At 39.3% G+C, this 57,671-nt stretch carries 47 protein-coding genes and 1 pseudogene; 25 read left to right on the top strand and 23 right to left on the bottom strand.

Annotated features, from left to right (window positions below; translation table 11 throughout):
• Nucleotides 1–21 precede the first annotated feature (21 nt).
• The 9 genes from cobB to VXS03_RS09885 all read right to left on the bottom strand — a co-directional run bounded on the left by cobB (nt 22) and on the right by VXS03_RS09885 (nt 9,594).
• Nucleotides 22–741, bottom strand: coding sequence for a Sir2 family NAD+-dependent deacetylase (gene cobB, locus VXS03_RS09925; RefSeq protein ID WP_327763546.1), 720 nt, complete (start codon nt 739–741; stop codon nt 22–24).
• A gap of 190 nt (nt 742–931) precedes the next feature.
• Entirely contained in the window at nt 932–1,942 is a 1,011-nt protein-coding gene (locus tag VXS03_RS09920) for a formate dehydrogenase subunit gamma (protein ID WP_442957439.1), read from the bottom strand.
• 169 nt (nt 1,943–2,111) lie between these two features.
• Nucleotides 2,112–2,729 carry a formate dehydrogenase FDH3 subunit beta gene (fdh3B, locus tag VXS03_RS09915; protein ID WP_045030423.1) on the bottom strand — a complete coding sequence of 206 codons (618 nt, stop codon included), beginning with the start codon at nt 2,727–2,729 and terminating at the stop codon, nt 2,112–2,114.
• An 11-nt stretch (nt 2,730–2,740) separates the two neighbouring features.
• Complete coding sequence (locus VXS03_RS09910) at nt 2,741–5,599, bottom strand: formate dehydrogenase subunit alpha (RefSeq protein ID WP_327763542.1); 2,859 nt, start codon at nt 5,597–5,599, stop codon at nt 2,741–2,743.
• Between the two features lie 12 nt (nt 5,600–5,611).
• Nucleotides 5,612–5,809 (bottom strand): twin-arginine translocation signal domain-containing protein, encoded by a 198-nt coding sequence (locus tag VXS03_RS09905; protein WP_327763540.1) that lies wholly within the window; start codon nt 5,807–5,809, stop codon nt 5,612–5,614.
• Nucleotides 5,810–5,875: 66 nt separating this feature from the next.
• Entirely contained in the window at nt 5,876–6,493 is a 618-nt protein-coding gene (locus VXS03_RS09900) for a TorD/DmsD family molecular chaperone (protein WP_327763539.1), read from the bottom strand.
• Between the two features lie 9 nt (nt 6,494–6,502).
• Nucleotides 6,503–8,197 carry a 4Fe-4S binding protein gene (locus VXS03_RS09895; RefSeq protein ID WP_327763538.1) on the bottom strand — a complete coding sequence of 565 codons (1,695 nt, stop codon included), beginning with the start codon at nt 8,195–8,197 and terminating at the stop codon, nt 6,503–6,505.
• 283 nt (nt 8,198–8,480) lie between these two features.
• Nucleotides 8,481–9,113 carry a DUF3306 domain-containing protein gene (locus tag VXS03_RS09890; protein ID WP_327763536.1) on the bottom strand — a complete coding sequence of 211 codons (633 nt, stop codon included), beginning with the start codon at nt 9,111–9,113 and terminating at the stop codon, nt 8,481–8,483.
• Entirely contained in the window at nt 9,103–9,594 is a 492-nt protein-coding gene (locus VXS03_RS09885; RefSeq protein WP_327763535.1) for a DUF3305 domain-containing protein, read from the bottom strand. The genes VXS03_RS09890 and VXS03_RS09885 overlap by 11 nt, the downstream gene beginning before the upstream one ends.
• Before the next feature lie 263 nt (nt 9,595–9,857).
• Between VXS03_RS09885 and fdhD the strand changes: the two genes are divergently transcribed.
• The 4 genes from fdhD (at nt 9,858) to VXS03_RS09865 (ending at nt 14,924) form a co-directional block, all read left to right on the top strand.
• Nucleotides 9,858–10,703, top strand: a complete 846-nt coding sequence (fdhD, locus tag VXS03_RS09880; protein WP_327763533.1) for a formate dehydrogenase accessory sulfurtransferase FdhD — start codon at nt 9,858–9,860, stop codon at nt 10,701–10,703.
• Complete coding sequence (locus VXS03_RS09875) at nt 10,703–11,614, top strand: helix-turn-helix transcriptional regulator (protein WP_327763531.1); 912 nt, start codon at nt 10,703–10,705, stop codon at nt 11,612–11,614. The genes fdhD and VXS03_RS09875 overlap by 1 nt, the downstream gene beginning before the upstream one ends.
• 423 nt (nt 11,615–12,037) lie before the next feature.
• The gene (gene pbpG, locus VXS03_RS09870) at nt 12,038–12,937 is read left to right on the top strand and encodes a D-alanyl-D-alanine endopeptidase (RefSeq protein ID WP_327763529.1); all 900 of its coding nucleotides are present in this window, start codon (nt 12,038–12,040) and stop codon (nt 12,935–12,937) included.
• A gap of 352 nt (nt 12,938–13,289) precedes the next feature.
• Entirely contained in the window at nt 13,290–14,924 is a 1,635-nt protein-coding gene (locus tag VXS03_RS09865; RefSeq protein ID WP_327763527.1) for a C45 family autoproteolytic acyltransferase/hydolase, read from the top strand.
• 376 nt (nt 14,925–15,300) lie between these two features.
• On the opposite strand, the gene VXS03_RS09860 is transcribed toward VXS03_RS09865, so the two are convergent.
• Together VXS03_RS09860 and VXS03_RS09855 are read right to left on the bottom strand one after the other, a co-directional pair.
• Nucleotides 15,301–17,343, bottom strand: a complete 2,043-nt coding sequence (locus VXS03_RS09860) for a sensor histidine kinase (RefSeq protein WP_327763526.1) — start codon at nt 17,341–17,343, stop codon at nt 15,301–15,303.
• A 10-nt stretch (nt 17,344–17,353) separates the two neighbouring features.
• Complete coding sequence (locus VXS03_RS09855; protein ID WP_327763525.1) at nt 17,354–18,814, bottom strand: sigma-54-dependent transcriptional regulator; 1,461 nt, start codon at nt 18,812–18,814, stop codon at nt 17,354–17,356.
• A 312-nt stretch (nt 18,815–19,126) separates the two neighbouring features.
• Between VXS03_RS09855 and VXS03_RS09850 the strand changes: the two genes are divergently transcribed.
• The 6 genes from VXS03_RS09850 to VXS03_RS09825 all read left to right on the top strand — a co-directional run bounded on the left by VXS03_RS09850 (nt 19,127) and on the right by VXS03_RS09825 (nt 24,775).
• Nucleotides 19,127–19,951, top strand: coding sequence for a substrate-binding domain-containing protein (locus VXS03_RS09850; protein ID WP_327763524.1), 825 nt, complete (start codon nt 19,127–19,129; stop codon nt 19,949–19,951).
• A gap of 161 nt (nt 19,952–20,112) precedes the next feature.
• The gene (locus VXS03_RS09845; RefSeq protein ID WP_327763523.1) at nt 20,113–20,814 is read left to right on the top strand and encodes an ABC transporter permease; all 702 of its coding nucleotides are present in this window, start codon (nt 20,113–20,115) and stop codon (nt 20,812–20,814) included.
• Nucleotides 20,815–20,827: 13 nt separating this feature from the next.
• Complete coding sequence (locus tag VXS03_RS09840; protein ID WP_327763522.1) at nt 20,828–21,541, top strand: energy-coupling factor ABC transporter ATP-binding protein; 714 nt, start codon at nt 20,828–20,830, stop codon at nt 21,539–21,541.
• Nucleotides 21,528–22,121, top strand: coding sequence for a molybdenum cofactor guanylyltransferase MobA (gene mobA, locus VXS03_RS09835; protein WP_327763521.1), 594 nt, complete (start codon nt 21,528–21,530; stop codon nt 22,119–22,121). Before VXS03_RS09840 ends, mobA begins: the two co-directional genes overlap by 14 nt.
• On the top strand, nt 22,108–23,883 hold the full coding sequence (locus VXS03_RS09830; RefSeq protein ID WP_327763520.1) for a bifunctional molybdopterin-guanine dinucleotide biosynthesis adaptor protein MobB/molybdopterin molybdotransferase MoeA: 1,776 nt from the start codon (nt 22,108–22,110) through the stop codon (nt 23,881–23,883). The genes mobA and VXS03_RS09830 overlap by 14 nt, the downstream gene beginning before the upstream one ends.
• Nucleotides 23,884–24,058: 175 nt before the next feature.
• Nucleotides 24,059–24,775, top strand: coding sequence for a DUF3581 domain-containing protein (locus tag VXS03_RS09825; protein WP_327763519.1), 717 nt, complete (start codon nt 24,059–24,061; stop codon nt 24,773–24,775).
• Between the two features lie 90 nt (nt 24,776–24,865).
• On the opposite strand, the gene VXS03_RS09820 is transcribed toward VXS03_RS09825, so the two are convergent.
• The 3 genes from VXS03_RS09820 to nagE form a co-directional block, all read right to left on the bottom strand.
• Nucleotides 24,866–26,209 carry a sensor histidine kinase gene (locus VXS03_RS09820; protein ID WP_327763518.1) on the bottom strand — a complete coding sequence of 448 codons (1,344 nt, stop codon included), beginning with the start codon at nt 26,207–26,209 and terminating at the stop codon, nt 24,866–24,868.
• Nucleotides 26,190–26,870: a response regulator transcription factor gene (locus VXS03_RS09815; RefSeq protein ID WP_327763516.1), complete on the bottom strand. Its 681-nt coding sequence runs from the start codon at nt 26,868–26,870 to the stop codon at nt 26,190–26,192. The genes VXS03_RS09820 and VXS03_RS09815 overlap by 20 nt, the downstream gene beginning before the upstream one ends.
• Nucleotides 26,871–27,054: 184 nt before the next feature.
• On the bottom strand, nt 27,055–28,437 hold the full coding sequence (gene nagE, locus VXS03_RS09810; protein ID WP_327763515.1) for an N-acetylglucosamine-specific PTS transporter subunit IIBC: 1,383 nt from the start codon (nt 28,435–28,437) through the stop codon (nt 27,055–27,057).
• A 453-nt stretch (nt 28,438–28,890) separates the two neighbouring features.
• Between nagE and VXS03_RS09805 the strand changes: the two genes are divergently transcribed.
• Nucleotides 28,891–29,613, top strand: coding sequence for a phosphatase PAP2 family protein (locus VXS03_RS09805; RefSeq protein WP_327763514.1), 723 nt, complete (start codon nt 28,891–28,893; stop codon nt 29,611–29,613).
• An 86-nt stretch (nt 29,614–29,699) separates the two neighbouring features.
• Here the strand turns inward: VXS03_RS09805 and VXS03_RS09800 are convergent, their stop codons facing one another.
• Nucleotides 29,700–30,062, bottom strand: a complete 363-nt coding sequence (locus tag VXS03_RS09800) for an XRE family transcriptional regulator (RefSeq protein WP_327763513.1) — start codon at nt 30,060–30,062, stop codon at nt 29,700–29,702.
• Between the two features lie 240 nt (nt 30,063–30,302).
• Here VXS03_RS09800 and VXS03_RS09795 point away from each other — a divergent pair, with 240 nt between their 5' ends.
• The gene (locus VXS03_RS09795; RefSeq protein WP_327763511.1) at nt 30,303–30,647 is read left to right on the top strand and encodes a hypothetical protein; all 345 of its coding nucleotides are present in this window, start codon (nt 30,303–30,305) and stop codon (nt 30,645–30,647) included.
• Between the two features lie 88 nt (nt 30,648–30,735).
• Complete coding sequence (locus VXS03_RS09790) at nt 30,736–31,185, top strand: DUF411 domain-containing protein (RefSeq protein ID WP_327763510.1); 450 nt, start codon at nt 30,736–30,738, stop codon at nt 31,183–31,185.
• 114 nt (nt 31,186–31,299) lie between these two features.
• Here VXS03_RS09790 and VXS03_RS09785 read toward each other — a convergent pair whose 3' ends face one another.
• A complete protein-coding gene (locus VXS03_RS09785; protein ID WP_327763509.1) occupies nt 31,300–32,259 on the bottom strand; it encodes a hypothetical protein in 960 nt (319 codons plus the stop codon).
• A gap of 65 nt (nt 32,260–32,324) precedes the next feature.
• Nucleotides 32,325–32,753: a MarR family winged helix-turn-helix transcriptional regulator gene (locus VXS03_RS09780; RefSeq protein ID WP_327763508.1), complete on the bottom strand. Its 429-nt coding sequence runs from the start codon at nt 32,751–32,753 to the stop codon at nt 32,325–32,327.
• Between the two features lie 107 nt (nt 32,754–32,860).
• On the opposite strand from VXS03_RS09780, the gene VXS03_RS09775 reads away from it, so the two are divergent.
• Together VXS03_RS09775 and VXS03_RS09770 are read left to right on the top strand one after the other, a co-directional pair.
• The gene (locus VXS03_RS09775; RefSeq protein WP_327763507.1) at nt 32,861–33,163 is read left to right on the top strand and encodes a DUF3861 domain-containing protein; all 303 of its coding nucleotides are present in this window, start codon (nt 32,861–32,863) and stop codon (nt 33,161–33,163) included.
• A 182-nt stretch (nt 33,164–33,345) separates the two neighbouring features.
• Nucleotides 33,346–33,717 carry a DUF4156 domain-containing protein gene (locus VXS03_RS09770; RefSeq protein WP_327763505.1) on the top strand — a complete coding sequence of 124 codons (372 nt, stop codon included), beginning with the start codon at nt 33,346–33,348 and terminating at the stop codon, nt 33,715–33,717.
• 115 nt (nt 33,718–33,832) lie between these two features.
• Here the strand turns inward: VXS03_RS09770 and VXS03_RS09765 are convergent.
• The 3 genes and pseudogenes from VXS03_RS09765 to VXS03_RS09755 form a co-directional block, all read right to left on the bottom strand.
• Nucleotides 33,833–34,535: pseudogene (locus VXS03_RS09765) on the bottom strand (MOSC domain-containing protein).
• Nucleotides 34,536–34,669: 134 nt separating this feature from the next.
• Nucleotides 34,670–35,527, bottom strand: coding sequence for a glutathione-dependent disulfide-bond oxidoreductase (gene yghU, locus VXS03_RS09760; RefSeq protein ID WP_327763504.1), 858 nt, complete (start codon nt 35,525–35,527; stop codon nt 34,670–34,672).
• A gap of 50 nt (nt 35,528–35,577) precedes the next feature.
• On the bottom strand, nt 35,578–36,252 hold the full coding sequence (locus tag VXS03_RS09755; protein WP_327763503.1) for a haloacid dehalogenase type II: 675 nt from the start codon (nt 36,250–36,252) through the stop codon (nt 35,578–35,580).
• Nucleotides 36,253–36,815: 563 nt separating this feature from the next.
• Here VXS03_RS09755 and VXS03_RS09750 point away from each other — a divergent pair.
• The 3 genes from VXS03_RS09750 (at nt 36,816) to VXS03_RS09740 (ending at nt 40,973) form a co-directional block, all read left to right on the top strand.
• Nucleotides 36,816–37,514: a DUF2786 domain-containing protein gene (locus tag VXS03_RS09750; protein ID WP_327763502.1), complete on the top strand. Its 699-nt coding sequence runs from the start codon at nt 36,816–36,818 to the stop codon at nt 37,512–37,514.
• A 296-nt stretch (nt 37,515–37,810) separates the two neighbouring features.
• Nucleotides 37,811–39,115: an inosine/guanosine kinase gene (locus VXS03_RS09745; RefSeq protein ID WP_327763501.1), complete on the top strand. Its 1,305-nt coding sequence runs from the start codon at nt 37,811–37,813 to the stop codon at nt 39,113–39,115.
• Nucleotides 39,116–39,539: 424 nt separating this feature from the next.
• On the top strand, nt 39,540–40,973 hold the full coding sequence (locus VXS03_RS09740; protein ID WP_327763500.1) for an amino acid permease: 1,434 nt from the start codon (nt 39,540–39,542) through the stop codon (nt 40,971–40,973).
• Between the two features lie 92 nt (nt 40,974–41,065).
• Here the strand turns inward: VXS03_RS09740 and hrpA are convergent, their stop codons facing one another.
• Together hrpA and VXS03_RS09730 are read right to left on the bottom strand one after the other, a co-directional pair.
• Nucleotides 41,066–44,980 carry an ATP-dependent RNA helicase HrpA gene (gene hrpA, locus VXS03_RS09735; RefSeq protein ID WP_442957438.1) on the bottom strand — a complete coding sequence of 1,305 codons (3,915 nt, stop codon included), beginning with the start codon at nt 44,978–44,980 and terminating at the stop codon, nt 41,066–41,068.
• Nucleotides 44,981–45,208: 228 nt separating this feature from the next.
• Complete coding sequence (locus VXS03_RS09730) at nt 45,209–46,600, bottom strand: MATE family efflux transporter (protein ID WP_327763499.1); 1,392 nt, start codon at nt 46,598–46,600, stop codon at nt 45,209–45,211.
• A gap of 126 nt (nt 46,601–46,726) precedes the next feature.
• On the opposite strand from VXS03_RS09730, the gene VXS03_RS09725 reads away from it, so the two are divergent.
• From VXS03_RS09725 to VXS03_RS09715, 3 genes are all read left to right on the top strand, one after another.
• On the top strand, nt 46,727–47,587 hold the full coding sequence (locus VXS03_RS09725; protein ID WP_327763498.1) for a helix-turn-helix transcriptional regulator: 861 nt from the start codon (nt 46,727–46,729) through the stop codon (nt 47,585–47,587).
• Between the two features lie 124 nt (nt 47,588–47,711).
• On the top strand, nt 47,712–48,686 hold the full coding sequence (locus VXS03_RS09720; protein WP_327763497.1) for a zinc transporter ZntB: 975 nt from the start codon (nt 47,712–47,714) through the stop codon (nt 48,684–48,686).
• Between the two features lie 104 nt (nt 48,687–48,790).
• Complete coding sequence (locus VXS03_RS09715; RefSeq protein ID WP_327763496.1) at nt 48,791–49,246, top strand: tellurite resistance TerB family protein; 456 nt, start codon at nt 48,791–48,793, stop codon at nt 49,244–49,246.
• A 108-nt stretch (nt 49,247–49,354) separates the two neighbouring features.
• Here VXS03_RS09715 and VXS03_RS09710 read toward each other — a convergent pair whose 3' ends face one another.
• Nucleotides 49,355–51,754, bottom strand: a complete 2,400-nt coding sequence (locus VXS03_RS09710; RefSeq protein WP_327763495.1) for a helicase-related protein — start codon at nt 51,752–51,754, stop codon at nt 49,355–49,357.
• 198 nt (nt 51,755–51,952) lie between these two features.
• On the opposite strand from VXS03_RS09710, the gene VXS03_RS09705 reads away from it, so the two are divergent.
• The 4 genes from VXS03_RS09705 to VXS03_RS09690 all read left to right on the top strand — a co-directional run bounded on the left by VXS03_RS09705 (nt 51,953) and on the right by VXS03_RS09690 (nt 57,667).
• Nucleotides 51,953–52,849 (top strand): 1,4-dihydroxy-2-naphthoyl-CoA synthase, encoded by an 897-nt coding sequence (locus VXS03_RS09705; RefSeq protein WP_060998009.1) that lies wholly within the window; start codon nt 51,953–51,955, stop codon nt 52,847–52,849.
• A gap of 291 nt (nt 52,850–53,140) precedes the next feature.
• The gene (locus VXS03_RS09700; protein WP_327763493.1) at nt 53,141–54,829 is read left to right on the top strand and encodes an NAD-dependent malic enzyme; all 1,689 of its coding nucleotides are present in this window, start codon (nt 53,141–53,143) and stop codon (nt 54,827–54,829) included.
• 199 nt (nt 54,830–55,028) lie between these two features.
• The gene (locus VXS03_RS09695; RefSeq protein WP_327763492.1) at nt 55,029–55,778 is read left to right on the top strand and encodes a SanA/YdcF family protein; all 750 of its coding nucleotides are present in this window, start codon (nt 55,029–55,031) and stop codon (nt 55,776–55,778) included.
• A 518-nt stretch (nt 55,779–56,296) separates the two neighbouring features.
• Nucleotides 56,297–57,667, top strand: coding sequence for an SLC13 family permease (locus VXS03_RS09690; RefSeq protein ID WP_327763491.1), 1,371 nt, complete (start codon nt 56,297–56,299; stop codon nt 57,665–57,667).
• Nucleotides 57,668–57,671 lie beyond the last annotated feature (4 nt).

Here is a 57,671-nt window from a genome sequence, read left to right as displayed (position 1 = left end):
TAAATAGCATTCATTTTGATACTATTTAACTGCATTGATAATATCTTCTACGAATTTAGGAACTAATTGTGATGCTTTCCCGTAATGCTTCTCTTCAAATTCATTGCCTACATTACTTGGTTCTAAATTAAGTTCAACAGTATGGGCGCCTTGCAATGCAGCCTCATGAACAAAACCTGCTGCTGGATAAACATTCCCAGATGTGCCGATAGCAATGAACAAATCAGCTCTCACAATCGCGTCATGGATTTTTTCCATATCTATAGGCATTTCCCCAAACCACACAATATCAGGTCTCAGTGGCGCTGGAATTTGGCAACAATGACAATGATCACTTGTATGGAGATCTCCATGCCATTCCACTGTTTGACCTGACTCACAACAGCGTGCTTTTAATAACTCACCGTGCATATGAATAACATTGTGACTCCCTGCCCGTTCATGAAGATTGTCGATATTTTGTGTCACAATCGTTACTGTACCGTCTAATTCAGCTTCTAGCTTTGCTAATGCATAATGAGCAGCATTAGGAGCAACAGATCCATTCTCTATCTGCGATCGACGAGCATTATAAAACGCTTGTACTAACTCTGGATCGCGCAGATAGCCTTCAGGAGTCGCGACATCTTCTACTCGATGTTCTTCCCACAATCCGTCAGCTGCACGAAAGGTACGTATCCCTGATTCAGCAGAGATACCCGCCCCTGTTAATACAACAATATGTTCGTAAGGAAATAGCATAACAACATCCCTCTAGTAAAAATAATGGCTAAACTTATCCCTCATTTATACCACTGATTTTATATGGATAAACGGTGTTTTTTATTAGACGTTAGTCTGAGAGATCGCTTATTGCTATAAGCCATAAATAATATTCATAAAAAAAGCCGATACAGTAAACTGTATCGGCGTTCGTTTTGATGCTTAATCGTTAACTATCTAGCGATGGTTTTGATTTTCCTGCATCCTGTTTTTCAGGTTCATAACCCGGTTGGTTTTCAGGTAAATCTTTTACTTCATCAAACCACAAATTATGGTGCTCACGTGCCCATGTTTCATCAACATCGCCAGTCACCATGCCATCTAAACCCGCTTCCATGCCAAATAAACCAATATAAATATGGAATATAAAACCACAAATTAGAATCAGTGCCGATAACATATGAAGTAAATTTGATAGCTCCATATCACGACGGGTTTGATCAAAAATAGGGAAATCTAGCACAAAACCACTGGCCGCAATCGAGAAACCAAATACGATCAATAGCCAAAAGATAACTTTCTCACCACCGTTAGAGAAACCCGCTGATGGATGTGATCCTTTATGTTTACCCACCATGCCGCCCATCTTTTTAAACCACTCAAGATCGACTTTATTAAAGGTACTTTTACGCCACCACTTAACCAGTACGGCAAGTAGTAGGATCGCAAAAATAGGTCCCATGTAGTTATGGTATTGCTTGGCAGCAAGAATGATCCATCCCCAAATTTCAGTAGGCACAATAGGCTTAATAAAATGTTTACCATAAACTAACGTTAAGCCACTGAATCCTAATGTAAGGAAGGTAAATGCCATGCTCCAGTGCAATGCACGATCAATACGGCTCCAGCGTTTAATTTTACGGCCAGTTTTAGGCTTACTTAGCTTTAGAGGTCCAATAACCACATAAGCTAGCGTTACCATCACCAAACTACCAAAAATCGCTAAAGCACCTAATGGTGACATCCACTTTTCTTTAAGGATGTACCACGTTTGTCCTGGCACACTGATTAGTACATCATGCTCAGGCCAACCCGATGTGGTGTAGCCTTTCTCGCCATCTTTTACCATGCGCCAGTAATCAGCCCCAGCAAATCCGATCACTTCTTTTTTAACTACGGCTTCACCAGCGGTCGTTGTATCACTATCACTTGCCATCGTGGATACTGAAAACACCATCATTAAAGCGGTAACTATGATAGTTAACCAGCGTTGAATTCGCTTAGTCATTAAAGCTCCTATCCACTTTAAAAAGCAGATTAATTGGCACACTTATCACAACAGTGTGCCTAACTATTACACGCGTCGATAAATGGACTTAACATACCTCATTAAATCCATTTAAATATGATTAAGCTTTACGTACTTTACTTGCGTCGTAAGCTAAATCATCAGTGCTTGCCCAACCCGCATCTTTTGCACCACGAGCTACAACACGCTTGCTGAAAATTTCAGAGATTTTTTCAGCATCACCAGCAAGCAATGATTTAGTCGAACACATCGAAGCACACATAGGTAACTTACCTTCTGCTATACGGTTTGCGCCATAAAGCAGACGTTCTTTTTCAGAACCCGGTTCAGTATTTGGGCCGCCAGAACAATAAGTACACTTATCCATTTTGCCACGTTCAGCAAATGCATCTTGCTTAGGAAATTGTGGCGCACCAAATGGACAAGCAAATAAGCAATAACCACAACCGATACATAAGTCTTTATCATGCTGCACAATGCCGTCTTCTGTTTGGCTAAAGCAATCAGCAGGACATACCGCCATACAAGGCGCATCACTACAGTGCATACAAGCAACAGAGATTGATGTCTCTCCCGGAAGACCGTCGTTTAAGGTTACAACACGACGGCGTTGAATACCCCACCCAACCGCTTCTGAGTTGGCATTTTTACAAGCTGTTACACAACCATTGCACTCAATACAACGCTTAGAGTCACAAAGAAATTTCATACGTGCCATCAGGTGACTCCTTACGCTTTAGTGATTTTACACAAAGTAACTTTGGTTTCTTGCATTTGGGTTACAGGATCATAGCCATACGTTGTTGCCGTATTGGCCGCTTCACCAGATACATAAGGTGCACAACCTTCAGGGTAATGATCACGTAGACTCACACCTTCAAATTCACCACCAAAGTGGAATGGTAAGAAAGCCAGACCTTCACGAACACGTGGCGTTACCATCGCTTTCACTTTAATTCGGCCTTTTTCTGCACCTTCTACCCACACCATCTCACCATCTTTAATGCCAATATCGTTAGCATCTTTGAGGTTAATCTCAACGAACATTTCTTTTTGAAGTTCAGCTAACCATGGGTTTGAACGTGTTTCTTCACCACCACCTTCATATTCAACAAGGCGACCAGACGTTAGAATAATTGGATATTCTTTAGATACATCTTTCTCTTGAATAGACTTATATAGTGTTGGCAAGCGGAACATCGCTTTGCTGTCGTCCCATGTTTGGTACTCTGGTAATAAGTCACGACGCGGCGTATACAATGGCTCACGGTGAATAGGTACTGCATCAGGGAAGGTCCATACAACAGTACGAGCTTTCGCGTTACCAAATGGAATACAACCGTGTTTAATCGCAACGCGCTGAATACCACCGGAAAGATCTGTCTTCCAATTTTTACCTTCAGCTGCCACTTTTTCGGTTGCAGTTAGATCATCCCACCATCCCAGTTGCTTTAGCATCTTCGCGGTAAATTCGGGATAACCATCTTCAAGCTCACAGCCTAATGAATAACTATCATCCGCCAATAAGCTCACACCATTACGCTCAACGCCGAAACGAGCACGGAAATTACCGCCACCTTCTGCGACTGTTTTAGAGGTATCGTAAAGAATGTGTGTACCTGGGTGCTTCATTTCTGGCGTCCCCCAACATGGCCACGGTAAACCATAGGTTTCACCATTAGCAGGTCCGCCAACCGCTTCAAGCGTCGTAAAATCAAATGTACCCCAGTTTTTCTGATGCTCTTTCAAACGCTCAGGGCTTTGACCGGTATAACCAATTGTCCACATACCCTTGTTGTATTCACGAGTAATGTCTTCAATGTTTGGCTTATTATTTTCAACCTTAATGTGTTTGAATAATTGATCAGAGAAACCCAATCGCTTAGTCAATAAGTACATGATTTCGTGGTCTGGTTTCGCATCAAACAACGGTTCAATTACCTGATCACGCCACTGAATCGAACGGTTAGTTGCCGTTACTGAACCATAAGTTTCAAACTGCGTGGTTGCAGGGAAAAGATAAACGTTATCTGTACGGCCATTCATTACTGCAGCAACGCCTGGGTATGGATCGACGATCACCATCATATCCAGCTTGCCCATTGCCGTTTTCATTTCAGGACCACGCGTCTGTGAGTTAACAGCATGACCCCAATAGAACATCGCACGAATATTATCGCGTTGTTCAATATTATCTTTGTTTTCTAAAACGCCATCGATCCAACGAGAAACGGGAATACCTGCGCTGTTCATAGGCTTTTTACCGTTATAGGTGTTTTGATCAAAACGGCCTTGTAGCCATGAATAATCAATGTCCCATACTTCAGCCCAATGCTTCCAAGCTCCTTCGGATAAACCGTAATAGCCCGGTAAGTTATCAGATAACACGCCAAAGTCAGTTGCACCCTGAACGTTGTCATGGCCACGGAAAATGTTTGCGCCACCACCTGATTTACCCATGTTGCCAAGGGCTAATTCAAGAATACAGTAAGCGCGGGTGTTGTTATTACCTGTTGTATGTTGAGTACCACCCATACACCAAACAACACAGCCCGGACGGTTTTCAGACAGCATTTTTGCCGTTTGGTAAACTTGTTCTTCAGGCACACCCGTTACGCGTTCAACTTCTTTCGGGTTCCACTTTGCCACCTGCTCATGCACTTCTTCCATGCCATAAACACGTTGACGAATAAATTCTTTATCTTCCCAGCCATTATTGAAAATGTGATATAGCACACCCCAAACAAAAGCAACGTCAGTACCTGGACGCAGTGAAACATAGTGATCAGCTTTTGCCGCTGTACGTGTGCGACGTGGATCAACGACCACAATCTTACAACTGTTAGTTTCTTTAGCGATCAGGATATGCTGCATTGCTACTGGATGAGCTTCGGCTGGGTTAGAACCAATAAACAGAATTGACTTACAGTTATGCATGTCGTTCAGTGAGTTGGTCATTGCGCCGTAACCCCACGTATTTGCAACACCGGCAACCGTGGTTGAGTGACAAATACGTGCTTGGTGATCGACGTTATTTGATCCCCATAGCGACACCATTTTACGGAACAAATACGCTTGTTCGTTGTTGTGTTTCGCTGAACCTAAAAAGTAAACTGAATCAGGGCCAGATTCTTGACGAATTTTAAGCACCTGCTGGCTAACTTCATCTAATGCTTGCTCCCAGCTTAGTTTTTTCCATTTACCATTAACCAACTTCATTGGGTATTTTACGCGTTTAGCACCATGGCCATGTTCACGTAATGCTGCCCCTTTGGCACAATGCCCACCAGCGTTAAAAGGATGATCGAAAGCGGGTTCCTGATGGGTCCATACACCATCTTGCGTTTCGGCATAAATACCACAGCCAACAGAACAGTGAGAACAAATAGTACGTTTAACCACTTTAGGTGCGTTGTAATCAGCTTCTGGAAAAGCTTCAGCTTTACGCATAAAACCAGGCGCAAAAAGGCTTGCACCAGCAACACCACCAGCGGCAGCAAGAGAAGAATTACGAATAAAAGAACGACGAGAAATACCTAGTTGGTTTTCATCTTTGCTCACTTTATCGGAACGTTTAGTCAGTTTCATTTCAGGCTCCGCTTATAGGGTATTGTAGTAATCACGAATATGTTGGGTTTCGTGATACCCTTTTTTTGTTTTAGGATCTTTCTTTTCAGTGTCGGTTGTTGAAGCAGGAACGGCAGTTGTCGTTCCTGCTACTACAGCACCTGCCGCTACAGTTAAACCAATGTTTTTTAACAATTGGCGACGGCTATCATTTGTTTTTTGCTCACTCATTGCGTTTGCTCCTCTATCGACATTCTTATGAACAAATGTCGATTTTTTATTATCGCGAGTATCTTTTTACTGGGACTCTAAAAAACGGGTCTTTTCTATTGTCAAAAATTGCCAAGCTAGTTCACCAACAGCGGTGTAAAACACAGCACTCTTAGCCGCTTTTAAATCGGTACAAAATTTTTCACACCATGGTGCAAGATGACGATTAAAAAATGTTTGTTGAAGGTGTTCATCGCCACCTTCCACCAGCATAGCCATAACTTCTAGCAATGCGGATATATGATCTTCGGGTTCAATGACAGATTGAGCACGTTCAAAACCCATTTGTTTTAAGTCTTGACGTAAATAAGCCAAAGGCATTTCCATTAAAGAACCAGTTAAATACCATGAACCAAATGGAACAACTTCCCCACGACCAATGCCAATAAAGACATCTTGATATTCTTCTTCAACACTCAATAATGTCGTTTTCTGAGCTGCTAGTTTTAATAAAGGCCAAGCTGAAGCCATGGTTTGACGTTGAAATGTTTGCGCCGTATCAACATCAAGGTTAGCAAGAAACTCAAGCACAGATTTTTCAGGGGCTTGACGACATAAATGTGCCAACATGTTATAAATTTCAATACGTAGCAAATCATCTTGATCAGTAAGATTTGTGTGAGCATTCATAGCTGCGTTTTCCATATAATGACCTTATACCCTTGTCTGATTTTGTGGATCTTGTTCCATCTTTTCAAAAATATCGCGCACACGACAATCTTCACACATAGATAAACGACGAATCGCTTCTCCTTGAAAATGTGAATGGCGTTGAAGTTTTTCAGTCAACATTTTCACCATAGATGCAGGGGCAAAAGGCTTTCCACAACTGATACAACATGCAGCTGGTTCTTCATGAATAAGAGCATCGGCTTTACGCGCTTGCCAATCCCAATTAAAACCAGCGTCAAGTGTTATAACTTTTTCAGGACATGCGGTTTCACACATTCCACATTGAATACAATCTTGTTCTACAAATAATAATCCAGGGCGATCACCAATGGCATGTAAGGCACGAGTTGGACAAACAGCGACACAACTCATGCATAACGTACAATCATCTGTTTTACATGTTACAGAACCATAAGGGGCATTTTCCGCTACAGCCGAACGCGTTGGTTGCGCTGGACTTGTCTGATTAAGCGCTTCTAAAACAGTAAATAATTTTTCACGTTTAGTGCCGGTTAATGCCGTTTCAATTGGAGTAATAAGTGCCGTTTCATAAGCTTCAAAATTCGCACTATTAGCAAAATCAAATAAACAAATACGATCAGCGTCATAACCCAATTCAGTTAAGAAATTTTGCGCAATGGCTAATTCATTAGTCAGAACAGCATCAATCGTAGTAGGGATATATTGTGTATTTGTTGCTAATAGAACTTGATGTGCACCATAAGCTAATGCACTAAACCAAGTATCAATACCAACCGTCGCAAGTTCTTCTAATGCAATCGTAATAACAGAACTAGGTAATGTCGCCAGTGCCTTTGTTACAGCAGCGGTATCGCGATCACCATAAAGTAGTAATGTTGGAGATTGACCACCTTCTTGCTTATAACGTACTAAAACACTATGAACAAAATTTTGAGTGATTTGAGGATCTGGCAATGCATAACTGATAGCTTCTGTTGGACACGCCGTGGCACATGTTCCTACCCCCTGGCAAAGGTAAGGATCAATCGCAATAGCGATACTGTCAGAACTTAATGCTCCCGCAGGACACGCATCAATACAACGATCACAGCCTTTGACACTTCGTGATGAATGCGCACAAAGATCAGGATTTAAACGAAAGTATTTAGGCTTGTCAAAAGTACCAATCATAGCTGGCAATTCATCCACCAGCGCTGCTAGTTTTTCAGATGCTTTAGATGCAGAAGCTTGACCAACGGCGTAATAACCAGCGGCAGGAATTTCAACATTCATAGTCCCTGTTGTTGTCATATCAAGCACAATATCAAAACATGGACGTCCAATAGCTATTTTGGCTAAGTTCGTTTCAAGTGCATTAATATCAAGGGCTGTCGCGTCATGTCCTATACGACAATGAACATCAAATGCGCCAAGGTATCCTTTTACCGTAATAGCTTGACTGTAATACAAGGTATGTGATGTTTTGGTATCGCACGTATTAGCATCTGTCGCCAATAGCGTCACACTGTTTAGTGCTGCAAATTGATCAGCAACATGAAGTAATTGCTCAGCTTCACCAATAATCAATAAATTACCACGACTTTCATACGTCACTGTTGGCGGAATAAGATTGGCAAGTTCTACTGTTCCTGTAATGGCCGTTGCACGAGCGACACCATTAATATCAGTAAACGCATTTAATGTACTTTTTAACATTGTTATTCCTGTTTGCTCACTACCGCTAATCAGTATCGTTAGAAAATAATGACTTTTCTTTTACTCTCTATAGAGCAATAACCGATCCAACTTTTCACGGAATAAAATGACTTAAAAGGAACTAAAATCATAACGACGATAATGCGTAATTACCCAATGAGACATTTTGTCTTATTTGTAGCGAACTAACGCGCCAAATTGTCTCTGTTTATAATTTTGGTGATCTTCCCTTTTTGTCCCAGTCTGTTTTTATAAATGGTGCGAATAGTTTTTAAATTTCGCGTTACGATTTCTGTTCATCACTTTCATTGTCACAATTAAGAATCGGTGTTAACGATAAATCAGCTGTAGGGTGAGCCTCTTTATCGGTATGCGTTATATTTATAGGTTCAATAATAGAGTCAGTGGTATTAAGCTCAGTGGTTGATGTTAATGCTGATATTCCATCATTTTTCAAAGCCTCTGTTGCTGTTTCTGTAATAGTATTTATCCAACCTCGCATTTGTGATGCTATTTCAGGAGCTAAACCTTGCATATTACTGAAATCTTCAGTGCTATCATCCATGTCACTGATATAGTTAAATTCTTCAGAATGAAATAATTTACGTAATGCCGCCTTTTTCACGGACTTAGTTACTTGTTGCTGCATAAATGACGCAACACCTGAGTCATAAGTCACTTTATCAGCATCATCGACGGTTAATTCAATAACTTCGACTTCAGTGCATGGTGTAACAACGGCGGATGTTGATTCATTCTCATCAACGTCAGTAACCTCGTTTACCGCTATAGAAGTAGATTCAATCTTTTCACCATCTGCACTAATTGCATCATCAGTCGTTTCCGTCGTAGGCTCGAGGCTTTCAACAGGTGTTAACTTACGACTTGACCAACGCTGAAAGAAATTAGTTGCCACTTGAACGTCCTTTTTTCTTATCGCCGCCACGTTTACGTTTAAATTCAAACAATTCCCCATGGCGACCTAAAAAGGCTTCCATCCATGCTTGAATTGCTAATGGAACATCAATATGCAAAACCACATAGTCACCATCCATATAACGTGCCGCTACACCTTGCGCTGCGGTAACTAAAACAGGCTTTAATTGCTCATTCTCTTCAGCACAAATAAAGAATAAATGTGGACTCTGTGAATTTAAATTAAATCGATACTCCATTCGCTCATCACGAAAAAGTTCTAGAGGCATCATGTAGTTACCAGCCCCTATATCAGAAAATGCCATATCAACGGCGAGATCTTCTTCATACAAACAAATGTCTTCAATCGTCCATGCATACGTTGTCCAACGACCTACTTGGCGTTCTTCTGCTTGTAAGCGAAAATTAATTGGCCAAACATGTTCATTTTTCTTTAATTCAAGTTCTGCTTGTTTTGGCACATTCACTCCTACTGGCGGGTTCTATTTCGCCTTTATCTTGTTATTTAATCACTTTTTAGGTTAAGCGATATTTCACTTAATAAGCAGACATAAGCAAATATTAGACCAATAACAAGAAACCACATTAAAAGTGCGCATTTTTATCAATCTCAGCCTATTAACGATAGATTGGTGAATGTTAGTAATATTGGAACAATCTTTGCTTAACTTAGGTTTCAGTATTCATAATTAAACACACCACAATTATTATGCAGGGATCTCAAATGGCGACATTGCCTAAAATTATAAAAACCAAAACGACAGTGCAGCAGACGATGTCGGTAGAAATTATTGATGAATATGGTGATCCACAAACAAAAGAGATCGCCTGTGAACATCCACTAACTGTGTACCTTAATTGGGTTGAAGTAGTAACACTGATGACCCTAGGTGAGCGTCCATCCGCATTAGTATTAGGCTATTTAAAAAACCAAGGCTTTATTAATGACCTTAGTGCTATTGAATCAGTAATGATCGATTGGGAAACCAATGCTGCGGTTGTTATAACTCATGAAAATACTGAAAACTTAGCGCAGCAATTAGAAAAGAAAACCGTCACCTCTGGCTGTGGGCAAGGCACGATGTATGGCAATGTAATGAAAAAGCTTGAAGGTATTACCCTGCCACAACCGAAAATTAAACAATCGCTGTTATATGGTTTACTTGAAGCATTGACTCATCATAATAACACCTATAAAGCCGCAGGCGCTGTCCATGGTTGTGCCGTCTGTAAAGGCACTGATATTTTGTCGTTTGTAGAAGATGTTGGCCGACATAATGCAGTTGATACCCTTGCCGGTGAAATGTGGCTGCAACAACAAACTGGTGAAGATAAGATTTTCTATACCACAGGTCGCTTAACTTCTGAAATGGTCATCAAAGTCGCGCAAATGGGTATTCCGGTGCTGTTGTCTCGTTCTGGGGCGACACAAATGGGTTACGACCTTGCTAAAAAACTCGGTATTACTATGATTGCTCGTGCTAAAGGATTACGTTTTCAAATCTATAACGGTAGCGACAATATAGAACTAGATGTTAAAGGCCACAAAAGTAAAGGTAACCAAGAATAATGGCTGATTTTCCTGAATTTATGAATGCCAAATTAGTCGCTGAATATCTCGACCTTAATGAAAAGAAGGTTTATGCCTTAGCCAATGACGGACTATTACCTGCAACAAAAGTAACGGGTAAATGGCTTTTTCCTAAAGCAATGTTAGATAAGTGGTTATTAGAATCTTGCCATAATGGCGTATTAACCGACCGATTATTGATTGCAGGCTCTGACGATCCATTGCTGCAATGTGTGGTGGGAAAAATGGCAAATCAACTCGGTAGTACTGCCCTTGTCGGTTATACCTCAACAGGCACTCGTCAAGGATTGGCGATGTTAAGCAAAGGTCATGTTGATATCTGTGCTATCCATTGGGGTAATGTAGAAGAAGCCAGTTTGAGACATCCAGCATTACTGCAACAATACCCCGGTCATAAAAACTGGGTCTTAATCCATGCCTTTGAGCGTAAACAAGGGCTAGTCGTAAACTCAGAGCTAGCGGATGCCGTTAATAGCCGCTCAATTCAACTACATGAGTTACTGTCTCCCCGTTGGCGTTGGGCGTTACGCCAACAAGGCGCAGGAAGTATGCGAGCATTAGAAGAATGGATCCATGGTCATGGGTATAACATGGCCATGCTTAATCAAGTTGATTGTTGTAACAGTGAACGAGAATTAGCATCTGCTATTGCAAGAGAACAAGCGGATATTGGCTGTGCTAGTCAAAGTACCGCAGGAGAATTTGGATTAGGGTTTATTCCTTTATGCACTGAAGCGTTTGAGTTAGTGATCCCTAAAAATATTTACTTTCGTACCCTACAACAACAGCTGTTACAGTCATTAACCAATAGTGAAATTCAAGCTCATGGGGATCAACTGGGGGGATATAATTTTACTCGTACAGGCCAACAAGTGTGGAGTGCTAATTAATTTACGCATTACTCGTCAAGGTCATCATTTGATGGCCTCCCTACCACATTAATGATTGCATTATAAATAATTCATCAAGACAAATCCCCTACAAAATAACATCTAACAGTTAGATCAAAAAACGACAAATAACAGAATGCATGCATAACAACTATTTTTATTTATTACGCTGGTACTTAAAATAATCCATCCTCGACACAATCATCATTACAAGTAATTAAATGCCGCACAATCAATCTTACTATCAATATATCGAACAATTATTTTATTGAATGTTGTTTCATTAGCAACTTATGTTTAACTGCTGCTTTTATACTCTATTATAAGTAGGGTTTACACAAACATGACTTGCTTAACCACAATTGAAAAGATGACAATATCAGGATAATTATTACCCTCTTAAATGGGATCCAAGGAGCCATTGTGCGCAACGCTTTATTTTTATTTTTTACACTTGCAAGTGTCAGCTTTTCTTCTTTCGCAAGTACCAACACCAGTAAACTCAAATCAAGTAATCTTCAGACTGCTTCTGTGAGTAATTATGTTATCGATCTAAGCTCAGGGAAAACGCTTTATCGCAAAAATTCCAATGTCGTGATGCCTATCGCGTCATTAACCAAGCTAATGACCGCAATGGTGACATTAGACGCTAAGTTACCGCTTAACCAAAAAATTACGTTCACTAAAACGGATAAAGAGCATATGTACAATACATATTCTCGTGTTCGTATTGGCTCAGAATTAAGCCGTGGCGAGACAATGCACATTGCATTAATGTCATCTGAAAACTTAGCTGCTGCTGCACTTGCAGCTAATTACCCAGGTGGTTACAACGCGTTTATTCGTGCAATGAATGCTAAAGCTAAAGCACTTGGCATGACGAATACTCACTTTGTTGATAGCTCAGGTCTTAACCCTAAAAACCGTTCAACAGCATCAGACGTTGCTAAGATGGTACGCGCTGCTTATAAGTATTCTGCCATTCGTAATTACAGCACCAATGGCGCCGTACATACCGCTTACTTTTCTAATCCACGTTATAAATTAGGCTACACCAATACCAATGCGCTTGTACGTGGTAAAAAGTGGATCGTTAACCTAAGTAAAACAGGCTTTCTTGATGAAGCTGGTCGTTGTTTAGCAATGGTTACAACGATTGATGGTAAGAAGATCCTAATGGTGATGCTTGATTCACAAGGTAAAATGACACCAATTGGTGACGCAGGTCGTATTAAGCAATGGTTACAAACAGGTAAAAGCAAACCAATTACAGCAGATGCTAAATACTACCAACAGCAAAAATTGAAAGAATTAACCAAATAATTAATTGTTATTGTTCATTCATAATGTAAAAAGCCAGCATTCAATATGCTGGCTTTTTTTATCATTTACCATAAAGCGACAAAACGTTTGATGACCGATTCGAAGATGTCTTCCAATCCATTCACATTAGTAACCTAACATCTCATTTTAATTATTATTACCATCGAAATCATTTGGTTATGATTAAAAGTTAACATCCCTTCCCTGTATTTTCAACCGATAAGAATCACCTGAAAAATGGCAGCTCACGTTTACATTTTATAAAACACTCCCCCTCGTTCACCCTCTTGCTGAACAATAAAAAAGGCGGATGATAGCCCTGTTCATTCAATATTCATCAAAGCCGTTAATTATGAAAATGCATTTGAAACCCGTTATTGGCAAAAAGACAGTCCTTGCATGTGTTATTGCCCTTGCATCTGTGAGTTATGCCAACGCAGCAACTTCTTATACACAAAATTTAACCCAATACCCCCCTAAACTATTACTTGAGCAAATTACAGCACCTGTAACTGGCGCGTTATACCAAACTAAATTAACCGACCAACAACAAAAAATTGTTGAACAAGCTAAATTAGAGAAAAAGAATGGCTGGTGGCATGTAGGTATTAAAGGTAATGCTTTTGATCGTGGCTTCCAATATGGCTACCTTATCGCACCTGATTTTAAATTAGCGTGGCAAGATAGTTGGAGCATGACCTACCTAACAACAGGTGTTCCTTATAGTGCGTGGCAAAAAGCCGCATTAGAACAAACTAAAGGAAAGATTCCCGTAGAACTTCGTCAAGAAATGGAAGGTATTGCCAAAGGCTTAAATGCGGCAGGTTTACATGTCACTCTTGCTGATATTATTACTTGGAATGACATGATTGAGCTTACTGGTTACTGGTGGCCTTCAGTGGGGATGCATAATTATACCAAGTGGGTTGATCCTGGTTTAATTAATACATCCGCATTCCCTGCCCCGTATACAAAAGCTGAGATGAACACTAATAATGTTGAACTCAGTAAAAACAATGCCAATATTGAAGGTGCTAAAGGTAATTGCAGTGCTTTTATTGCGACAGGTAAAGCGACTGATAATCAAGGTATTGTCATTGGTCACGAAACCTTTAATGACTTCTGGTCTGGTCAATTTTCTAACGTCATTTTAGATATCACACCAGAGAAAGGTTACAAAATGGCATTCCAAACAGCACCAGGCATGATTGAATCTGGTACCGACTTCTGGGAAACAAGCGCAGGTCTTGCGGTTGTAGAAACCACGTTAGCCAACGTGATGGATTGGAAAGCGGGTGGCATTCCTGAATTTATTCGAGTTCGTGAAGCAAGTCAATATGCTAATAACATTGATAATTGGATAAAACTTGAAGAAAAAGGCAACAATGGTGGTTATGCTAATACATGGCTCATAGGTGATATTAATAACAACCATATTGCTAAGTTTGGTCAAGGCCGTGTTTATCAATACTTTAATGAATTAAAATCAGGCTACTTCACTGGCGAAAACGTCTCTGTCGACCCACGTTTACGCTATATTGAAGGTTCTGATGTTGATTACAACGATATTCGTCAACAAGAAGGTGCTCGTCGTTTACGCTGGATCCAACTGATGCATAAATATAACGGTAAAATTAACGTTGCAACAGGTCAAAAAATGTTGGGCGATACTTATGATGTCTATCTAAACAAAATGGATGCATCATCACGTAATATTTGTGCTGAATATGATAAAGACTCACAACCTTATGTTTCTGATCCTGCTGCAGTATGGAATGTTCCTTTTACACCAGCAGGTTCTGTTGATGGTAAAATTGCCAACAGTAACGACATTAAAAATTTAACTATCAATGCTCGATTTGGTCGAGCTAACGGTGCGCCATTTGACGCAAAAGCCTTTATTAAAGCCCACCAGCAATGGGGATGGCAATCAGGCTATTTGTTAAGCCGTCCGTCAGAACCATGGACTGAAATGAAATTTCTTTAATTAATTAAAACCTTATATCGCGGTCATTGATTATTTTTTCGATTCAATATGACCGCGATTATTGTCATTACTCTCATTTCATTAAAAAATTAAACATTAAAACAATATGATACAAACATATAGGCTATGCTTTATATATCTTCAAACCAAAGGAGCATCTATGCCGCACACCGAAATGATTATTCCTTCCTCATTTGGGCTGATTAGCCGAATATCTCTTACCGCCTCACTGTTTCTTGTCGTTGGTTTATCCATTATGTAATTATGGATTATATTACAATCAGCTAAAACACAATGCGACAAAAAAGCCCCTTGGTAACTGCTATGAACAAGCAGTTACCAAGGGGCTTTTTGTTATTCATAAATCTGGTTTTTGTTACGCTGTCACATGAAGATCTAGTTCACTGGGCGATTCTTTCTTATGTTTAAGATATACGGTAAATGTGGAACCTTGACCTTCTACAGAATCAACCGTTATTTCTCCACCGACATTAGCCACAATACTCTGACTGACCGATAAACCTAATCCCGTCCCCGACCGACGAGTAGTGAAAAAAGGATCAAAAATACGCTGCATATTTTGAGCAGATATACCACATCCATGATCAGTAATAACGACCATAGCACCAAGCACTTCACCCTGATCATCTAACCAATCATTAGTGGCTATCTTCAATAAACCTTTATCATCCATGGCATGGATACCATTCATCTGTAAATTAACCAGCACTTGTAATAATTGGTGACGATTAACTTCAACACTGCATTTAGCGGCAAGATTAACCTCAAATTGAACATCCATTTTTTTAGTGCCAGAACGAACAAGTGTTAAACTCTCTTCGACGATCAAATTTAGATGATGCCATGTCACTTCATCTTGCACGCCGCCTTGACGACTGTATTGCAATAAACTGCGGGTAATATTACGAATACGATCAATTTGAAGGTGAATGGCAGCCAGCTCTTCTTGAACATCAGCCGTATTATCACCAAGTTCAAGCTGAATTAATTCAATATTACCCAAAATAACTGCCGTCGGATTATTAATTTCATGCGCAATACCTGCGGTTAACTCACCCAATGCGGCTAATTTTTCTGTTGCCACCAGCTTAGATCGTGCTTGATGCAATAATTGAATGTGGCGCTCTAATTCTTCCGTTTTCTGATGTAAGCTTTGAGTACGCTGTTCGACCTTTTCTTCTAATTCTATCGCGGTCAGTTTTATGAGTCCGTTACGTTGTTCTAATTGATCTAACATTGAATCAAATTGCTTACCCAATATTTGTAATTCATGCCCTTCAGATAGATCTAACTTACCTACTCGTCGTTTTAGACCCATCTGCACAGCTTTAGCAACCTGATAGATTTTTTCAATCGGTAAAAACAAATCACGCGAACCACGATACACAATGACACTGGTAAATATCAGTACCAATAAGATACTCACACTCATTTCAATAATGTTGGTTAAATGACGGTAAATGAGGGGCCACTGTAAATAACCCGTATAGAGCATGCCAACGACTTTACCGTCATTTGCATGTAACGGCTCATAAGCAGAAACATACCAACTATCATACACAAAGGCGCGATCAACAAACGTTTTTCCTTGCTGTAAGACATGTTGTCTAACCTCTTCAGAAACACGCGTTCCCACAGCTCGACCAATAAGGCTAGCACTGTCTAATGGCACATTAGTACTAATGCGCACATCCCCCATAAACAAGGTAACAGTGCCAAGGCTGCCAGCTGGCAAAGTGCCTTCGGCGTAAACCAAATCACGAATACGATCAACCAGCGAGGTACTATTATTTAATAAAATACCACCATCTAAAATCCACTTTAGATCGCCTTGTTGGTTAAATATAGGTACCAAACTACGACTGATCAGGCCTTTTTGTTCTATCGTGCCTTCGGTAAGTAAAGGTAATTGTGCTTTGGCTGGCAAATTGGGGTTTAAATTATAAAGTGCCGCACTGTCTAATACTTGAAAAAATGTCTGTTCTTTACCTGATAATAACAACGCCTGCTCTTGGCTTGAAAATAGATTCAATTTACTCACAGGATGCAACACCACAAAATCTAATTGATAATGTTTATTTTGCTGACGAACCCAATCGAGTAATGTTACTTCATTAAAACGTAATCGACGTTGAAAGTCGTAAGAGTTAGCAAAGGCTTGTAGTTCCATTCGCTGCTCTTTTTTAAGCAATACCATACTATGGTGCGCAACGGCTAAATCGGCTCTTACATTCATTAATGCATTTTGCCAGGTGTAAGTAATCGTCCAGTAAAAAGTAATGGCAATTAAGGTCAATAATGTCAGAAAAATAGGCACAGAAGTCAGTACTAATAACCGATAGCGCACCATGGTCTGAAATCGTCGTAACCACATCAAAACAAATGCTTTTACTTTCATAGTATTAGTTTCATTGTAATTCTTCTGTCCATTCTTTATATTTGCGCTCTAATGTTTTCCTTGCCACACCGAGCTGGCGAGCTGCTGCAGATTTATTACCTTCACTAGCATCAACAACTTGCATGATATGTGCTTTTTCAACTTCTTTTAAAGTCCATGTGACCGGATAACAATATTGTTCTTCACCATCTTCATGGCATTGACATGGGCGTTGGGAATCGACGTTATTAAGTTCAAGTTCTTCTCCCGTTACCCCTTGCTCATTTGCAATAGCAACAGGTAATGCATCACCTTGTAATTCACGCCAATAATCAGCAGGCGGCTTACCCAATAAAATACACCGTTCCATCATATTACGTAATTCACGAATATTTCCGGGCCATGAATAAGCTTGCATGGCCAAAATATCTTCATGAGTCCAACTGATGGCTTTCATACCAAGATCTTTAGATAGCTGCACGGTAAAATGATGGGTTAATGATGGAATATCTTCTACACGTTCACGTAATGATGGCAAATCAATAGTTAAAACATTTAATCGATAGTATAAATCTCGACGAAAACGGCCTTCTTCAACTTCAAGTTTTAAATTTCGGTTGGTTGCGGCAACAATACGAACATCAATTTGAATTTCCCGCTCAGAGCCAACAGGACGAATCGCTTTTTGTTCTAGTGCGCGTAACAATGATGACTGCATTGCTAATGGCATTTCACCGATTTCATCTAGAAACAATGTGCCATTATTAGCGACACGAAACAGACCTTCGCGGCTTTTCTTGGCGCCAGTAAATGCACCGGAGACATGACCAAACAGCTCACTTTCTAAAAGTTCAGGCGCAATAGCACCACAGTTAATCGGAACGAAGGGTCCTGTACGCTTACTTAACTGATGTAATGCACGAGCGACCAATTCTTTACCCGTTCCCGACTCGCCTTCCACTAAAACTGCGGCAATAGACGGTGCAACTTGGGCTATGAGTTTTTTCATTTGCTGTGTTGCTGGCGCATCACCAATGATATTAACAGGGTAACTACGCTCAACATCACGTTGCAATGCAAAATTTTGACGTTCAACTAATCGACGTTCAATGCATCGATTTACCGATTGCATCATTTGATCAAGGTTGAAGGGCTTTAGAATAAAATCAGATGCGCCAGCCCGTAAGGCTTGAATTGCCATTTCTAAATCGGCATAACCCGTCATAAAAATTACATCACTACGACGTGTTGTCGGATCAAACGCTTCATGCCATTCAATACCTGAACGGCCGGGTAAGTTAATATCAACAATTAACAAATCAAAATGACAACGTTTTCGAATTTTCTCAGCTTCTTCAATACTTCCTGCGGTATCTACTTGAGCAAATTTTTTACTTAACGCTTTCTTTAAAATCGTGCGCATTCCTGGTTCATCATCAACCACTAACACAGAAACCGCCGTCCAAGAGGAAGACAAACTAAAATTAGACATAGATACCGAGACATTTTAACCAAACTAAATTTTGCGACATTTTGTCTCACTATTAATCATTAAGTCAAAATAGTTTTATCATTCAGTATAATTTCGGTTACCTTTAACCTATTTTGAGTAATATCTGATACCAAAAGCACATAATTAGTCCTTTTCATCAACATTAAAAAGATGGCACTTTATTTGCTTATTAGCAGACCTGCGCGATGTATTTCGGTGGTATGGGTCATTTTGGCGCAACTATCGCCAATAAAGCTTCGTGACTCATTATCTCAACATTTTTTAATGCAACCCAATCGATCAGGAACGTTGATGAACTTATTAAAAACAACTTTGGTTATTCTTGGCTGCGCATCAGCAACGATAGCTTATGCGACCACAGAAACTGCAATGAATAAAACTGTGCGTCTAGCAACAACCACCAGCACCTATCATTCAGGATTACTGGATTATTTATTGCCTGTATTTACTAAAGATACGGGTTATACCGTAGAGGTGTTAGCCGCAGGTACCGGAAAAGCATTGCGCATGGGTGAACACGGCGATGTAGATTTAGTCATGACGCATGCACCACAATCAGAAGCACAGTTTGTTGAAAAAGGGTTTGGTGTATTACCTCGTAAATTAATGTACAACGATTTTGTTTTAGTGGGACCTAAAAACGACCCAGCTGAAATTAAAGGCGATAAAAATGTTGCTGACGCACTAAAAGCTATTGCTACTGACAATGCAACATTCATCTCTCGTGGTGATGATTCAGGCACAAACAAAAAAGAATTGAACATTTGGGCTCAAACAAAAATGGAGCCTAACTTTGGTGGTTATAAAGCTGTCGGCCAAGGTATGGGTCCAACGCTAAATATGGCGTCAGAATTACAAGCCTACACATTAACAGATCGTGGCACATGGTTAGCATACGAAACCAAACTTGATCTTGAAATCATGGTTGAAGGTGATAAACGCCTATTTAACCCTTACCAAGTGATTTTAATCAACCCTAGCCGCTACCCTGATCTTAACTACCAAGGAGCTAAAACATTCAGTGATTGGTTAGTTAACCCTAAAGCACAAAAGCTTATTAATAACTACCAGCGTCATGGTAAGCAATTATTCGTTGCTGATGCACAAACACAATAAAGATAACATTCTAATTTAATGTAACATTTCGCCGATAGCTGTTTATTTAACACATTAATTATAATGAGATCACAGTTATAACATAACGTTTTAGACTTACTGTTAATAACGTGAATGATCACACTATCGGCGTATTTTTTTAGGTTAAAAGAAACACTAACATGAATATTTGGCAGACAACGCAACAAGCGACCCAACTCCTTTTTAGTGGCGATAGCGCACTTTGGGGTATTGTTGGCGTGTCATTTTCGGTGTCTCTTTTTGCCATTGCCTTAGTGATTATTCCCTCATTACTGATCGCTTTTGCGTTAGCTTATGGCAAATTCCCTGGACGCTGGTTAACTTTGTCATTAATGAACACACTACAATCAGTGCCAACGGTGGTGATTGGATTACTGCTTTACATGTTGCTCTCTCGTGCTGGCCCTTTGGGAGATTGGCAAATGCTGTTTACTCAAAAAGCGATGATCTTAGGCCAAGTTCTGATTTGTTTTCCATTACTTATTTCGATGATGCACGCCGCATTTCAAAACAGTGATCGACGTGCATGGGAAACAGCGATCACTTTAGGCGCTAGCTATCCGCGAGCTTTACTTAGTTTAATGTGGGAGAGTCGATTTCCACTACTTGCAGCAATTATTGCTTCTTTTAGCCGCGTGATCACCGAAGTCGGTTGTTCAATGATGGTCGGTGGCAATATTTTAAATTCAACACGAAATATTCCGACTGCTATTGCACTTGAAAGCTCAAAAGGCGCATTTGCTCAAGGGGTCGCCTTAGGAATGGTGTTACTTATTTTAGCCTTAGGTCTAAACTTTATTTTATCTATCGCGCGTGGCAAAGCCCATTTGCGAACTAACTAAGGGAGGCCTTCTTATGGTTCATGCTTCAATTCAGGCACTCGACCTTTCTGTTCGCTTTAAAAGTCGGTTGCTATTTCACATTCCTCAACTAAATTTAGCGCCTAAAGATGCCATTTATTTAACAGGCGATAATGGTGTCGGTAAAACAACCTTATTGAAAGTCTTAGCCGGGTTACAAAAACCCACGACAGGCAATGTTAATATTCATCAGCATACTTTTTTTAAACGTCTCTTTAGCGGACGCTATGAAGGGAGTATTATCTATTTACACCAAACACCGTATATGTTTGATGCTACAGTATTTAACAATGTATGCTATGGACTAAGGTTTGCGATTAAAGATCGCCAAAAACGTCGAAATGAAGCCATTAATGCGCTACGAATGGTCGGCCTTGAAACTTTAGCAGATGAACATGTCTCAGTATTGTCTGGTGGTGAACGTCAACGCGTCGCAATGGCACGCGCATGGGTGCTTAAACCCAGCGTATTATTAATGGATGAATCCAGTGCCAGCATGGATCAAGAATCCATCAATCGCCAAGTTATTTTAGCGGAAGATTTATTGTCACGTGGCACCAGTTTAGTGATTACTAGCCACCAACAAAATGCACTAACTGCACTTTGTCGCCGTCAATGGACAATCAATGACACCCAATTAATTGAACGAGCCGATCTTCAACTCGTTACAGATATCAAAAACAATAAGGATAATTATGCCTACGCCTGAACAAACCCATTGGGTCATTTTAGCGGGTGGCCAAGCCAGCCGTATGGGAGGCAACGATAAAGGCCTGATTGAACTTGCAGGTCAACCTTTTATTCAACATGTTATTGATACACTTAGACTCCAAACACCTCATATCAGTATTAATGCTAATCGTAACCAAAATATCTACCGTCAATATGGGGATGTATTTGGAGACAGCATTGAAAACTACCCAGGTCCTTTGGGTGGTATGCACGCCGCGCTGCAGTACATAGATAACGATTGGATTGGTTTTGTTCCTTGTGATTGCCCACAACTTCCTCATGATTTAGTCTCGCGTATGGCAATGGCATGTAAGCCTGATACCGATATTGCTGTTGCACATAATGGCGATTACATTCAACCTGTTGTTACTCTATTACATCGCCGAGTTTTACCTAAATTAGAAGCTTTCTTAGCAAATGGCGATCGCAAGATCATTCTGCTTTATCGCCAATGCAATATGATCACCGTTGATTTTAGTGATCAAACTGATGCTTTTATTAATCTCAACACCCCTGAGGAATTATCACAATTTGGAGCACGCCATGACTCAAATTAACGCATCAGTGCCATTATTAGGCTTTGCTGCATTTAGTGGTACTGGAAAAACGACCCTTATTGAAGCGATGTTACCTAAATTAGTTGAGCGTAATCTACGTGTTGCTGTTATTAAACATGCTCATCATGATTTTGATATTGATCAACAAGGCAAAGATAGCTACCGCTTACGCAAAGCAGGCGCAAGCCAAATGCTTATCTCCTCTCGTTACCGCCGCGCATTGATCACTGAAACACCGACAACAGAAGCAACTTTAGCGTATTTAATTCACCAATTAGATCAAACCAAACTCGATCTTATTTTAGTGGAAGGTTTTAAAAGTCTCGATTTCCCTAAAATCGAATTACGTCGTCAAGCAATCAATAAGCCGTGGTTATTTCAAAATGATAACAATATTATTGCCATTGCGAGTGATATCAAAACCGAAACGCACTTGCCACAAATAAGCATTGATGATGTTGAGCAATTAACTGATTTCGTAGTTCAATACAGTTTTCAATCACAACAACCTATAACAACAGCGGGTTGTGATGATGTTCAGCCACAAGGTATGTTATCTGTTGAACAAGGCCGACAATGTATTCTTGAACAAATAAAAACCATTAATAACCCACAAACAGTTGAGCTAAAACAGTCACTTGGCCATATCGTACACACTGATATTCTTTCACCAGTTAACGTACCACAGCACACTAACTCGGCGATGGATGGGTACGCTATTCGTGGCATAGATATTGGTTTAAATAGTTATACCGTTGTTGGTCAAGTGCTTGCAGGACATCATTACCCTCACCCACTACAAACAGGTGAAGCGGTGCGCATCATGACTGGCGCTCCTGTTCCTCAAGGTGCTGACACGGTTATCATGCGTGAACAAGCACATCAAGATGGTGACATTGTCACGTTCGATATGTCGATGGGCGCTATCAAAATGGGTCAAAATGTCCGTTTAGCTGGTGAAGATCTGGCGATTGATCAAATTGCCGTTGCAAAAGGACAAACCATCACATCACCAGAGCTTGGTATGGTCGCCTCACTGGGTCTTAATAAAATAACCATCAATACTCCTCTTCGTGTCGCAATTTTCTCAACCGGTGATGAAGTACAAGCTCCCGGTGAAGCACAACGACAAAACTGTATTTATGATTCCAACCGCTATAGCCTGTTTGCCCTACTAACTCGTCTCGGTTGTGAGGTGGTCGATTTAGGTATTATTGAAGACAGTGAAACCGCACTTGAAGCAACATTGAATCAAGCGAGCCAACACGCAGATATGATTCTATCTTCAGGGGGGGTCTCTGTTGGTGATGCTGACTACATTAAAACTATTCTAGATAAACTAGGGGAAATTAATTTCTGGCGAATAAATATGCGTCCAGGTCGTCCACTTGCCTTTGGTCATATTAATGATATTCCATTCTTTGGGTTACCTGGAAATCCCGTTGCAGTAATGGTGACATTCTTACAATTTGTTGAGCCCGCTATTCGCAAGCAGCAAGGCTATCAAGATTGGCAACCGCAAACATATACAGCTATAGCCGCTGAGCCTTTACGTTCTCGTATTGGGCGCACTGAATATTTACGTGGTTATTATAACTGGGATGCCAATGGTCGACTTGCCGTTAAAACTATTGGCTCTCAAGGATCTGGTATTTTACGCTCAATGAGTGAAGCTAATTGCCTGATAGAAATTCCGCCACAACAAGAACATGCCCATATTGGCGATAAAGTCACTGTGATTCCACTTGATATACGCTTATAGCACATTCAACCTTATGAAGCCCTCGCCTGTTTGCAGGGGCTTTTTTATTCTCACCATTATTAGTATGTATTTTATCAATATATGTATTTACATTAATATCATCTGGCTAGACCATTAAAGTGATATTTATGTTGTAGAATAGCAGCAGTCTTATTTTTAGGTATTATAAGTAAACATGTTTTTAGATTCATATTATTCAGATAACAGCGGTGAATTATCTTTTACTCGTGCACAAGCAAGTCATTTTGCAAAACGCGTAGCCGGTGACTTTAACCCTATTCACGATGAAGATAACAAGCGTTTTTGTGTACCTGGCGATCTGCTATTTTCGGTTCTATTAGCAAATGTTGGCCTTAGCCAAAAAATGCGCTTCGAATTTGCAGGCATGATCAATGAATCAAGCTGCCTACTTATAGATATAAAATCCCCTACGAAGCTCTCAGTTATCGACTGTAAGGGCAAAGTATACATGGATGTCACACGCAGTGGCGAAACAACAAAAGATGAAGTGCTAATTTCACAAGTAACTAAAAACTATGTGCAATTTTCAGGAATGAACTTTCCTCACATCATGGTTCCACTAATGAAGTCCAAAGACATCATGATCAACCCAACTCGCCCATTGGTGATCTATGAATGTATGGAGCTAGATTTCACTCGTTTAGACCTAACTGCACCCACTGTTGAGCTAACCGATTCTATTATTGAAGTAGAAGGCAAACGAGGCAATGTTACCCTTCATTTCTGTTTTAAAGAAAATGGTGAAATTGTAGGTACAGGCAGTAAACGTATGGTAATGAGTGGCTTAAAACCTTATTGCCAAGATGGTATTGATGATTTAGTTTCACGTTTTAATGAACGCAAAGACAAATTTAACGCCATTAATAGTTAATCAGCCGCATTCACTATTACACAAGAATGTATTACTAAGAAAAAGCCCAATCGACAACCGATTGGGCTTTTTTGATACCATGATCTTTTGTTATATTTCATCGTTCTCTGTGGCTAATTCGGAGGCAAGCGGTAGATACAGTCGCGACCGTAATCCTGGATTATTATCACTGAAAACTAACTCGCCATTATGCCGAATAACTACCGCTTCAACTAACGATAACCCTAGCCCAAAACCTTGATGAGTTCGACTACGATCTGCACGGAACATAGGCTCACGAATACGTTGTTTGTCTTCATCAGAAACCCCCATACCGTTATCAATAACAACCACACCAAAATGATCAACAATCACGTCAATCACACCTTGCTCCGGTGTATATTTAATTGCGTTTTCAACCAAGTTGTATACTGCTCTAAATAATAAACTTGGTTCACCTTGTAAACGGTATGGTTGATCTTCTCTAAAGGTCAATTGCTGTTGTTTTTCATCTGAAATAGGTAATAAAAATTCAACCACATCTTGACAAACTTGAGATAAATCAACCCACTCTTTATCTATATGCTGCTTGCCACTGTTTAAATTCGCAATTTCAAGCATGCCATTGAACATACTTAACAATACTTCCAAGTCATCATGGCATGCTTCTAATTCTTTGGTATGTGGCGCCGTATTTTGTGTCAGTAATCGTTCTAAGCGTAGCTTCATTCGAGCTATTGGGGTACGTAAATCATGTGCCATACCAACGGATAGAGCTTTTAGCGATGTTTCTTTTTTCTCTACTTGCTCAATCATAAAATTAAGATGCATTGCTAACACATCAAATTCATCATCATTAGCACTAACCGGTAACTTAACCCCTTTTTCACCCAATATAACGCGATTCATTGCCTGATTAACTCGAGCTAATTTCTTTAATATAACCACAGCAAATAGCGAAGCACCAGCCAGCATAAGAATCACAGGAACCGCGATTCCAGAAAGTAACATTGGAATAACCGTTTGCCGGTACGATTGCATAAATTGAGGATTAATCTTTATGACTAACTCCATTCCCAAAGGCAATGGCACTACTTGAGATAATTGGGATGTTTTACTTCCATGCCCAAAGATAAAAGAAGCTGTCGGGTAAATTAATAGCTCTTTATCAAGCTGTTTCGTTGGCTGTACAATATAACTAAATGTTGCATTGCTTTTTTTACGTTGCGCTATTGTTCGGTATAATGCGCCACTGTCGCCCTTATTAACAATCATCGAAAACAAATTCGCTTCATTAACCAAATCACGTTTTAATTGTTGGTGATAAAACGTTTCTGAACTAACCACTACCTGATTGATAAATAGAATAAAAATAAAAGCGACACAGGTAATAAAATACATCAACACTTTAAAAATAGTTGATCTCGACAGGTTTTCAGACCCGGCGTAAGACATAACCAGCACCTCGAACAGTATGAATGAGACTCGGCTCTCCTTCTTGTTCTAATTTTTTCCGTAAATTAGCAATATGCACATCAATAACATTGGTTTTTGGATCAAAATGGTAGCTCCAAACTGATTCAAATAAACTCATACGAGATACAACACTTTCAACGTGCTCCATCAAATATTGCAGCAACAAGAACTCTTTTTGCTGTAAGTTAATCAGTCTAGAACCACGCCATACACGGTGTGATTTAATATCTAATCGTAAATCATCATAGCTATATTCAGACGACACCGTTGCAGCAACGAATTGATTACGTTTAACAAGAATATTGGCACGAGCAACAAGCTCAGCTAAAGCAAAAGGCTTCGTCAGATAATCATCACTTCCCGAGGTTAAACCGACAACACGATCTTCAACGCTATCCATTGCACTTAATATAAGCACTGGCGTATGATTTTCGGTTGCTCTTAATGCACCAAGCACTTTTATACCATCTAATTGAGGTAACATACGGTCTAAAATAATCAGCTGGTATTCACAACTGGTTGCCATCATTAAACCTTGATGACCATCCTCAGCTTCATCCACTACAAATCCGTGCTCTCGTAATCCTCTCGCAACAAATTCTCGAGTAGTAAGATCATCTTCAATTATTAATATTTTCATTTCATGCCTAAACCTAGAGCTAATCACTTATTCATGCTTTATTCGTAGCACGTCAGTATTATACACAGTCCACTTCTATTTTTTAGATATAAAAAAACGGCCTACCAAAGGTAGACCGTTTTACGCGACCATAGGGGGAAGTTATGAAATCGCGAAGACTGTATTTTGCTTAACTAATGATGACTTAAAGTGCTTTCATTTGGTTAGCAATAATTTCAGCTTGTGGACCTAAGATAACTTGAAGGTTATTTGAACCTACGTTAACAACACCCTTAGCGCCTAACTGTTTAAGTTTTGCATCATTGATGATTGAACGGTCAACAATACCTAGACGAAGGCGAGTGATACAAGCAGAGATATCGGTTAAGTTATCTTTACCACCTAGCGCTGCTAGGTATTGTTCTGCTAAATCAGCTTTGCTATCTGAATCTGGGTTTGAATTTTCTTCTGGTGCATCTTCACGACCTGGTGTTTTAAGATTGAACATCTTAATTGCACCAACAAAGATCACGAAGTAAAGCGCACCAACCACTAGACCCATTGGAATAATTTCCCATGAATTATGTGCTGCTGGAGCGTTAAAGTTCAGAATGTAATCAATCAAGCCAGATGAGAAGCTAAACGCCATGTGGATATTAAGCATTGATGCAACAACAATACTAAGACCCATCAATATAGCGTGAACAACATACAAGCCAGGTGCTAGGAACATGAACATGAATTCAATTGGTTCAGTGATACCTGTTAAGAAGGCAGTTAATGCCACACTCAATAACATACCACCAACCACTTTCTTGTTCTCTTTCTTAGCTGTTACATAGAAAGCTAATGCAGCACTTGGAAGACCAAACATTACTACTGGGAAGAAACCACTTAGAATACGTCCCGCAGATGGGTCACCCGCAAAGAAGCGTGAGATTTCACCTGTAACTACTTGGCCAGTAGCAGGATCTGTGTAGTTACCAAACACAAACCAAACCATACTGTTAAGAATGTGGTGCAAACCAAGTGGAATCAATAGACGGTTAGCAACACCATATACAAATTCACCAGGTACGCCACTTGTCAGGATCCATTGACCTAAATGGTTAATACCACCTTGAATTGGAGGCCATACTACACTGAATGCAAAAGCAAGAATCAATGCAACTAAACCAGTAATGATAGGAACAAAACGTTTACCACCAAAGAAGCCTAGGAACTCTGGCAATTTGATTGCGTGGAAACGGTTATATAGTAGACCAGCACACACACCAATAATGATACCACCGGCAACACCTGGATCGACATCAGCATTAAGTGTTTTAATCGCAGCCATCATAATGAAATAACCCACCGCTGCGGCTATTGCAGCAGCTGCCGAGTTATCTTTTGAAAAACCACCAGCAACACCCATTGCAAATAGAAGTGCTAAGTTGGTGAAAACCGCCTGACCACCTGCTGCAATAAAAGGTATATTTAATAGATCGGGTTGTCCAATACGCAATAAAATACCAGCAATAGGTAATACTGCAATTGGAAACATTATCGCGTTTCCGAGCTTTTGGAAATGTCCAAGAATACTCATTCCCTTCTCCATATCATTACATCAAAATTAATAAACAACATATGTCGTTTAAGCATGTGCTAACCATACAGTAGTTAGCTAAACTTAGTTTAAGATAAACATTAAGTTTTCTTAATGTTGGCGCATTTTCACGTGACAACCTTCACAAATTAAGAAAGTTCACTAAAACACACTCACTAAACTTACAAATTTAACATCTAACCAACCACTATAATTGTAAATTTTATGAGTGTGTTTTATTGTATTATTGTTGAACAGACCAGAAATATGAACCTTCCCTGACAAATACGTATAGAAGTTGTTATTCAACAATTTTCTTAATGACATTTTGTACAATTTATGCGAAAAAGGCAGCCGTTTTAAATCATGAAAAAACTGTCAATTTTATGACAGTCGGCAGTTTTTTTTATGGCTTACTTAATTATTATTAAATGACAAGATTGAATTCTCTCCATGATGACTTTTATATCTAAAAAATTACCTAATTTTTGTGCCTTAGGTTTATTTGCTATATTACTTTTTACCGCAATTCATATTTTTCCAATACCAGCATTCACAACACCGGTAAGTAATTCAGCTGGCATTACATTTGCACTACTTACTGACAGCGCAGGCAGTCCATTCTTCCTTATCACTGCAGCACTACTATGTCTGTCGCCTGTCTTTATGCGCTTACCAAAGAAAACAATCACTAAAGTATGGATTCAATTTGGTATTTTATTAGTCTTAAGTTTCGTAACTAAAACAGTACTAAAACACGAGACAGCCATTCCTCGTCCTTATAGTTATGAATTACAACGCCTACATTTAGTCGACTCCCCTGAAGCTTTCTATGCATTAGATACAGCAGCTAAAGATAACGTTGTAAAAGAAGCCTCTGCTTACATCAGTTCTTGGCGTTTACGCAGTTGGGAGGGAGAAACGAACTATTCTTTCCCATCGGGCCATACTATTTTTGCTGCTATCTGTGTTTTATTCTGGGGCGGATTCTTTATTCGCCGTGGTAAATATCTTTTAGCGGGAGGATTAATTATTTGGGCAACAGGAGTTGGTATTAGCCGTTTATGGCTAGGAATGCACTTCCCCTCAGATGTAATGGGCTCAATACTTGCCGCAGCAGTACTTTATTTCTTAGTTCCTGAGTGGGACGAAAACACTAAGAAAAACAATAAATAGAATAAAACAAATGCATTAAAAAAGGCTCATCGCATTATGCTATGAGCCTTTTTTTAAATGTTTTTTAAAGAATAGAAAACGTTACATCAGACATCATTAATACTTGGTTTATGCTCGTATTCAACAACAAGTTGATTACCAACATACGTTACTTTCTTAATTTCACCATCAAAGATAAAAGTATTCTTAACGATAGAATTTGCTAATGATCCTTTTTGTACTGCTTCACGTAAAGAAGGAAGTATTAACACTGGATCAATATTTAAAATGCCACAGAAGTCATTAACAAACTGATGTTGAATAACAGCATCCCCTCGAAGAATGTCTGAAAATTCAAGTTGCGTTAACTCTAGCTTTTTAGCCATTTCAATTTGAGTTATACGCATTTTGGCTTTGTAGCTCATCCATGTATCGTGCAAAACTCTACGATCTTTTTCAGTATATTGCATTTTCTTTCCTAAAAGCGCTTTAATACATTGAATAAACCCAACGTTATTCATCACACTGCGCAAGGTGAATTTAAACGAATTGATTTTTTTCATCCATAAATTAGCTGTAAGAATATGTGTCAGCTATTCATACAAGCAATGTAATATAGGTATATTTAATACTTTTTTACAAGTTATTCATTGTTGAATTGCGTATTAAACCTATAATGCACAAAAATCTTTAAGGATCATGAAACTGAAATGTTACGTTCTTGGTTGTCTTTTATTGTATATAGCGTGCTAATCATTACTGTATTAACCAATACAGTGTATGCGCACACGACAACAATAATTCCAACGCCAATGACGCATTGTAGTGAGATCGAAATGGCTAGCTGTTGTGATAGTACAAAGGTTGTAACCCACTCACTTATCGCTAATTGCAGCGATGACTGTAATGATAGTGATTGTTCATCGCAGTATCAGCCAGCATTACTCTCTAATTTTAGTTTCCAATCTCTCCGTAGCACAGAAACACTCGTTAGTGGATTGTGCCATTCTCCTCGTTATTATCATGAGCCCTTGCTAAAACCGCCAATGGCGTAAGTATTTTATCCACGTACACCACGTTACTTACTTCATTAATTGCAGCTATATCGTAATGGCATGCATCGCGTTATTTAGGAATTGTATTATGATCATCACACGTACTCTTTTAGCTTGTGCTCTTTTGGTTTCAGCAACAACAACTGCGGCAACGACACCAATAATCAAAGGCACGAATTACTTATCTCCCTACTGTGGCTGCTGTAAAGAGTGGGTCACTCATATGAAAGATAATGGCTTTGAGTTAGAAAACGTTTATCAAGAAAACCTCACGCCAACCAAAATAAAGCTGGGGGTTATGCCTGAATACGCATCTTGTCATACAGCTCAAATTGAAGGATATACCTTTGAAGGTCACATTCCTGCAGCTGATATCAAGCGCTTTTTAGCGAGCAAACCAACACGAATGAAAGGTCTAGCGGTAGGTGGAATGCCGGTAGGATCACCTGGCATGGAATATGGCGATCAAAAAGACAGTTATAATGTGGTCGCTTTTGATGATAAAGGTCGAACAATGGTATGGGCTAAACACAATTAATCATATGCATCTATTACCTTCCAATTAAACAGCAATAGTAAAATAAAAAAGCCCGTTGACCTTGTTTACACCTAAAAGAGTTAACACATCAACGGGCTTATTTATTGATTTCTTTTACTGAAATAAGGCTCGATTAGGATCATCATTTTCTGCCCATAATGGATCTAATTCGCGTTTTTCAAAGTAAATTTGCAAGCCATTAAAATAAGTAAATGCCGTCAGCTCTGAATCTTTACCAAAATGTTCAAAAAACACATCTTCATAATCAGCCAACTCAACTAACGTTTGAATACCCCGCTCTAATGCCCATTGAATAGCATGTGGTGCAATAATAGTGCGATACAACATCAATTGTTTAATGTTAGCCAATGCAATCTTACGTCGTTCTGGCACTAAGCGGTGTGATACTTGTGCATTTGCCTGTTCTTCTGCCAATAACGCACGTAGACTAGCCAAACTTGATTCACGTTCTGCCGTTGAATAACCATACGTCGTTTTACAAAAACGTAAGGCATAAGTCATTTTTTCACGCCCCACCAACTCAATGACTTGCTCAAGGTAAGGCTGTGGAATCGCATATAAGGCAGCTAACTGAGTTACAGCATGGTTTAAGCTTGTATATATAATGCCATCATATTCAAATTGAAATGTCGTTGTCACATCATAGCAAGGCAAACCATCAATATTGATCGGCCATCCTGCATAATTGACTCGATCTTTAGCTATTTCAAACATTTTCCAGCCACTAAGACGGAAACCTTCTAAAGCTTTACCATCCATTTCTGATGATTCAAGTTCTTCTTTGGTCCAGTTAACGCCAATTTGAAGATGCTTATGGTATTTCTTGTGTAGTTGTTGTTTCACTTTATCGCGCAGCAAATCTAAGCTACTGACCTTTACCGCGTTAGCAAAAGCATAGCATTCTTGGCAACACGGCAGCATAATCGGCAAGGATTGATTATCATAATTTGGGACAGCCATAAAAGCATGACTATCAAAATACGGTTCACCGCAAAACCAGCAGGTATGACGGTAGTCAAAAGGCACATCAATATTATGGTATGAAGAAGTCATTTATCTGCTATTTGTAAGTTAAAATACGTTGAGTATTATGCAAAGACTGTCACTCAACAACAAGGTTATTTATGACGAAGGTTATTCGTCATTTTATCAGCTAACTGTTGAAATACAGTCATCTCATCTAGACTAATATTTTTTGTGATAGTTTCCTGCATAGCATTATCAATCACAGCCAACTTTTCAACAATTTCCATACCACGCTCGGTAACACATAAATATGAACTGCGCTTGTCTGTTGGATTCGCTATTTTAGTAATAAATTCTTTTTCTATTAATGTGTTAACTAAACGAGTGATTTGTGCTTTATCGCGTTCTAACATTGTTGCTATATCAATAGCTGTACATGGTGTCATTTTGTTAATGATCTTAATCACTCGAACATGCATCGGCGTCACACCGAGATCAAGTTGTTCAATCTGTTCATGCAATTGACGTTTTAACGCATGTACCAATTGAAATAAGTTATCTAGCGTTTTGTTATTAGCCATTACATTTCCCTCGTGTCGATAAATACATAGTTGACAAAATCAACCAAAATTAAGTATAGTTGACATTATCAATCACATTTTGCTTTATTTCAAATAAGAGTCCAATTATGTCTAATAAAAAAACCTATCGAATCACTATTGAAGAGATCGAATCTCAATCATCTACCGACCAAAGCATGCAATTTGAGTTTCAAGATAGAGAAGATCTGTTTAAGATCGTTGAAAATTTAAAAAAAGGCAGTGAATTAGATGCAACACAAGCAACAAGAGTTGGTGTTGCTCTGCGATTATTAGGTCCAGTTATGATGATGAATCGTAAACACCCGCTTTTTGCTGACTTTATGCCTCATTTTAAAACATTTATGCAGGCGTTGAAAAATACAGTCAAGCAATCATTAATTGATAAGTAATATCACTAACTTAAATACCGTTCTTAAATTGCTACAAACAGCAATACCGAGACTAAGTTGCGCATAATATTAAAATACTCATTAATTAATGTTGCAGCGATCTGAATATTGATTTTATTTTCTTGCTAATGGTTTTGTTTTAAATACACTCGCGCGACATTTATTTTGTCCGTGATCTTTACATGAAAAAACTGATAGTTAGCTCAATGTTAGCCTCAACACTACTATTAAGTGGCTGTGTCACTTTCCCGACGACTGAATCAACCAATGTTGATGTCGTTTGGGATGATGTAAAAGCAATAGAGAACTGTGAGCGTTTAGGTATTGTATATGGCTCAGAAGGCCATTTTTATGACTATTGGTTCCATGCAGATAAAGATATGGTCTGGGGAGCAATAAACCAAATGCGCATTAAAGCGGCTGCATTAGGTGCAAATACCGTGTATCTCTATCAACCTCTTGATTTTTCAAGCTCTGTAACTATGTTTGCTAATGCTTATCTATGTAAAAACGTATCAGAAACATTAGGTAAACCAGCAATAAATAAGCTGTGATAGACATTTAGGACAGCCATCTGCCTAATGACAGTCCTAAAATTCAATGATCCTATGTTTCCTCAATACCTTTAAGGTGTGTGTTGCGTTATGACAATAATATTGCAATAGCACCTTAACGATTAGAGTCAATGAGATCATGGCCTAGCAATCTAAAATCCCAACGCTCTACTTCATTATTTTCAAGACGGGCAATGACTTTAGATGCCCAGCTATCAGATAAATTACGTTGTTGTTTTAATTTTAATAGCCCCTCTTTATTTAACGGATCACCAAAGAAAATATCGCAGACTTCACGTAGCGTCATCGCATTAGGTTCTTGAGAAATTAATACCAGAGGATCATCGACACTAACCATTCCAGGTTGAATAACACGATATAACCAACCACAACGACTCATCTCTTGCATATCCATAGAAAAATCATCAATGCCCCAACGTTTATTTAATTTAAAACATGGTGAGCGTGGTTGGCTTACTTCAATAACCGCTTCCCCCCCATTGATAACGATCCCCCAAACATACCGTTTCTTCCGTCATACCGTTAGAACTCAGGTTTTCCCCCATTCCAGGGGCTACCCAATCAATATCAATATTATATTTTTGTTTCCAATAAGCATAATGCTCTAAAGGATATTGATGTAACGCACGTTCTACGCCACCATGATGACGTAAATCTGCGCATTCATCACCTTCTAGTCCTTCAAATGAAAGATATAAACGACCTTTAGCTAAAGACTTATCTATCGCCGTTTGTAATCCATAGCAAAATTCAACATTTCCACGGTAAATACTATTAAGATAGTTTTCTTTTGCCATACACTCCTCGTTTACTTACTGGGTATGGGTATAATGTTTGACACTACACTAAACCTTAAAAATTCGAACTAAATTCCACACTAAGTTTATAAGTTTAGGACAGTCACTATTTTTAATGACTGCCCAAATATTAGCTAAGGCTTCTGTGATAACACATCAGTAATCTCTTGAGCATCATGACGTTCAGGCAATTGTTCCCACACTTCTCCCCAGGTTCGATTTACGATTCGCCCTCTTTGTACCGCCGGACGATTTAGTATCATTGTTGCCCAGCGTTGAACATAGACATAGCTTGCCACATCGAGAAATTCACTCGCATCATAAAGATGTCCTAAAACTAAATTGCCATACCATGGCCACATTGCAATATCCGCAATAGTGTACTTATCACCGGCAATATACTGATGAGACGCAAGTTGCTTATCTAACACATCTAATTGGCGCTTCACTTCCATCGTAAAACGATTAATTGGGTATTCTAATTTTTCAGGAGCATAAGCATAAAAATGACCAAAGCCACCACCTAGATAAGGTGCGGAACCTTGTAACCAAAAGAGCCAATTCATTACTTGTGTTCGTTCATTAACTGACTTAGGTAAAAACAGGTCAAATTTTTCAGCTAAATAAAATAAGATTGAACCCGACTCAAAAACGTTAACCGCCAGATCCTGTGAATGATCGACTAAGGCTGGAATTTTAGAGTTCGGGTTAATAGCAACAAAACCAGAAGAGAACTGATCTCCTGCTGAGATATTAATTAAATGTGCGTCATAGTCAGCATCTGATTTACCCGCAGCTAACAACTCTTCAAGCATGATGGTGATTTTTTGGCCGTTGGGTGTCCCCATAGAGTAAAGCTGTAATGGATGCTTACCAATAGGCAATGCCTTATTATGTGTAGCACCTGACACTGGACGATTGATCTGTGCCCATTGACCACCATTATTATTATCAAATTGCCATTGTTTAGGTGGAATGTATTGATTTGTCATATTAACTCCTAACAATTATTATTTGTTTACTAATAGTCGAGTTGATTACGTTATTGTTTATCTGCAATGATCATATCAATAAGATCCATCATTGAATTTGAATACATTTTTGGTTTTAAATACAACGGATTATACGGCACACCAGTTCTATCAATATAAGCTGCATTTAAACCTGCAGATAAAGCGCCATGTGTATCCCAGTCATGGGTTGCAACTAAGCATAATTGATCAATTGGTTGTTGTAATTTTTGAGCAGCAAATGCATAAACACGAGGATCAGGCTTAAAACTTCCGGTCTCTTCTACTGAAATAATGTCATCAAAATAATCGGTTAATTGTGCGTATTTTATTTGTGCCGCAATAAGCATTGATGATGAGTTCGATAAAGCGATAACTTTAAATCCGTGTTGACGTAACCGACTAAGCGCAGGCTTTATATCAGAATAAGGCGATAAATTTGAAAAAGCGTCAAGTAGTTCGATTAGGCGCCCTTCTGTTAGCTGAATTTTATAATGAGCAGCAACCGTATCAAGAGTAATGCGGGCTAGCTCTGCAAAATTGCTTTTAACTATTGTAGTAATACAGACCGTAGAAAGATGCAGAAGCTTTGAAAACCATAAAGATAGCGCATCATCGCTATCAAAAGTCGCCTTAAATATTGGCTTTAAAACCCCTAAATTTAAAACTGTTTCATTTATATCAAAAAGTATTACTTTCTTGTTCATATAATGACTCTTAACAATAAGTTAAAACGCTTAAACGACATCCTTATCGTAGAATAACTATACTTAACATTGATAATTCAACTTGTCCAATATTCCGTATACCGATTAAGTAAGTGTTATATTTTAAGCACTAGATGATAATGATTACTCATCACCGCATAAGCACAAACATCAATGCAAAATATTGTCGATAATTGTTTGATTTTATTTACGATCCAATCTCTTCGATGCTGATAGTTCTTACTGTTATATGGGTTATCCCCACACAAGTAAGCACGACGTACACAGCGGTTAATTACATGATAAAAAGGGGGATTTGGGGCTCTATCAATTTACGTCTTGAGATTGTCATTTTTCCCACCATAAGCAACACGAAGCTTAAGTGTAGTTACTGATGATTGATGCGCAATATTAGGCTGTCCATTTCTTCTGTCTCTTCTGGCTAAATATCAACCTCCTACCGAATTTAATACCAATTCGTACTGTTATCACAATTACGTACTTGTAGTATGAGGCCATAAAGCGGTAAAATATGTGCCCTCTTTTAGTCATGAGAATGTTTAATGTCAGAACAGAAGCGAAAGGCCCTCAAGAAAATTGCAAAATGCCTTGAGTTGGGTAATTCAGCAAATGTAAACGAAGCAGCCCAAGCCATTCGTATGGCTCACCGCCTCATGCTCAAATATGGTCTAGAAAAAGACGATATCGAATTCATTAAGATGGGCAAAACTAAGTCTAAAACATTATTGCCATCAGATATTAGCCCGCAAATTCTAAAAATTATTCGTGGTATTAATCGTCGTTTTGGTGTTGAGTGCGTTCTAACTAATTACAAGGGACTAAAGCAAGCAGAATTTATTGGTGCTGCTGAGCGCGCTATTTTTGCAGCTTTTGCCTTTGATATTGTTTATCGTGAAATGAACCAGCAAACAGGCCAATTCCGTAATAGCTTTGCAGGAACAGGAACGAGTACATCTGAAGTTACCCGTCGCGTATCATCATTTTTAGCAGGTTGGCTTGAAGGGGCATTAGAAAAACTGCCTGTATTAAATACCGATGATGATCACGATCAGCGTATGGCAAACTATATTGATAAACAGTTTGAAAATTTAGATCGTGAAACCTTTAAAAAACAACTTCAAGAAGCGATGAAAGCACTGACTGATGATTATGAAAAAGGCATGAAAAAAGGCCGTTCTATTTCAGTTAGCCGCCCTGTCGGTGGAACCAGTGCTCAACAAGAGCTTAAACGCTTAAACTAGATTTATCGTTTCTAAACAAAAAAGTCGCTTGTGCGGCTTTTTTTATAAATACTCATCGCTATAGCCAGTTATAGCAGTAAAGACTGCGTATTTTATTTATAGTTAAAAATCCCAATTGAACAATAAAAACACCATTAAACTTACTTTATTAGCATCTAACCGTAGCTTTTTGAACAAGTCGTTTAAAAAAACAGCAAAAGAATCAATTTCAATGTAAGAACATCAAAGAAGTGAGATTTATCTCTCATTTTTATGATAGAATGAATCAAAATCCCTTATTTCTATAGCCTTTAGACATGAAATTTCCTGGTCAACGTAAGTCAAAGCATTACTTCCCTGTCAATGCTCGCGATCCATTGGTTGTTCAAATTCAACAAGAGAACCCACTAGCTAAATCACATCTTGTTGGCGTAGGTCAAACAATTGTGGATATTGAAGCGCGCGTCGACGATGACTTCTTAGCCAGACATGCTCTAAGTAAAGGCCATTCTTTAGTCCTTGATGAAGATAAAGCAGAACTTCTATACCAAGAGTTAAAAGAACGTAAACTGATCAGCCATGAATATCCTGGCGATACTATTGGTAATACGTTACATAACTACTCTGTTCTTGCTGATGATAAATCCATCTTACTGGGCGTAATGAGTAAAGATCTAAAAATTGGATCTTACGCTTACCGCTACCTTTGCAATACATCTAGCCGTATTGATCTTGATTATCTACAACCTGTTTGTGGTCCTATTGGTCGTTGCTACACGTTGATCACTAAAGATGGTGAACGTACATTTGCAATTAATGAAGGACAGATGAATCAATTACGTCCTGAAAGTATTCCTGAATGTGCATTTAAGCAAGCCTCAGCATTAGTCCTCTCTTCTTACTTGGTTCGCGGTAAGCCAACCGACCCAATGAAAGACGCAGCGCTGAAAGCGATTGAGTTTGCGAAAAAGAATAATGTACCGGTTGTATTGACGCTTGGCACTAAATATGTGATTGAAGATAAACGTGAATGGTGGATTGAATTCATCAAAGAACACGTGACTTGTATCGCTATGAATGAAGAAGAAGCTGAAGCACTGACAGGCGAAAAAGATCCATTAATGGCGGCAGATAAAGCGCTAGAATGGGTTGATATGGTATTGTGTACGGCAGGCCCTGCTGGTCTTTACATGGCGGGTTATACTGATGAGGAGCTAAAACGCGAATCAACACTGCCACTATTACCGGGTCGTATTCCTGAATTTAATAAATATGAATTCAGCCGTCCAATGGCGAAAGCTGATTGCGTTAACCCTGTTCGTGTTTACTCTCATATCGCCCCTTATCTTGGTGGCCCGATGGAGATAAAAAACACTAATGGTGCTGGTGATGCCGCTTTATCTGCACTGCTGCATGATATGTCAGCTAACCGTTTCCATAAAATCAATGTTCCAAACTCTGCTAAACACACTGCACAATTCTTGTCTTACTCTTCGTTCTCACAAATTTGCCAATACTCAAACCGTGTAAGCTATGAAGTGCTCATTCAACATGCTCCTCGTCTTTCTCATGGTTTACCTGAGCGTGAAGACTGTTTAGAAGAAGCTTACTGGGAACGTTAATCAATACTGATTACCTTTTTCTAAAAAAGAGCGATTTATCGCTCTTTTTTATTATCTCTATTTTGCTATAAATAACCCGCAACCAATTATTCACCTCACCTTCCGTAATATATTGAAATAAATAATAAAGACCAAAAAACATGGCTAATTATAAGCATTTTTAGTGACTTTTCTGTCATATTTACCATCAAATAACAAATTTTAACTACATCACATCGTCGACATTTAATGAACAACAAACTGTGATCAAGTTAAAGGAAAACGTTTTCATTACTACATTTTAGTAAAAGTTTTACTAAAATCCACTCCATGTTAACTGACTTCATAACTTGAGTGTTTTGAGTCGGTAATTTATTTCTCGCATCCGTTGATAACCAGCCCATTTCTATCTACGTTATCATCGACCTGATTCATGGAGGATATTATGTCTGAATCTATGCGCGGTACGATTGGAAAGTTTGCTCTATTGTCGATGACATTTGCAGCTGTATTCAATGTCCGTAATATCGTTAACAACAACATTGAATTAGGGTTAAGCTCAGCACCTATTTTTCTTTTTGCTACATTAGTTTATTTCATTCCTTTTGTTTTCATTATTGCTGAATTTGTCTCTGCCAATAAAAACTCTGAATCAGGTATGTATGATTGGATCAAAAAACCGCTGGGTACCAAAGCGGCTTACATGGGCTCATTCTTATATTGGTTTGTAAATCTATTTTGGTTTATCTCATTGTTACCAAACGTTATTGCTTACGCTTCATATGCCATGCTTGGTTATGAATATGCGTTCTCGCCAATGGTAACCTCGATGATTTCAATTGTCTTATTTGCTGCAGCGACACATATCTCTACCAAAGGTGCATCATGGTTAGGTAAAATTTCAGAAATCGTAGCTTACGGTGTCTTTGCCCTATTTGCTGTTTATGTTATCGGCGCCTTGATGGCATTAAATGGTGACGCTCCGCCAGCTGAGCCCATTACACTTGAAGCCATGACGCCAACCATTAACTGGGCAACATTGGGCATTATGTGCTGGATTTTCCAAGCAGCTGGCGGTGCAGAAACCGCAGCCGCTTATTTAAACGATGTTAAAGGTGGCCAAAAATCATTCATTAAAGTGATCATTGTTGCTGGAGTGCTGATTGGTAGCATGTATGCGATTGGTTCATTATTAGTTAACGTATTTGTGGCTCGTGGTGACTTAACCTATTCAGGCGGTATGGTTGAGATCTTCACAGGTATGGCACATTACTTTGATATCTCGGCACCATTAGTGGGCCGTTTTGTGGGTGTCGTACTCTTTATTGCCATGTTCGGTGCAATGATGATGTGGACAGCTGCACCGGTTAAAATTCACTTCTCTGAGATCCCTGAAGGTGTTTATGGTGAGAAAACAACGCAACTAAATGAACATGGTGTACCCGTTCGTGCAGCATGGTGGCAATTTGGATTTGTATTAGTGATGTTAATTGCTAACGGTTTTGGTTCTGAGTCTGTTCAAGAAATGATGAGTACAGCAATTAACTTAACCGCAGGTACTGCAATGTTACCGCCAATCTTTATCATGGTTGCTTACTTTGTATTTCGTCTTAAGCATGATGATACACCACGTGATTTCCGTATGGGCTCGCGCCTATTTGGCATGGGGATGGTGTCAGTATTGATTGTCATCTTTATAGTAAGTATGACAGCTTCGGCTTTCCCTCCTGGTGTCGATCTTGTTAAAGCATTCTTTATTAATGTATTTATGACTGCAGTATTTGCAGGATTGGCTTACTTATGGATCTCTCGCTTTGAGAAAAAAACAGCTAAAGCATCAACATTAGTAAAGACTAAAATTACCACACAAACGCACTAATTTGACCTATCCCCAAAAAACAAAAGGCCGATGCGGTTATCGCATCGGCCTTTTCATTTATAAGGTTTATATTGCGGCTAAACTATAAGTGACTAGCACTCATTAATCGCATTACGAACACGCTTATCAGAAATCGGATAAGGCGTACCCAGTTGTTGAGCAAAGAAACTTACACGCAGTTCTTCTATCATCCAGCGAATTTCTTTGACTTTATCAGGTACAGGTTGACCTTTAGAGATCTTGTTTAACAACTCGTTGTAGTCATTAACCACTGATTCAATTTTTAGGATATGAACCCGATCTTTATTAGGATCAATAGGTAGCTTCTCCATGCGACGTTCAATGGCACGCATGTAACGTAAAATATCAGGTAAACGCTTCCAACCACACTCTGTCGCAAAGCCTTTAAATATTAAACTTTCAATTTGTGCTTTAATATCTGACATAGCAAACGCCATACGTAAATCAATACGGCCTTTTAAACGCTTAGAAATATTAAATGCCGTTGTTAGAATAGCTTCAACTTGCTTAGCTATCTCAACCACGGTATCGCCAAGTTCTGCACGAACATATTCTTTCAATACTTCAAACGTTTCAGGCTGCCAAGCTAAACCGCCCTTTTGTTCGATGAGCTTATCAATACCACACGCAATGCAGTCATCAATCAAATCAAGCACACGACCGTATGGGTTAAAATACAAACCTAACTTCGATTTATTCGGTAGGTTTGCATGCAAGTATTTAATCGGTGACGGTACGTTTAATAAAATCAAACGACGTTGACCTGCTTGCATAGCGTTGTGCTGTTCTTCTTCGGTTTCAAACAGTTTAATACCAACAGAGTCTTTGTTATCTGTTAACGCAGGGAACGCTTTAACTTCAAACCCACCACGTTTTTGTTGGTAACGCTCAGGTAATGCACCAAAGCTCCATGTTTTTAAACCTTCTTGCTCAATATCATCATCAGCCACTTGTGATAAGGTCTCTTGTACCTTTTCTTTCAAGTTTTCTTTTAAGCCATAGATATCTTTGCTTTCACGCAGTTTACGATTGCGATGATCAACGGCACGATAAGTAATTTTAAGGTGATCAGGGATCTGCTCTAAATTCCAATCTTCGCGTACCAAAGTGACGCCACTCATTCGCTTCAACTCTTTCTCAAGAGCATCAAGTAACGGCATTTCCATTGGCTTAACGCGTGCAAGAAATGCATCTGCATAGTTAGGAGCAGGCACAAAGTTACGACGTAACGGTTTTGGTAGTGATTTAATTAATGCAATCACTAATTCCTGACGTAAACCCGGAATTTGCCAATCAAAACCATCTGGTTTCACTTGGTTTAAAATTGCTAACGGCACATGTACTGTCACACCATCGTTATCTTCACCCGGCTCAAACTGATAACTTAATTTAAGCTTCAAGTTTCCTTGATGCCAGAAATTAGGATAATCAAGATCCGTTACATGGCTTGCATCACCACGGAAAAGCATTTCACGTTCAAAGTTAAGCAGCTCTGGGTTTTCTTTTGAGGCTTTTTTCCACCAGCTATCAAAATGACGTCCAGAAGTTACCTGCAAATCAATACGTTGATCGTAGAAATTAAACAGCTCATCATCATCAATCAAAATATCGCGTCGACGAGATTTATGTTCAAGCTCTTCCACTTCACGCAATAGCTTACGGTTTTGTTGATAGAACTTATGCTTTGTTTCCCAGTCACCTTCAACTAACGCTGAACGAATGAATATTTCACGTGATAACGCGGGATCAATATTACCGTAGTTAACTTTACGCTTACCAACAACAGGGATGCCATAAAGCGTGACTTTCTCAAACGCATGTACTGCGGCTGATTTTTTCTCCCAATGCGGTTCACTGTAACTACGCTTGATCAAATGCTCAGCTAATGGCTCTACCCATTCAGGCTGGATTTTTGCACCGATTCGACCCCATAAACGTGAGGTTTCAACCAGTTCAGCCACCATTACCCATTTTGGTTGTTTCTTGAAAATTCCAGAGCCGGGGAAGATATTAAAGCGAGCATTACGCGCACCTTGATATTCGTTCTTCTCTTGATCTTTCATACCAATATGAGACAGCAAGCCACTCAACAGTGCGATATGAATACCGTCATAGCTGGCTTCATTACCGTTCATTTTTAACTCAAGCTCTTTGACTACTTGGTTAACTTGGTAATAGATATCTTGCCATTCACGAATGCGTAAATAATTTAAGTATTCTTTCTTACACAAACGACGAAAATGGTTATTAGATAATTCTTTCTGCTGTTCTTGAATGTAATCCCATAGGTTCACAAACGTAACAAAGTCAGAATCTTTATCGTAAAAACGACGGTGCTTTTCATCTGACTGTTGTTTTTTATCTGATGGACGCTCACGAGGATCTTGAATAGACAACGCACAAGCAATGATCATCACTTCACGTAATGAACCTGTTTTAGGTGCTTCTAATACCATACGCGCCAAACGCGGATCGATAGGCAAACGTGCTAACTGACGACCAAGATTTGATAAACGCTTACGTGGATCGGTCGCTTTAGGGTTAATTGCCCCTAATTCTTCTAGCAACCGAATACCATCTTGAATGTTGCGATTATCGGGCGCTTCAACAAATGGGAAAGCTTGAATATCACCTAAACCAATCGCAGTCATTTGTAGAATAACTGACGCTAAGTTAGTACGTAGAATTTCTGGATCAGTAAATTCTGGGCGTGATAAGAAATCATCCTCAGAATATAAACGAATACAGATACCTTCTTGCACACGACCACAACGACCCATACGCTGATTTGCACTAGCTTGTGAAATCGCCTCAATCGGTAGACGTTGTACTTTGGTGCGGTAACTATAACGACTAATACGCGCAGTACCGGGATCGATAACGTATTTAATGCCCGGTACAGTTAAAGAAGTTTCCGCTACGTTGGTCGAAAGAACAATTCGACGACCATTATGCGATTGGAATACTCTATTTTGTTCATTGGCTGATAATCGCGCATACAACGGCAAAATTTCAGTATGACGTAAATTACGCTTTTCCAACGCATCAGCGGTATCACGAATTTCACGCTCACCGTTCATGAAAATCAGAATATCGCCCATGCCTTCATCGCACAGTTCATCAACTGCATCAAAAATAGCATCGAGTTGATCGCGATCTGTATCATCACCATCTTCTACTACTGGACGGTAGCGCACTTCCACCGGGAAGGTACGACCTGATACTTCAATAATAGGTGCATTATTAAAGTGCTTTGAAAAACGCTCAGGATCAATAGTGGCCGAGGTAATAATAACTTTTAAATCTGGACGCTTAGGCAATAATTCGCGTAAGTAACCCATGATAAAGTCGATATTAAGACTACGTTCGTGTGCTTCATCGATAATGATGGTGTCATATTGACTTAAAAAACGGTCATGCTGAATTTCAGCCAATAAAATACCGTCAGTCATTAACTTAACGTGGCTGCGCTCAGAAACTTGATCATTAAATCGTACTTTATAACCGACATGCGAACCCAGTTCACATTCCATTTCCTCGGCAATACGCGTGGCAACAGAGCGTGCGGCTAGACGACGTGGCTGAGTATGACCAATCATACCATGAGTACCACGACCAAGTTCTAGACAGATTTTAGGTAACTGAGTGGTTTTACCTGAACCTGTTTCACCTGCCACAATAACCACTTGGTTATGTTTAATCGCTTCTGCAATGTCGTCTTTTTTCTGACTAACGGGTAGCTGAGCAGGATAAATAATTTTAGGGCGGTGATTACGACGTAATTCCACCGTTTGCATTGATTTAGCAATATCTAACGCAATTTCATCAAATACTGCATGCTTTGATTTTTCATTTTTAATTCTTGATGCGCCTTGTACACGTTTGTGTAGACGAAAACGATCGCGCATCATGCAATCTTTAATCGCAGACTTTAATGTTTTTTCATTATTTAACACGTCTGCTTGAGTTTGATTCGACTGACTCAATGTAATTCCTGTCTTTTCAATGACTAATGATACCGACCATTCAAATACAACAATACTATCGGTATAACTTGGCGATTCGAAATTTTGTCAATTCTATCACAAATGAAACGGTGTGAGATCTGCTTAAAAGACAATTACTCACAACAGCCTAATCAACCATAAAAAAAGCCCATTTGTTGGCATTCAAATGGGCAAAATCTTATTTATAAACAATGTGTTTACAAACAACTACACCGATACTAATACTTGGTCAGTATCATTTATCAAATTAGCTAACCACTTACGACCTCGAATACGATAAGTCGTCAGTGCAACTTTCACTACTTCCTCAGCTAAAATAGCCACTAACACCCAATGTAAAGGCCACCCCAGAAAAATGCCGGTAAAGATAGCCAAGGGAATACCTACCCCCCACTGACCGAACAAATCAATGAAAATGCTGAATTTGATATCGCCACCGCTACGTAACACACCACCAATACCCACCATGTTAAACACTTTCAAAAATAACCCAAGTGCAAGCACCATGGTAACGTTTAATGACATGGCTAAGTTTGGTGTATCTGCCCGTTGAAGCCACAAACTTACTGTATCACTCGCCAGCCAAATTGAAATTCCTAATACGAAAGCCATCGACACACTAAGCCCAATAAAAAACCAAGATTGATGCCAAGCACGTTGGTAATTCTCAGCGCCTAATTCATGGCCTAAAATAGTAGAAGCGGCAACAGCAAAACCAATAAAAGCTGAAATAAGCACTCCTTCGATTGGAGAAAGTAAACTAATAATGGCTAACTCTGTCACACCTAACTGAGCAAAAATAACACTATAGGCCAAGACCCCCATTGCCCAACCTGCATCATGAATAATCATCGGCAATGCAATTGTTAAATAACGTCTACGTGCTTGAGGTGTTTTCGCTGTTTCGATATCAATCGCTAACGGCAGAATTTCACGATGTTGGTAATAAGTCACTGTTAATAAAATTACGGTTTGAATACCACGTGAAATCGTAGTTCCCAATGCAGCACCAGCAACACCCATTTCAGGGAAACCATATAGCCCAAAAATAAACAGTGCATTTAAAGTCGCGTTTAATATTACCGCCACTAAACCGACATAGGTTGGCATTTTCGCTTCACCAACAGCGCGCAAAGCAGCCTCAAGTGGTACAACTATTGCTGTAAAAATAATACTCCATCCACACACATAAAGGTAATCTTTGGCATGGATGACAAAGTCGGTTTGATCGCTAATCACCCCTACAATTTGTTGTGGATACAAACGGTAAATAATCGCAAAAGGTAACGTAAAAACAATCGCACATACCCAAGATTGCAATAAGGTACGACGGACACCGTCCATTCGACCAGCACCAAAATATTGCGCTGCTAAAACACCAACCGCGCCACTGACACCGACCACCAGCAATAAATTAAAAAAGAAGATACGATTACCAATACCTACTGCTGCCACTGGTGATTCGCCCAATTTAGAGACCATCAGCACATCGACTAAACCCAGTAATGCAAACAACATTGATTGCATTGAAACCGGTAATGCTAACCGCCATGTCTTTTGCCAAAAATTTCTATCTGCTGATGTGCGCCATGTCGTCATAGTTACATACTCATTAACTGTTTTAGCTTGTGACAACGATCATACCTAGTGTTGTTAATTTGCGGTTATTCTAAGCAATCAAAAACGTTTGCCAAACTATCAACTTTAATTAAATAAGGACTAATAATGGCGTGGTTTGAACATTTAAATATTTCACCTCGATGCCAATCAATTATTATTGATCAAGTTCAATCTTTAGCCTTAGAACAAAAACACATCATTCAATGTGGCACTAATTATGGTAGGGAGGCTTTTACTATTTATCGCCGTAATCCTGATATGCATATGTTGCTATTTACCATTAAGGGTCGCGGAATACTTAACACTCCAGCCAAACAATGGGATTTACAGCCTGACCATGTTATTTATGTGCCACCAGGCAATGAGAATGGATTTGATATCAATCCAAATGAAAATCCTGAGCTTATTTGGGATATGGCATGGGTAATGTTAGAACAACAAAGTTATTGGGATCAACGCTTACCACATGAGATAACCTACTACCCAACCCAATCAGGATCATTATTATTTCAAACTATCGATTGTCTTCAACAAGCACTGTGTTTGAACTATCCCCTTGCAGACCAACTTTCAGCAAATATCACTGAACAACTGTGCTTACTAGTAGCTAACCGTACTTCGCCTCACTCACCATTAGCACTGCAACGTTTAGAGCGAGTATTTCAACATGCAAAACGGCAACTACACCACCCTTGGCAAGTCAAAGATCTCGCGGCATTATATCCATGCTCTGAGCCTCACTTACACCGCTTGTGTCAGCAATATTTTAGTCAAGCTCCAATGGCACGTTTAACACACATACGAATGGAACATGCCGCTGGGTTATTAACGACGACCTCATGGCCAATTCAACATATCAGTGACTTTTGTGGGTACCCAAACCCAACAAATTTTAGTACCCGCTTTAAAAGCTGGAGTTCTTTTAGCCCACGTCAATTCAGATCACATTTTCAGAATGAATCTTAATCGTTCATCATCTTTAATTAATGACCCTCAATGATTTTATTTTCTATCGATGACTTATATCGGTTAAGCTTATAGACATAAAATAAATAAGACTAAGTACTTAGCGCTATTAAAGGGATCCTCCATGCCAAATTGTTTTGCTTACTGTTATCGACTTAATGGCGATCATTCCAAACCCGCACTGACCCTTGATAAAATTAATAACTGGCAACCAGAAGATGGTCTGCTGTGGTTACATCTCGACTTTACTCAGCCACAAGCACAGCAATGGATCCAGCAAAGCCAGTTACCTGATATAGAAAAAGACTCACTCACCAACGATAGAGATAGACCGCGTTTAAACCAAACTAAAGATGGCTTTTTCTTGGCTTTACGTGGTATCGATATTGATAAAGAAACTCAAAAAAAACCATCAGATAAAATGTTATCGATTCGTGGTTATTTTACTAAAAATCTGATTATCACCACTTCAGACCAACCCGTCGTTGCGATCTCTCGTATTGCGGAACACATTGAAGGGGGCTTTGGCCCCACAACGATTGGTAACTTTATTTTAAGCTTATGTGATCATCTGGTCAGTCGTAAAATGCAGGCTATTGATAATCTGGATGAACAATTGACTGAACTTGAAGAACAAGTCATGACTGATAGTGATATAAATTTACGCAATAATATCGCTGTGTTACGTCGTGAAACGGTAAAATTACGCCATTCTATGACACCTCAGCGTGATGCATTAGCAAAATTAATTACTATCGACACTCCACTGTTATCGTTAGCTGAACGTCAAAAAATTCATGAGGTTGATGAAAAGATTAGTCATGCGCTTGATGATCTTAATGCAATTCGAGAACGGGCAAATGTCACTCAAGAAGAGCTAATGAGCCTGCAATCTGAAACCTTAAATCAACGTTTATACTTTCTTTCGTTGATTACTACCGTATTTTTGCCGCTTGGTTTTTTAACTGGCTTATTTGGGGTTAACCTTGATGGTATTCCTGGCGCTGAAAATCATTTGTCATTCTCAATTTTTTGCGGATTATTAGTTGGCGTGTTAATTTTACAACTGGCATTATTTTATCGTCGTAAATGGATATAACCGATAAAACTGCAAACGTATTTTTAGTGGCTTTTATTTTTATCGTATATCGATATAAACTAAGTAGGAGTTATACGTAATAATCATCAGAATTAAGGGCCACAATGTTTTCAACATTACGAACTTTATTTAGACAAGTTATGAATGAAAGTGCCAGTGCTGGTGCGGTAGATACACCAACGCTCAATTTAGCCATGGCTTCATTGTTATGTGAAGTAGCGAATGCTGATCATGATCGTGACCCGCGTGAAGAACAAGCTAAAGTGCAACTGTTAATCAAATTGCTTGATACCACAAAAGAGCAAGCAACAGTATTACTAAGTCAAGCGCAGCAACAAAGTCAGCAATCTATTTCTTTATATGAATTTACTAATAAACTACGCCAATTATCACAACCACAACGTTATCAATTAATTGAAGCGATGTGGCAAGTTGCCTATGCTGACGGTGTGATTGATCCTTTAGAAGAAGTGGTGATCAGACAGGTCTCTGACTTGATCTATTTAGATCACTCGGAGTATATTCGCGCCAAGCTCAATGCGGGCAAACTAGCGTCATAATTCAATTACACGCAGCATCCAATATCTTACCTAGCTTATGATGAATCCAACACTACCACGGTAGATATTCGCTACCGTGGTTGTTTTACACCGATTGATCTTATCATATTAATGAATATCGATAGTTCGACTGGCTTTCTTATATTTAATTCGCCATCCTTGCCAACGCGGTAATTCCCACCGCTTAGGATCTTGCTTTCGATTTCCACGAAGATAATGTGCTATCACGGTTTTTCGGCTGATCTGATACTCAATACGAAGCTCAAAATCATTCAAATTCACATTATGTGGATATTGATTATCAAATTCTTCACGCTCCCAAGTAGGAATACCGTCAAATATAAAATCATCAGCACTAAATAAGCCAATATCACCAATTGTTTCAATTCCAAGATCTGCAATTTGTTGCGATAGCCATACCGTCATATCAACAGTATCAGGCTTTCGCTGACAAATATCAGCTTGATAACGCCCTAACCCTAGATACAAATTCCATTGGTGTATATCAATCGTTAAACGTGCTGCTAATCCGACTAAAACTTCATTCGCTAAAATCAAATCAACAATAGCAGTATTGGCTGTTGCGCCGCTGACATCTTGCCATTGAATATCTATCACTCGTCCTGCATATGTCCGTTCAATCGCTGTTTGAAAGTGGCCTACACTGGTTTCAACGGTTTGCCCTTGCTGATTTTTACCAACATCAAGTGCCACAACTTGTGACAACGTCACAGGTGCAATACACGTAGCTAAGACTAGGTTTTGTTTAATACCCTTTCCGGGCAAAGCAAATTGATCAAAGACCACTGCGGCCTCTGTTACTCGATCATGTTCTATTGCAAATAAAGTATCACGGCTAAGCGTCACTTCATTAAAGCCATTACTCAAAGCTTGTCGTCGGCGCTCACGACGCACATAAACAAGCTCTGGTACTGCCCTCATAACAGCATCAATCCATGGTTGACGACGAAAGGCACTAGCAGCTTCAAGTTGAGGTAATTGCAGTATTTCTCGCATTTTAGATGCTAACAGTTGCGCTTCTACACGCATATTATCATCTACAGTTAACCACTCAGGGACAACGTCAGCCCTTACAATTTTAATTAGCGCAGTCGCATCACAATATTGTTGTCCAAGCCATAAAAACAATGCCTGTTGATCTTGCTCTGATTTAGGCGGTTGCCACAACTTTTGTGGAATAGATAACGCCGCGGCTAAATCGACCATCGCTTCTTGATGACGTCGTTCTGGCATCGCAGTGATCAAATGAGCAAACAGACTGTCTATGGGTAATTGATACAAACGTCGCCCATAATCGGTCACTACTTCATCATCTGTTACCGCTTTCATTGTTTGTAATGTTTGAAAGGCACTTGCCAAGGTTTTTTCTGGCAAAGAGTCAATAAATGCTAACTGTGAAAATTTAGCATCACAGCACAAAGCCGCTAAATAGGGTTCAATTAACTCTTCTCGTTGTAACTCTGCGGGTGTTAATCGCTCAAGTGGTGCAGCTTTACCGTATAAACGCAGACAAACACCATCTTTAACTCGACCTGCGCGACCTTTACGTTGCTCAGCACTTGCTTTTGAAATGGCATGTAATGCTAATACAGTACGACCATTACGCTGGTGGGTTCGACGCTCTAACCCTGAGTCAATAATGAGTGTAACCCCCGGAATAGTCAGTGATGTTTCAGCAACATTGGTCGCCAAAATAATACGTTGTTTATCACTTACGGTCAGTGCCCGTTGGCGTTCATCATCGGTTACTGAAGCATGCAATGGAATCACATCTACCCCATCGGTGACAATTGCATCAGCAAAATAACGTCTAAGTGATTGAGTTACTGCGGTAATTTCCTTTCTTCCTGGTAAAAACACTAAAATATCTTGATGATTTTGGTAATGTTGGCTGGTTAATTTAACAATCCGTTGTTCTAAGTGATCATTACTAGGCATGGTTTGGCTATCACTTGCATGATGATAAATATCCACCATGAAATTACGCCCTGTTGCATGTAAATGTACTGCGTCTAGATATGTCACTAATCGCTGGCTATCCATGGTCGCCGAAGTAGCAACTAAACGATGACTTTGGCGCTGTTTTAAAAGAGCAAGCAGTAAATCAGTGTCCCAGCGTCGCTCATGAAACTCATCAATAATGACAGTCTTAAACTGAGCTAATTGATCGTCACTTAACCATCGAAGTGCCACCCCAGGCGTTGCAAATACCACTTGAGTATTATCATCAAAATGTTGTTCAAACCGAATGGCATAACCCACTGAAATATGCTGCGGATTAGCTTCAACTGTTGTTAAATATTCAGCTAATGATGTACAAGCGACCCGTCGGGGTTGAACCACTAGCACTCGACCTAATTCAGCAGCCCACAGAGGTAAACGAGTTGATTTTCCTGATCCGGTTTCGGCCTCTACGACAATGTGTTGTTGAGATAATGCCGCTAAAAAATCGGACTTAATACTATCAATAGGCAATGAAGCGTACATAATTCAATCTATTACTGATTCTGACGTGGTTATTGTGACAATATTCAGTGAGGTTGTCATTGACTAGCCTTGATAGTTGTTGATTCCATAAACAATCAACACTAATTTTCAGTAAATATGTCAGTTTACCTCTACAATAATTGACTTTTTGCTGTAACTCCCTAGCCTTACAGCATCAACTTATGGAGACTGCGCCGTATGACTAGCAAAACCATTTTTAACCCTGAATTATGGGAAGCCGTTCCGGGCTTTAACTTTGAAGACATCACCTACCATCGTGCTAAAGCGCATGGAACAGTTCGAATTGCCATTGATCGCCCTGATTGCTTAAATGCCTTTCGTCCAAAGACTGTCGATGAACTTTACACTGCGCTTGATCACGCTCGTCAATGGTCAGATGTAGGTTGTGTTTTAATTACAGGTAACGGGCCATCTCATAAAGGACAGTGGTCTTTCTCATCGGGTGGCGATCAACGTATTCGTGGTAAAGATGGCTACAAATACGAAGGTGCTGAAGAAGGCACTGCTGATGTTGCTCGTATGGGTCGATTGCATATCCTTGAAGTTCAACGTCTGATTCGTTTTATGCCAAAAGTTGTGATTGCGGTTGTTCCAGGTTGGGCTGTTGGCGGTGGTCATAGTCTGCATGTGGTATGCGACTTAACCCTTGCATCAAAAGAACATGCGGTATTTAAACAAACCGATCCTGATGTGGCATCATTTGACTCTGGCTATGGCTCTGCATACCTAGCGAAAATGATCGGCCAAAAACGTGCGCGTGAAATCTTCTTCTGTGGTTTTAACTACAGTGCTCAAGAAGCTTATGACATGGGCATGGTTAACAAAGTAGTTGATCACTTTGAGCTTGAAGAAGAAGCACTACGTTGGGCGAAAGAAATTAACAGTAAATCACCAACAGCAATGCGTATGCTGAAATACGGCTTTAACTTACCAGACGATGGCCTAGTCGGTCAGCAGTTATTTGCAGGTGAAGCAACTCGCTTAGCTTATGGCACCGCAGAAGCACAAGAAGGTCGTGATGCTTTCCTAGAGAAACGCGATCAAGATTTCAGTAAATTCCCTTGGCATTATTGATACACGTTGCAAAAAATAGCAACAAGACGATCTGATTACGTTAGTAACACTGATACATATCTCATCTTATAAACAAAAGCTCTTATCAAAGGGCTTTTATTTTACCCAAATTATTAGTTACCATAAAAAACAGTCATATTTTTGCTTATTAATAAAATAAACATCAGAAACATGACCGCTTTCTCGAAATAAATCACTCTACCCTTTGAATTATCCACGATGAAGTTCTAGCATTAGCAGCATAGAAATTCTCAATCCATTTTCTGGCTTAATCGCAACAGAGTTTATCGTATGAACAACAATAAAAGACCTCTATATATTCCTTACGCCGGCCCAATTCTACTTGAGACGCCATTACTAAATAAAGGCAGTGCATTCTCTATTGAAGAACGCATGTTTTTCAACCTAGAAGGTCTTCTTCCTGAAGCTATCGAATCAATTGAAGAGCAAACTGATCGTGCTTACCAGCAATATCAAAAATTTGATAACGATATGGATAAGCATATTTACTTACGCAATATCCAAGACACCAATGAAACACTTTTCTATCGCCTTGTAGAAAACCATATCACAGAAATGATGCCGATTATTTATACACCAACGGTTGGTTCTGCTTGTGAAGATTTCTCAAATATCTACCGTCGCGGCCGTGGTTTATTTATTTCTTACCCAAACCGCGATCGCATTGAAGACATGCTAAACAACGCTTCTCGCCAAAACGTGAAAGTGATTGTTGTTACTGATGGCGAACGTATTCTTGGTTTAGGCGATCAGGGCATCGGTGGTATGGGTATTCCTATCGGTAAACTTTCTCTTTACACCGCTTGTGGTGGCATTAGCCCTGCTTACACATTACCTGTTGTACTAGATGTTGGTACCAATAACCCACAACGCCTTTCAGATCCAATGTACATGGGTTGGCGACACGCGCGTATTACAGGAGCGGAGTATGACAACTTTGTTGATGATTTCATTCAAGCCGTAAAACACCGTTGGCCTGAAGCATTGATCCAATTTGAAGACTTCGCTCAAAAGAATGCAATGCCATTACTTGAGCGTTATAAAGATAAAGTATGTTGCTTTAACGATGATATTCAAGGTACAGCTGCTGTCACTGTTGGTTCATTATTAGCTGCATGTAAAGCCGCGGGAACGAAATTATCCGATCAACGTGTCACTTTCTTAGGGGCAGGTTCTGCCGGTTGTGGTATTGCTGAAGCTATCATTGCCCAAATGGTCGCAGATGGTATTACTGATGCTCAAGCACGTAGCCAAGTCTTTATGGTGGATCGTTGGGGCTTATTAGTTGAGAACATGCCTAACTTACTCAACTTCCAACAAGCCTTAGTACAAAAGAATACTAATATTGAAGATTGGGAATTATCTGATACCAATATTTCATTATTAGATGTTATGCGCAATGCTAAACCAACAGTGCTAATTGGTGTGTCAGGCGTTCCAGGGCTATTTAGCGAAGAAGTTATTCGTGAAATGTACGCTCATTGTCCACGTCCCATTATTTTCCCACTATCAAACCCAACCAGCCGTGTTGAAGCAACGCCATTTGATCTTATTCATTGGACTGAAGGTAATGCATTAGTTGCAACAGGCTCACCGTTTGATCCTGTGGTTTATGAAGGTAAAACCTACCCAATCGTTCAGTGTAATAACAGTTACATTTTCCCTGGTATTGGTTTAGGCGTTCTTGCTGTTAATGCGCGCCGTGTTACCAGTGAAATGCTGATGGAAAGTAGTCGTGCGCTAGCTGAATGCTCACCATTAGCGATTCATGGCGAAGGCCCACTACTACCGGGGCTTGAAGATATTCAAAAAGTATCCCGTAAAATTGCTTTTGCGGTTGCTAAAAAAGCGGTTGAACAACACAAAGCACCTAAAAATTCTGATGAGCGAATTCGAGAAAAAATCGATGCTAACTTCTGGAAATCAGAATACCGCCGTTACAAACGTACTTCATTTTAACTAAACGTTAATTTGTTACTAACACTCGAAGTATTGAATAATACTTCGAGTGTTTATTTTAAGCAGTTTAATGCATGACATTGCGCACAAAATCTACAAACTGTCGTGATTAGCACTCCTGTTTGGGCTTTTTTAAACAAAAACATCATTTATTAAGGTAAAATATTAATAAAGCATTATATTTTTAAATTGGATAATTATGAAACTGCTCAACATTATTCGCATTACTGCAGTTCTCTTTATCATCTTTGTTGCAACGCTATTATTACTTGATCGTTGGGTTTCTGCACAAACGGAAAGCCAAATTTATCACGATCCCGCAAAATTACCGGCTTATAATGTTGGATTGGTTTTGGGCACCAGTAAATATATCGCTAAAACACTTAATCCCTATTATACCTACCGCATGTCTGCTGCTGTTGATTTATATGACAAGCATAAAGTTGATGTTTTTTTAGTCAGTGGTGATAATGCACATCGCTCTTACAATGAGCCTCGCACAATGAAGCGTGATTTATTAAAGGCCGGAGTGGCTAAAAATGAAATCGTGCTAGATTATGCCGGTTTCCGTACTCTAGACTCCGTTGTTCGAGCTAAAGAAGTTTTTGATACTAATCGTTTCGTTATTATTACTCAGCAGTTTCATTGTGAACGCGCGTTATTTATTGCTAATCACTATGATATCAATGCAACCTGCTTAGCAGTTAAAGAACCTCGCCGTGGAATGGCTAGTTTTAAAATTCGAGTCCGTGAAGTATTTGCTCGTATAAAAGCAATGATTGATTTATTTATACTACATGTACAACCTAAGTTTTTAGGTCCTAAAGAACCTATCATCGATCCATTAATCACCACTCCTGAAAAGCATATTATTGCCCCAGTAACAGAGCAAAAGCCAATTAAAATAATTACACCTTCTGCTGCTATAAAAACAATCCCGCAACCATAACTACTAAAATTTGAACATTAAAAAAGCCAGCCGCATAATAATATAGCGTCTGGCTCTTAGTTAGTCTTTTATTAAATCATTCGACTAACTTTGTTTTTATTATTCATATTATCAAAAACTCGCTGCCGAACACATTTCATATGCTCTTGCGCTTCTCTATGAATTTTTTTAGTTAAGCTGGTCTTCTTTTTTTTCATTATCCACTAGTCTTTTTATTGATAAGCACTCCGTTGCAGTTGAAATAATAGCATATACTTGGCTGTGCAGCACTGATTATCTTTTACCAAATTTTATAACGCTAAAAGCCATTATTGCCGCAATAAATAGCTACCAAAAAAAATAACGCAGCATATTTAAAAGTTACATTAAGATCACAATACACACAAAAAATAAACAACCGCCCCTTATAAATATACTTTCATCACATTCATACTACCGCAACCCGTCGTATGATCGCTTCCGCTTACTAAAAGCTAACTATAAAAATAATGTAGTCTCAACATATGGAAGATTCACCTATGACAACGCTTGCTCTTACACTCAAACATTGGCTATTCAATAGGAATAGTTTAATTCTGATTGGCAATAGTTTAATGATGTTTATACTCATCAATACGTTACCTTTTGAACGTAATGTTGTGATTGGTTTAAGCATATTATTCTTCGTTGCTGTAATGTGGTTGACTGAAGCCATCCATGTCAGTATTACGGCCCTACTCGTTCCACTGCTCGCTGTAGGGTTTGGTGTTTTTGATACATCTAAAGCATTAACAAGCTTTTCAAATCCTATTATCTTCCTATTCTTAGGGGGATTCGCCCTTGCAGCAGCACTACACAAACAACAACTTGACCAAGTAATTGCGGATAAAGTGCTGATTGCAGCCAAAGGACGAATGTCCGTGGCAGTATTTATGTTATTTGGTGTAACCGCTGGATTATCCATGTGGATCAGTAATACCGCCACAACAGCAATGATGTTACCGCTTGTGCTCGGTGTACTAAGTAAGGTAAATACAAAAAGTGGCCATAAGACCTATGTCTTTGTATTATTAGGCACAGCTTATTGTGCCAGTATTGGTGGTATTGCAACAATTGTTGGAAGCCCACCGAACGCCATTGCTGCTGCTGAAGTAGGTTTAAGCTTCACTGAATGGATGGCCTTTGGCGTTCCAGTTACTATTATTCTATTACCTCTTACTGTCACATTATTGTATATCACATTAAAGCCAGATCTAAACCACCAATTTGAACTTGACCATAGCCCAATTCAATGGAGTAACGGTAAGCTAATTACAATGGCTATTTTCATGGTAACCGTAGCTTTATGGATCTTCAGTAAACCCATTAATGCTTTTTTAGGGGGCTATGCTAAATTTGATACCTTAGTTGCCTTAAGTGCCATTATCATGCTCGCCGTATCTAGAGTTGTTGAATGGAAAGATATTAAAAACTCAACGGATTGGGGCGTATTATTATTGTTCGGTGGCGGTATTTGTTTAAGTAACGTGCTTAAAGCAACAGGAACAAGTGTCTTTCTTGCAACAGAGCTCAGTGACATGTTACACCAAGCAGGGTTGCTACTGACTATTCTCGCTGTGGCTATTTTTGTTGTTTTTCTTACTGAATTTGCAAGCAATACAGCAAGTGCCGCTTTATTGGTTCCTGTTTTCGCCACAGTTGCTGAAGCGTTAGGTGTATCACCTATTGTATTATCAGCCTTAATTGCTATTAGTGCGTCATGTGCATTTATGTTGCCCGTTGCTACACCACCTAATGCAATTGTATTTAGTACGGGCTATATCAAACAAAGTGAAATGATGCGGGTCGGATTATATTTAAATATTGTTTGTATCATATTCTTAACCATATTTACGTGGCTATTTTGGTAATCTA

The organism is Photobacterium sp. S4TG1, assembly GCF_036040035.1.
Classification (GTDB): domain Bacteria; phylum Pseudomonadota; class Gammaproteobacteria; order Enterobacterales; family Vibrionaceae; genus Photobacterium.
This window is presented reverse-complemented; position numbering and strand designations above follow the sequence as displayed.

Bases quoted from the DNA above. Each gene is read 5' to 3' on its own strand.
- VXS03_RS09720 (WP_327763497.1), top strand. From the start codon at position 47,712: ATGCCAAATTGTTTTGCTTACTGTTATCGACTTAATGGCGATCATTCC.
- VXS03_RS09920 (WP_442957439.1), bottom strand. From the start codon at position 1,942: ATGATGGTGTTTTCAGTATCCACGATGGCAAGTGATAGTGATACAACG.
- VXS03_RS09715 (WP_327763496.1), top strand. From the start codon at position 48,791: ATGTTTTCAACATTACGAACTTTATTTAGACAAGTTATGAATGAAAGT.
- VXS03_RS09780 (WP_327763508.1), bottom strand. From the start codon at position 32,753: ATGGCTAATAACAAAACGCTAGATAACTTATTTCAATTGGTACATGCG.
- VXS03_RS09860 (WP_327763526.1), bottom strand. From the start codon at position 17,343: ATGAAAGTAAAAGCATTTGTTTTGATGTGGTTACGACGATTTCAGACC.
- VXS03_RS09740 (WP_327763500.1), top strand. From the start codon at position 39,540: ATGTCTGAATCTATGCGCGGTACGATTGGAAAGTTTGCTCTATTGTCG.
- mobA (WP_327763521.1), top strand. From the start codon at position 21,528: ATGCCTACGCCTGAACAAACCCATTGGGTCATTTTAGCGGGTGGCCAA.
- VXS03_RS09875 (WP_327763531.1), top strand. From the start codon at position 10,703: ATGGCTGATTTTCCTGAATTTATGAATGCCAAATTAGTCGCTGAATAT.
- VXS03_RS09825 (WP_327763519.1), top strand. From the start codon at position 24,059: ATGTTTTTAGATTCATATTATTCAGATAACAGCGGTGAATTATCTTTT.
- VXS03_RS09745 (WP_327763501.1), top strand. From the start codon at position 37,811: ATGAAATTTCCTGGTCAACGTAAGTCAAAGCATTACTTCCCTGTCAAT.
- nagE (WP_327763515.1), bottom strand. From the start codon at position 28,437: ATGAGTATTCTTGGACATTTCCAAAAGCTCGGAAACGCGATAATGTTT.
- fdh3B (WP_045030423.1), bottom strand. From the start codon at position 2,729: ATGGCACGTATGAAATTTCTTTGTGACTCTAAGCGTTGTATTGAGTGC.
- VXS03_RS09895 (WP_327763538.1), bottom strand. From the start codon at position 8,197: ATGTTAAAAAGTACATTAAATGCGTTTACTGATATTAATGGTGTCGCT.
- VXS03_RS09795 (WP_327763511.1), top strand. From the start codon at position 30,303: ATGTTACGTTCTTGGTTGTCTTTTATTGTATATAGCGTGCTAATCATT.
- VXS03_RS09805 (WP_327763514.1), top strand. From the start codon at position 28,891: ATGATGACTTTTATATCTAAAAAATTACCTAATTTTTGTGCCTTAGGT.
- VXS03_RS09845 (WP_327763523.1), top strand. From the start codon at position 20,113: ATGAATATTTGGCAGACAACGCAACAAGCGACCCAACTCCTTTTTAGT.
- VXS03_RS09700 (WP_327763493.1), top strand. From the start codon at position 53,141: ATGAACAACAATAAAAGACCTCTATATATTCCTTACGCCGGCCCAATT.
- VXS03_RS09900 (WP_327763539.1), bottom strand. From the start codon at position 6,493: ATGGAAAACGCAGCTATGAATGCTCACACAAATCTTACTGATCAAGAT.
- VXS03_RS09730 (WP_327763499.1), bottom strand. From the start codon at position 46,600: ATGACGACATGGCGCACATCAGCAGATAGAAATTTTTGGCAAAAGACA.
- VXS03_RS09840 (WP_327763522.1), top strand. From the start codon at position 20,828: ATGGTTCATGCTTCAATTCAGGCACTCGACCTTTCTGTTCGCTTTAAA.
- VXS03_RS09850 (WP_327763524.1), top strand. From the start codon at position 19,127: ATGAACTTATTAAAAACAACTTTGGTTATTCTTGGCTGCGCATCAGCA.
- VXS03_RS09705 (WP_060998009.1), top strand. From the start codon at position 51,953: ATGACTAGCAAAACCATTTTTAACCCTGAATTATGGGAAGCCGTTCCG.
- VXS03_RS09710 (WP_327763495.1), bottom strand. From the start codon at position 51,754: ATGTACGCTTCATTGCCTATTGATAGTATTAAGTCCGATTTTTTAGCG.
- VXS03_RS09695 (WP_327763492.1), top strand. From the start codon at position 55,029: ATGAAACTGCTCAACATTATTCGCATTACTGCAGTTCTCTTTATCATC.
- VXS03_RS09725 (WP_327763498.1), top strand. From the start codon at position 46,727: ATGGCGTGGTTTGAACATTTAAATATTTCACCTCGATGCCAATCAATT.
- VXS03_RS09910 (WP_327763542.1), bottom strand. From the start codon at position 5,599: ATGAAACTGACTAAACGTTCCGATAAAGTGAGCAAAGATGAAAACCAA.
- VXS03_RS09905 (WP_327763540.1), bottom strand. From the start codon at position 5,809: ATGAGTGAGCAAAAAACAAATGATAGCCGTCGCCAATTGTTAAAAAAC.
- VXS03_RS09785 (WP_327763509.1), bottom strand. From the start codon at position 32,259: ATGACTTCTTCATACCATAATATTGATGTGCCTTTTGACTACCGTCAT.
- VXS03_RS09865 (WP_327763527.1), top strand. From the start codon at position 13,290: ATGAAAATGCATTTGAAACCCGTTATTGGCAAAAAGACAGTCCTTGCA.
- VXS03_RS09750 (WP_327763502.1), top strand. From the start codon at position 36,816: ATGTCAGAACAGAAGCGAAAGGCCCTCAAGAAAATTGCAAAATGCCTT.
- VXS03_RS09775 (WP_327763507.1), top strand. From the start codon at position 32,861: ATGTCTAATAAAAAAACCTATCGAATCACTATTGAAGAGATCGAATCT.
- VXS03_RS09855 (WP_327763525.1), bottom strand. From the start codon at position 18,814: ATGTCTAATTTTAGTTTGTCTTCCTCTTGGACGGCGGTTTCTGTGTTA.
- VXS03_RS09790 (WP_327763510.1), top strand. From the start codon at position 30,736: ATGATCATCACACGTACTCTTTTAGCTTGTGCTCTTTTGGTTTCAGCA.
- VXS03_RS09690 (WP_327763491.1), top strand. From the start codon at position 56,297: ATGACAACGCTTGCTCTTACACTCAAACATTGGCTATTCAATAGGAAT.
- VXS03_RS09770 (WP_327763505.1), top strand. From the start codon at position 33,346: ATGAAAAAACTGATAGTTAGCTCAATGTTAGCCTCAACACTACTATTA.
- VXS03_RS09830 (WP_327763520.1), top strand. From the start codon at position 22,108: ATGACTCAAATTAACGCATCAGTGCCATTATTAGGCTTTGCTGCATTT.
- fdhD (WP_327763533.1), top strand. From the start codon at position 9,858: ATGGCGACATTGCCTAAAATTATAAAAACCAAAACGACAGTGCAGCAG.
- VXS03_RS09800 (WP_327763513.1), bottom strand. From the start codon at position 30,062: ATGCAATATACTGAAAAAGATCGTAGAGTTTTGCACGATACATGGATG.
- VXS03_RS09820 (WP_327763518.1), bottom strand. From the start codon at position 26,209: ATGTCTTACGCCGGGTCTGAAAACCTGTCGAGATCAACTATTTTTAAA.
- yghU (WP_327763504.1), bottom strand. From the start codon at position 35,527: ATGACAAATCAATACATTCCACCTAAACAATGGCAATTTGATAATAAT.
- VXS03_RS09755 (WP_327763503.1), bottom strand. From the start codon at position 36,252: ATGAACAAGAAAGTAATACTTTTTGATATAAATGAAACAGTTTTAAAT.
- VXS03_RS09815 (WP_327763516.1), bottom strand. From the start codon at position 26,870: ATGAAAATATTAATAATTGAAGATGATCTTACTACTCGAGAATTTGTT.
- cobB (WP_327763546.1), bottom strand. From the start codon at position 741: ATGCTATTTCCTTACGAACATATTGTTGTATTAACAGGGGCGGGTATC.